Genomic DNA, 57,261 nt, shown 5'->3' with positions numbered 1-57,261 from the left:
GCTGCTGCTGGCCGAGCGCGTGCCCGACGACGGCCGCGTGCTGGTGCTGGGCGCCGGCGGCGGTTTGGAGTTGAAGGTGTTCGCCGAAGCGCAACCGGGATGGCGCCTGGTCGGCGTGGACCCGTCGGCCGAGATGTTGAAGCTCGCGGCGGTCACCTTGGGGCCGCTCGCGCCGCGCGCCGAACTCATCGAGGGCTATATCGACAGCGCGCCCGAGGGGCCCTTCGATGGCGCCGCCTGCCTGCTGACCTTGCACTTCCTCGATGCCGAGGAGCGCCTGCGCACCTTGATCGAACTCCGGCGGCGCTTGCGGCCGGGCGCGCCGCTGGTCGTCGCCCACCACAGCATTCCGCTGGAACCGGAGCAGAAGCGGCGATGGCTGAGCCGCTATGCGGCCTTCGGGATCGCGTCCGGCGTCGCCGAGTTGGACGCCAACCATGCGATCGCCGCCATCGGCGCCAGACTGCCGCTGCTGTCGCCCGAGCAGGAGGTCGAGTTGTTGCAGCAGGCCGGCTTCGGTACGGTCGAGCTGTTCTACGCCGCGTTTAGCTTCAAAGGCTGGGTCGCCTACAACCCGGCCTAGCGTCGTTGCCCTCAGGGCCTCGCCGATCTGCCAGCGTTCACAGATGCAGCGCCTGCCGCAGGCGCAGCAACCAACCGCTGTCCCTGGCGATCGGGCGGCCCGCATGCCACAGGCGCAGGTCGTCGGCGAACGCGAGCATGTCCGCATAGCCGCCGCGCGCGGCCATGGCTCGTTCGACGATGGACGTGAGGTCGCCGCCGAGGGTGCGCGCGAGCGCGCGGTTGTCGTGCAGGCCGCGGCGTTGGGCGACGCTGGCCGGGGCGTCGATCAGGGCCAAAGCCATGCTCGGCGCGGCGCCGGGTTTCGCCGACAGCGGCGCGCGGCCGCACAGCAGGCGGAATGCGACCGCGCCCAGGGCGCGCACGTCGGCGCCGATGGCGATACGGTCGGCGTCGGGCGGCGTGGGTGCGGCGTCGAACAGCGAGGCGCTGCGGGCGGGTGCGGGCAGGCCGAAGCCGACCAGCTGCAGTTGCCCGGTTTCGTCCACCAGCAGGCTACAGGCGGCCACATGCCGGTGGCGCACGCCGTGGGCATGGGCATAGGCGAGCGCGTCGCAGGCGCGAATCAGCAGGTCGACTCGCTGCGCCACGGGCAGACGGCGGGCGTCGCACCAGTCGTCGATGGCCTGGCCGTCGACGGGGCGGGCGGCGAACCAGGGATGCCCGTCGCCGTCGATGCCGGCGTCCAGGATGGTGGCGATGCCCGGATGGCGCAGTGCGACCAGACGGCGACGGTCGGACAAGAAGGCGCCGATCGCATGCGGCTCGCGCAGGGCCGAATTCAGGCAGTGCAACACCACTTGCTGGCGGTAGCGGCCGTCGTCGCGGTAGGCGAGGTAGCGGCCGCCGCCGCAGGCGTCGGCTAGGGCGCGATCGATCCGCCATGCGCCCAGGCGCTCGCCGATGCGGGGATCGGCGGGCCCGGCGTGCGCGTGTTCGGGCGAGGCCAGCACCGCCAGATGGGCGACCAAGCCGCTGGGCAGTTCGTCGTCCAGGGCATGGCGGCAGCCGTCGGCGCGCAGCAGATGGGCCAGGGCCCCGTGCAGGCGCGGATTGGCGTGCTGGAGCGATTGCAACCATTCCGCACGTTGCGCCGCCGGCAGGTCGACGTAGTCGTCGAACAGGTCCAAGGCGCGAAGCTTGAGTTCGTCCATGGGTAAGCGGTGAGGCCGGCGGTGGGCGCGGTTGCGCCTGACACAGCAGATATCGCCGTGGCGCGCGGCATCAGGGCATGCAGGGGACACCGTTCGTCGCTGGAAAGACGAATCTGCGACCGGGTTAGCGCTTAGCGGTTCCGCTGCCGGGCTGCACGCCGCCCTTAGGCAGCGCCGCAGTCAGATTGGTAGTGGAATTTTTACGTACGAAATATGTTTCATTTCCGCAGTTCTGGGCGCGTCGAAGGACCGCGGCCTTGAGCGCGTACGGCGGAATGCCTTGCGCCGGCGGCGCCGTCAGCATGGCGCCGTCGCGCAAGGCGGTCAGATAGGCGCGCGATTCGCGGGTGGCGGGGCCCTCCGGTCCCTGGCGGCGCAGGTCGTCTTCGGCCGACTGGGTCAGCAGCGTCGCCGCATCGTCGTCGCGGCAGGTCTCATAGGCGTACAGCGCGCGGAACATCAGGCTCTCGTGGATGCCGGCGCTGGCGACATCGCTGTCGTCGGCGACATCGGCGGCCACCTGCCGCGCGAAGGCGGTGTCGGCGCGCGCGCGCTGTCCTTGCAGGTAGTCCAGCGAGATCGCCATCTGGCTGACCAGGCGGGTGAACGCGTCGTCGGTTTCGTAGTAGCGGGCCGCATCGGACTGGGCATGGCGCAGCAAGGCCTGCGCACGCGGCAGGTCGGCCGGCGTGCCGCGCAGCATCAGCACGCGCGCCAGCAGCTGCGCCTCGCGCGAGGAGGGCAGGCCGGCCTTTTCCTTGATGCGCAGGTTGTCGCTCAACAGCGTTTCGATCTCGGCTGGATCGTCGGGCCGCTGGTTGCGCGGCGACAGGCTCAGCAGGCGCATCGCCAGCACGGTGTTCGCGCGTACCGTGGTTTCGTGGTTCCGGCCCAGGGTCCGCTCGCAGATCTGGGCGACTTCGCGCAAGGGAGCGATGCTGTCGCGGTTGTCGCCCGGCGCGGTGTAGGACGCGATCATCGACGCCATCGCGTATTCGGGGTGGTTACGCCCGTACGCGGCTTCGATCATCGCCAAGCCGGCCAGCAATTGCTGACGGGCGATCACCTTGCTGCCGGCCAGGTATTGGGTATAGCCGAGCAATATCCAGGCGCGGCCGGTCTTGGGATGGTGCTCGCCCAAGGTGCGTCGGCGGCTTTGCAGCAGGCGTTCGCTGAAGGCCGGGTCGACCCGGCGGCTCTTGCGCAGCAGCATCATCACCAACTCGTCGCGGCCGTCGTCGGCGAGCACGGTGTTGGTCTTGTCGGCCAGCGCGATCGCCGAACTCAGATCGGCTTGCGCCTGTCGGAAGTAGGACACGCGCGAACGATAGTTGCCGCGGCGGATCAGCACCTGGGCCTGCAGTTCTTCGTTGCCGGGCCCGAGTGCGCGCGCCTGCGCGACGGCTTCGTCCAGCGTGCGCAGCGCGGCCGGCGGATGGCCTTGCCCCCACTCGGCCTGGGCGAGTTCGGCGCTGAAGTTGACTTTTTCCCGGCGCGCGGACGCATCGTTGCGGTCCGCCAACTGCGTCAGACGGGCTGTGGCCAAGCGCGCGGCGTCGTCGAAATGCGCGCGTGCATTGAGCATCGAAACCTGGGTGGCCGACACGTAGCCGTCGTCGTCCCCGACCTCGCCCAGGGCGCGCATCGCCTCGGCGGCCAGGTCTTCGGCGCGCTTGTAATCGCCGATCACCGCGTTGCCGCGCGCGAGCGTGGCCAGGCTGTGCGCGAGCAGTTGCGGGTGGTCGTGCAGCGACATTTGGCGCAGTTGCGCCTCGGTCTTGTTCAACAGGGCGCGCGAGGAAAACGGCGCGCTGCCGAGACCGGACAAGGTGGCGGTGCCCAGCGTGGACGCGAACAGTTGGCCGACCGCGAGGGTGGCGCGCGCCTCGCGCGCGGCGCGCTGGCCTTGCCATAGGGTGATGCCGGTGCCCGCGATCAAGACCAGCAATAGCGACGCGGCCAAGGCGGTCGCGGCGCCGTTGCGACGCATCAGCTTGCCCAGGCGGGCCAGACGGCCGAGCGGGCGCGCCAGCACCGGCCGACCTTGCTGCCAACGGCGCAGGTCGGCGCCGAGCTCGCTGGCGCTGGCGTAACGGTCTTGCGGTTGCTTGGCAACCGCCTTGAGCGCGATCGCGCTGAGGTCGCCGGCCAACGCGTCGGCCAAGGCCGCGACGCTGCGCGCGCCGCGCTGCCGCGCCACCGATGCGGGCGTCGACGCCTGCAGCAGGCGCTCCATGGGCTCGGCGGCCGCGGAACTCCAGCCGGGCATGAGTTCGTGCAGGCTGTGTTTGGGCGCCGGCCATTGCGCGCACAGCAGGCGATAGGCCAGCACGCCCAGCGAATAGATGTCGACCGCGGGGCCGCGAATGCCGTCGCGCAGGCTTTCCGGCGCGCTGTAGTCGGGCGTGGCCGCGAGCTGCGGATCGGCAAGCGCGCTGCCGGTGAACAGCGAGGAAATGCCGAAGTCGACCAGATGCAGATGGCCATCCGCGGTGACCAACAGGTTGGCCGGCTTGATGTCGCCATGCAGCACGCCCTGCGCGTGCGCATGCGCGAGCGCTTCGCAGGCCTGGATCAACAGGCCCACGCGGGTGCGCACATCGGCGTTGCGGGCGTCGCACCATTCGTCGATCGGGGTGCCGTCGACATAACGCATCGCGAACCAGGGCCGGCCATCGCCGTCGATGCCGCCATCGACCAGACTGGCGATGCCGGCGTGGTCCAGGCGCGCCAGGTGATGGCGCTCGTCCAGGAAGGCGGCGACCAGATCGGGCGAGACCAGTTCGTTGCGGATGCACTTGAGCGCGACGCGCTGCTGGTAATGGCCGTCGTCGCGATGCGCCTCGTAGACCGCGCCCATGCCGCCGCGCGCGATCAGGCGTTGCAGGCGCCAGGGCCCCAGGTGGGTGCCGATGCGCGATTGGTCGGCGCAGTGCGCGTCGTCGTCGGGCGCGTCCTCGGAGTTGGCGGGCTGCTTGTCGGCCAGGAAATCCACGGCCGAGCGCCGCAAGACGACCTCGTCGCCGGCGTCGGCGTCCAGCAGCGCGCGCAGGGTCGCGTACAGCGGCGCGTCGCTGCGCGCCAGCGCCGCCAAGGCGCGCTCGCGCGCGGCCGATGGCATCGCCACGTACTCGTCGAACAATGTCAACGCACGCACGGACAAGGAGGTCATGGCGGTGTCGGCCAGGTCGGGCGTCCTGCGTTCAATGAGGTCTTACGTCGAGCCGTCGTCCGTGCCGCTCGGGTCCAGGGATGCGGCCAGGAAAGCGCGCGCTTTGCGCCAGTCGCGCCGCACCGTACGTTCGGTGACGCCTAGTACTTGTGCGATCTCCCCTTCGCTCATGCCGGCGAAGTAGCGCATTTCCACGACCTGACCCAGGCGCGGATCGACCGCGGCCAGATCGGTGAGCGCGCGGTCGATCGCGACCAACTGATCCAGTTCCGGGTCGTAGGAGGGTTCTTGTACGGAATCGATTTCGCCGGGGTGGTAGTGCTCGGCGCGCTTGCTGGCCTGCAGGCGCCGCACTTCGTCCAGTACGGCGTAACGCATCGCGCGCGACAGCACCGACAACAGATGCTGGCGATTGTTGAGCGAGACCTCGTCCTGGTTGAGGCGCAGCCAGGTGCGGTTGATCAGCGAAGTCGGCGAACGCTCGCTGCCGCGCCAGCGCCGGCGCAGGTGCAGCCCGGCGACTTTATGCAGTTCCTGATACAGCAGGGTGTAGACCCGGTCCCAGGCGCCGGCCTGGCCGTTCTGGGCGGCCAGGATCAGTTGGGTGACGGAATCCATGGTGTCGCAGCCGAATTCGAACCCGGACGGGTTGCCGTCCGGGGTGCCCTGAAGCGCTTCTTGGGCCTGCTGCGTCATGGTATGGAGTGTTTCCGAATACGAAAGTTGTGTCCTTGAGAACGATAAATACGCCAAAGGCCGTCCACTGTCGATTGTTGCGGGCGCAACCGATGGTGAGTGGTCAGGTTTCGCTAACTAAGCGCTGTGCGACGCAGGTGAAAACCCCTACGTTTTGTTAGTGATATGCGGTGATTGCCGGCCCGGTCCGTGGCAGGTTTTGCGTTGCACACGGGCCGTGCGCGGGCATTGCACGGTGCTTCCCTGCCACGCCGACGGACGGCGCCATTTCTCCCGGAAGGCGATGCTGTCGTGGGCGACGTTAGTGCTTCGCACTCCGTCATATTGTGACGATCGTCGCTTTCCGTGGCCGGTGCGCTCAGGCGGTCATGGCGGCCAGCCGCGCGCGCAGCGTCGCGTAGTCGGCGCGCAGGGATTCGGCCGACGCCGGGCGCGCCAAGGCCTCGGCCAGGGCGTGGGGCGGCGGCACCGCGCGACCGACCAAGGGCTCGACGATGCTGTCGAACTTGGCCGGATGCGCGGTCGCGACCACCGCCCACGGCCGGCTATCGCCTTGCGCGCGCAAGCCTTCCAACAGGTGCAGGCCGGTGGCGGTATGCGGGCAGGGCACGATGCCGTGGCGCTGCGGCGCGCGTCGGATGGTGTCGGTGATGGTGGCGTCGTCGACGGCGGTGGCGACGATCGCGGCACGCAGTTGCGTGTCGCTGCCGAACCAGTGGCGCAGGCGCTCGTAGTTGCTGGGCGCGCCCACGTCCATGGCGTTGGCGAGGGTGGCACGGGTCGGCTGCGCGGCGTAATCGGCGCCGGCGAAGTAGCGCGGCAGGGTGTCGTTGGCGTTGGTGGCCAGGCGGATCTCGCCGATCGGCGCACCCATGCGTTGCGCGACCAGGGCCGCGCAAGCGTTGCCCAGATTGCCGGTGGGCACGATGAAGTTGAGTGCGTGGCCGTTGCGCGCCTGGTGCTGTGCGGCGGCATGCGCGTAGTAGGCGGCCTGCGGCAGCAGGCGCCCCAGGCTGATGCTGTTGGCCGAACTCAGCGACAAGGTTGCGCGCAGGGCCTGATCGGACAGCGCCTGCTTGGCCAGGCGCTGGCAGGCGTCGAAATCGCCGTCGACGCGATAGGCCTGGACGTTGTCGCCCCAGCAGCCCAGGCCGTGGGCCTGGCGCGGCGAGACGCGGCCGTCGGGGTAGAGGATCGCCACGCGGAAGCCGGGCCGGCGATGGAACGCCGCCGCGACCGCGGCGCCGGTGTCGCCGGAGGTTGCGACCACGATGGTGGTGGTCGGCGCATCGGGCTGGCGCAGGGCCGACAAGGCCTCGGCGAGGAAGCGCGCGGCGTAGTCCTTGAAGGCGGCGGTGGGGCCATGAAACAGCTCCAGCAGCAGGTCGTCGGCTTGCGAGAGCGCGCGCAGCGGCGCGGGGAAGTCGTAGGCGCGGCGGCACAGTTCGGGCAGGCGCTCGCGCAGGGCGGAGTCGGCGAAGTAGGGCGCGAGCAGGGCCTGCGCGGTATCGGTGAGCGCGTCGCGCGCGGGCTGCGGCGGCAACTGCGGCAAGGCTTCGGGTACGTAGAGACCGCCATCGGGCGCGAGTCCGGCCGAGAGCGCGGCGTCGATCGAAGTCGCGGGCGTCTGGCCGCGCGTGCTGAAGTAGTTCATGGGCGGTCTCGGGGCGGGGCGGCGTGGCTGCTTGGTGCGGTCGAAGAGCAAATCCCCCTCGGTCCCCCTTTTTCAAAGGGGGAGGGCCAGCGGGTCTCTGGCGGGAAGGGAGATGCGTGCGGCGGTGGACGACCGGCGGCGGTCGAAGAGCAAATCCCCCTCGGCCCCCCTTTTTCAAAGGGGGAGGACTGGCGGGTCTCTGGCGGGAAGGGAGATGCGTGCGGTGGTGGGCGACCGGCGGCGGTCGAAGAGCAAATCCCCCTCGGTCCCCCTTTTTCAAAGGGGGAGGGCCAGTGGGTCTCTGGCGGGAAGGGGGATGTGGGCGGCGGTGGGCGACCGGCGGCGGTCGAAGAGCGAATCCCCCTCGGTCCCCCTTTTTCAAAGGGGGAGGACCAGAGGGTCTCTGGCGGGAAGGGGGATGCGTGCGGCGGTGGACGACCGGCGGCGGTCGAAGAGCAAATCCCCCTCGGTCCCCCTTTTTCAAAGGGGGAGGACCAGCGGGCTTTTGCGAAGGGGGAGGGCCAATGGACTTTTGCGAAGGGGGAGGACCAGCGGGCCTTCAGCGTGATGGGAGATCCGTGCAACGGCGCAAGACGAGGCACGCGACGCCCTGCTGTTCCCCCCTTTGAAAAAGGGGGGCAGGGGGGATTTGCCGTTGTCGTTGTCGTTGTCGCTGCCGTTATCGCCTCACTCCTCACCGATCACCTCCGCGCGCGGTCCCGCCACCGGCGTCACGTAGGCGCGCGAATCGAAGCCGGCGTCGGCGAAGGCCTGGCGCATGGCCGCCGAGGCGGCTTGCGCCTGCGCCTTGGATTCGAACCAGGCGAAACAGCTGGGGCCGGCGCCGGAGATGCTGGCGCCCAGCGCGCCGTGCGCGAGCGCGGCCGCCTTGACCGCGGCGAAGCCGGGGATCAACGGCGCGCGCCGCGGTTCGACCAGCAGATCGACCAGGCCTTCGCGCAGCAAGCTGGCGTCGCCGCGCTGCAAGCCGGTCAGGAACAAGGCCAGGTGCGCGCTCTGCTCGACCACGGTGTGCAGCGGATAGGGTTCGGCGAGCACGGCGCGCGCGCGCCGCGTTTCCAGCACCTGGTCCGGATGCACCACCGCCGCATGCAGCCACTCGGGCACGGCCAACGGAATCATGCGCGTCGCGGTCGCCATGACCACGCCGCCAAGCAGCATCGGCGCGACGTTGTCGCCGTGGCGGCTGCCGCTGGAGACCGACTCGCCGTCCAGCGCGAATTCGTACAAGGCCTCGCGCGGCAGCGGCGCGTCCAGCAGCGCGTTGGCGGCGACCACCGCGGCCACGCAGGACGCGGCCGAGCCGCCCAGGCCGGAACCCAGCGGGATGCCTTTCTCCAGTTCCAGCTCGAAGCCATAGTCCAGGCCGAGTTTGTCGCGCAGCGCGATCAAAGCCTGGCCGGCGGTATTGCGCGCGGCTTCCAGCGGCAGGCCGGCGGCGCCGAGGCTGTCGCCGCGGATCGCGGCGATGCGCACCGTCGGCTCGGCGATGCGGCGCACCACGGCGACATCGCGCGGGCCCTCGATGGAATGCCCGAGCAGGTCGAAACCGACCCCGATGTTGCCGACGCTGCCGGGCGCGAAGGCGCGCACGCGGGAATGGGGTGTCGCAGCGCTCATGCGCGGGCTCCGAGGGTCTGCGCGATGGAAAGGATGTCGCCGAACACGCCGGCCGCGGTGACGTCCGGCCCCGCGCCGGGCCCTTGCACCACCAGCGGATTATCCGCGTAACGACGGGTGCGGAACTGGATCAGGTTGTCGGTGAGCGCGCCATGCAAAGCGGCATGGCCGGGCGGCGGCGAGACCACGCCGACGCTGGCGCGGCCGTCGCGGTCCAGACGGGCCAGGTAACGCAGGCCCAGGCCGGCCGCGCGCGCCTCGTCGAAGCGCTGTTTCAACGGCGCGTCCAGTTCGGACAGGCGGGCCATGAACTCGTCCTTGGAAACCGTGCGCAGCGCCTCGGGCACCAGGCTTTCGACCTCGACCTGCTCCAGCGACAGGGCGCGGCCGGCTTCGCGCGCCAGGATCACCAGCTTGCGGGCGACGTCGGTGCCGGACAGGTCGTCGCGCGGATCGGGCTCGGTGTAGCCCAGGCGATGGGCTTCGCGCACCAGCTCGGAAAACGCGGCGCTGCCGTCGTAGCGGTTGAACAGCCAGGCCAGGGTGCCGGACAGGATGCCTTCGACCTCGGTGAGCTCGTCGCCGGTGTCCAGCAGCGAGCGCAGGGTCTGGATCACCGGCAGGCCGGCGCCGACCGTGGCTTCGTAGCGGAACTTGGCGCCGCCGTTGCGGCTGGCGGCGCGGATCGCTTCGTAGCGCGGCAGCGGGCCGGCGCCGGCCTGTTTGTTGGGCGTGACCACGTGGATGCCGGCTTCCAGCCACTGCGGGTAGTAGGCGGCGACCGCATCGCTGCCGCTGCAATCGACGATCAGCGCATGCGGCAGGTGCTCGGCGCGCACGTGCGCGGCGAAGCGCGCCAGGTCCAACGCTTCGCCCTCGGCCAACGCTTCGACCGCGCCCTGCGGCGCCATCGCCTTGGGCGTGAGCTGCATGCGCCGGCTGTCGGCGATCGCGCGCAGGCGCAGTTCCAGTTTCGAATCCGGGTGGTGTTCGGAACTCAGGCGCGGCTGCGCGTCGGCCAGCTGCGCGAGCAGGGCGCGGCCGACCTTGCCGGGGCCGATCAGGCCGACCGACACGCATTGCGGCGACAGCCAGAACGCGGAGTGGGCGGCGCGCAGCGCGCGGGTGGCGTCGCGCGCGCCGATCGCGACCGAGATGTTGCGCTCGCCCGCGCCCTGCGCGATCGCGCGCACGTTCACGCGCGCCTGCGCCAGCCCGCCGAGCAGGCGCGCGGCGACGCCGGGCGTGCCGACCATGCCATCGCCGACCGCGGCCAGCACGCATACGTCCGGGGTGACGCTGACTTCCTGGGCCTGGCCGTCGGCCATGGCATCGGCGAACGCGGCGACGATGGCCGCGCGCCCGCGCTGGGCCTGATCGGCGCGCACCACGCAGCAGATCGAATGTTCGGACGAGCCCTGCGAAATCATGGTCACCGACACGCCGGCGCCGCGCAGCGCGCCGAACAGGCGCTCGGCGGTGCCGGGCACGCCGACCATGCCGTTGCCGACCAGTTCCAGCACCGCCAGATCGTGGACCAGGCTCAGGCCCTTCACCGGCGCGCCGTCCACCGACGGCTGCGGCGTGATCAGGGTGCCGGGCGCGTCGGGATTGCGCGCGTTGCGGATGCGCAGCGGAATGCCGCGCTGCTGCACCGGCGCCAGCGTCTGCGGGTGCAGCACCTTGGCGCCGAAGTAGGCCAGCTCGCAGGCCTCGGCATAAGACATCGCCGGCAGGCAGACCGCATCGGGCACCAGGCGCGGATCGGCCGACAGCACGCCATCGACGTCGGTCCAGATGGTCAATGCGTCGGCGTCGAACAGGTGGGCGAAGATCGCCGCGGAGTAGTCGCTGCCGTTGCGGCCCAGGGTGGTCGCTTCGCCCTGCGCGTCGCGGGCGACGAAGCCGGTGACGACGATGCGTTCGCCGGGATGGCGCGCGCGCCAATCGGCCAGGCGCGCGCGGCTGGCGTCCCAATCCACGCCCACGCCCATCTCGCCCGGATGCACCACCAACACCTCGCGCGCATCCAGGCGCAGCCAGCCGGCGGCATCGCCGCCGAGCGTGGCGTGCAGCAAGTACGAGGACAGCACTTCGCCCAGCCCGGGCAAGGCGGCGGCGATGCGTTCGGCCTGCTCCTCGTTCCAGTGCCCGGCCGCGAGTCGGTCCAACTGCGCTTTGAGTTCGGTCAGTTCCTGGCGCAGCGCAGGCGCCAGACCCTGGCGGCCGCTGGGGTCGAGCTCGGCGGCAACGTCGAGGTGGCGCTGACTCAGCGTGGACCAGGCCGGTTCCAGCGCCTCGCGCCCGCGTGCGGCCGCGGCCAGTGCGACCAGGGCGTCGGTGACGCCCTGCATGGCCGAGACCACGACCATGCGCGCCTGCGCGCCGTCGTCGATCAGCGGCGGAACGGCGCGGTAGCGGACGGCGTCGGCGACGCTGCTGCCGCCGAACTTGTGCACGTGGCGAGCGGGTGGGGCGGCGGGCGAGGGTGGCGCGGACGACATGGCGAGAGCTCCGTTTGGGGCTCCGCGTCGCGACTGGGGTGTGGCCGGCAGGCCGCACCCGGATCGGGTGCGGAGCGGCGTGTTTGGATCAGTTGGACACGCCCGTCCGCACCACTGGGGTAGTGGTGGTACCGGTGGTGGTAATCGTCAGCGCTCGCGCGGCCGCGCCCCGGCCTTGCGGCTGGGCGGCGATGCGGGCGGTGGCGACGGCGGGGTGCATGCGACAGCAATAACCGAGGTTTGTGCGGTGCGTCAAGCGGCGCGGATGGCCGTCACGCTCCGCAGGCGTTCGCCGGGCGCGGCGGACCTGGCGCGCGCGCGCGGATCAGCGCGGCTTCTTCGCGCGCGGCGCGCGCTTGGGCTTGGCCGGCGCGGGCGGCGGATCGCTCGCCCCCCAGGGCGGCGGCGGGGTCGCGATCGGCCGGGTCAGGTCGAACTCGACCCGGAACAGACGCCCGGGGCGCGCCAGCTTGTAGACGAAGCGGCGGCCGCTATCGAGTTCGATCGTCCATACGTTCTGCGCGGCCTCCGGCCGGCCCATGCGCCGGAACAGCGAACGCGAATCGGCATCCGCCGGGAATTGCGCTTCGGCGCTATCGGCCGAGATCGCGATCTGCGCGCTGTCGCCGCCGTAGTGCGACAGAGGATCGGCGGCGCCGTCGGCGTGGCGGTGGTCGTGCTTGAGCCGCAGCTGGTGCCCGCGCGGGCTCAGCACCCAGGTGCGCGAGCGGTCGCTGCCGACGTGAAAGGGGATGCGGATCTCCTGCTTGTCGCATTCGCGCACGTGCATCACCAGGGCGCGGCCGGAATAGGGATCGGCCGCGTTCTCGGGGATGTCGGCGACCACGCGCCCCAGGTAGGCCTTGCCGCACAGGGCGGACAGGCGTCGAAACAGTTCGTGAGCGTCGTCGGCGACCGGTTCGGGCGCCGGCTCGCCGCGGAACGGCCATAGGGAGCAGGCGCTGGTTGCCAGCACGACGCAAAACAGGGCGATCAGGCGCGGCGAAGGTGGGTTCATGCGGCCGGAGCGTGCGTCGAGGTGATGACGTCATCGTGGCACGCGGTGCAGCCGTGCCGATAGGTGCAACCAATACGCTTCTAACGCACATCCGAGGCGCGCGATGTGAATACGGAAGCGGGGGGCGTCCGGGCTTTCGATCGCCGATCCGGGCGGCGCCGGTCCGGCGGAATGGCTCATGTCGGAATGTAATAACAGAATTGGAGAATTGGTCTCATTTGAAACTAAATGAACGGGCCTGCGTCTCACGACAGCGCCGGCCATGCGCGCGAGAGTTTTTTTGCTGCGCATTCCTCAAGGGCGACGGATGCCAGTGGAGTGGCGGGACGTTTAGCCGGACGTTACGGCTCGGCGCCGGGCCCGACGGCTGGGGCAGGCGCACGCAGTTCGCCCATTCGTTCATTCAAGGAGCAAGGCAATGAAGGACATATCCAAGGCAAGAAAGACGCTGCTGGCGTGCTGCATGGCGCTGGCGATCAGCGGAGCGGCCACGGCGGCGGAACCGGCCGGCGGCGGGCTGGCCGGGCGGGATCTGATCTACAGCTACGACGAGATGTTCGACTTCGACATCGACGCCTATCTGGCCAAGCGCGCGCCGCATCTGTCGCGTTACGGTGAGACGATCTCGCACTGGGCCGGCTACAGCGGCATCAGCCCGAAGGTGCTGATCGCATTGATGGAGCAGCAAAGCGGCGTGGTCACGCGCCGGCGCGCGGCGGCCGACGGCATGAGCCGGCCGTTCGGCAAGCTCGCCCAGAGCCGCGACTTCAGCGCGCAAACCCGCGAAGTGGCGGTGGCGCTGCGCGAGGCGCTGTACGCGCAGGACGCCGCCGACGCCAAGGGGCCGGTGTCGCTGGCGCGCGTCAATCCGCTGCAGACCTTGTTCGCGCGCACGGGCGTGAGTGCGGCCAGTGCGGCGCTGAGCGGCGACAGCGAGTTCCAGCAGGTCTACGCCAGCCTGTTCAACGAGACCCGCAAGGCGGCGACGCCGTCGCCGCGCTTCGCGGCGCAGGCCGGTCCGGACGTGGGCGCCCTGGCGGGGCCGGCGAACGGCTTTCTGCAGTTCCCGTTCCCGCGCGGTCAGCGTTGGCATGTGGGCGGCGCGCACACCAACACCGGCTCGGGCAACTACCCGATGTCGTCGCTGGACATGTCGATCGGCGGCGGCTGGGGTAGCAACCAGAGCAATACCTGGGTGTCCTCGTCGGCGGCGGGCTCGTTCAAGCGCCACTCGTCGTGTTTCGCCGAAGTCGTGCATAGCGGCGGCTGGTCGACCACCTACTACCACCTGATGAACATCCAGTACGCCACCGGCGCCAGCGTCGCGGCCAATACCCGCATCGCCAATCCGGCCAACACCCAGAGCCAGGCGCTGTGCAACGGCGGCTCCTCCACCGGCCCGCACGAGCATTGGTCGCTCAAGTCCAACGGCAGCCACTACCACCTCAACCAGGTGTATCTGTCGGGCTTCCTGATCACCGCGACCGGCAGCAGCTACGACACCAACTGCAATCGTTTCTATCTGACCAAGAACGGAACCAAGTACTGCTCGGGCTACTTCACCAACCCGTGATGCACGCGGGCGCGCCGGCGCCCGTGGTTTTCCCCGTGGCGCGTCCGGCCGGCGAATCCGGCCGGACGTCGCCGCGCTAGCGGAGCGCTCGCGCGTGGACGCCTTATCGGGGCTTGCCGGATGAGACGACTCCGCCGTTGCCGCTGGTGGTAAACAGGAAGCGCGCCTCGGACGAGCCGTCGGGTAAGCGGATCAGGCGATGGGAAAAGACGGGCATGGGCAGGGTCGTCTGCTCGCGGAACTCGCGGGTCCATGCATTGAACGCTTTGCCCTCCTTGCCGACGTTGATCAAGCCCGCGCAGAATCTGAGGCCACAGGCGAAACGGCCCAGGGGGGCCAGCTCAGGGTGGCGTTGTAGCGACGCTTCGATTTCCATGCGGTAGGCGGCACTGCGCTCGCTCGCCTCCGCGGTGTTCCCCGCCTGCAGCGATACGATGAAATCGTCGAAATTCTTGGCGCCCAATGCGGCTTGCGCGTTGTCGTTGACCATGTCCTGGGTCAGCAATGCGGCCTCTATCGGCGGCAAGGCCTGCGCGCCGTTGGCATGGTCGTTTCCAGCGGAACGCTGAGCGGGATAGGGCGACGTCTGCCGCGCGTCCGACGGCTCGGAATAGGCGCTCGCCTCGCTTCCGTCCGTCCGCGTTTCCGGCGCGTCCGAGGCATCGTGCGCAATGGGCGCATTGGCCGCTCCCTCCGGTGCCCGCCGACCGACGAACCAAAACGCGGTGGCGACGGCCGACAAGACCACGACGGCAACAATCAGTTTTCGCATTCGGGATGTCCTCGATCAGCGGTGATTAATAGCCAAGACGGCGACGCGATCCTGCTCAGCCGCCCCACGGCGGCGGAGGCGGCGCGATCGGCTGGCTGAGGTCGAATTCGACCCGGAACAAACGCCCGGGGCGCGCGAGTTCGTAGACGAAGCGCTGCGCGTCGATCTCGACCGCCCACACGTTCGGCACCGAGACCTCGCGGCCCAGTTTGCGGAACATGTCCTGGCTGTAGGCGTCGGCCGGAAATTCGTAGCGGCCGGCGATCTCGCCCGGGCGCTGCACGCCGGGCGCACGCTGATCGCCGCCGTACTGGGTGAGCGCATCGGGGCTGCCATCGGCGTGGCGATGATCGTGCTTGAGCCGCAGCCGGCCGTCGTGCGCGCTGAATACCCAGGTGCGCGAACGGTCCTCGCCGACATGAAAGGGCACGCGGATCTCGGTCAGGCCGCAATCGCGTACATGCATGATCAGCGGCTTGCCGGCGAAGGGATCGTCCGCGCTCTTGGGCGTGTCGACCACGACGCGGCCGGCGTAGGCCTTGCCGCACAGCGCGCGCAGGCGCTGCAGCGGATCGGCCGGGTTCGGCGTGGCAGCGGCACTCGGCGTCGCTGGCGCGGGCTTGGGCGCGGGCGCGGCGCAGGCCGACAGGGCCAGGAGGAGCGCTGCCGCCCATCCGGCAGGGCCTACGGCGATACGAGGCGAGGAAAGCTGACTGGGGTGGCTGGGCATCGTCACACGCTAGCCTGCGCGGCCACCGCAGGCAATGCGCGGACGCCAGCACGCACAGGCCCGGCGCGCGCGGCGGACGCGCCCGCCGGAATCCGCCCGTGCCAGCCTGGGCGCGGATTGGCGCCGACCCGAATTTCCATGTCTAATGCGCACTGAAGCGGGGGTACCGCGGCGGTTCCAGGCCGGCGGTTGAGACAGTCCCTTCGAACCTGATGCGGTTGAGACCGCCGTAGGGAAGCTTCGCCGGCCGCGCTTCGCGGCCGTGCGCCGCCCGCTTTGTGCGAGTCCCTCGCATGCGCCCGCACGTTTCGTGCGGATGTCTTCATCAAAAAGCGGATCCGATCCCATGAATGCGGTGCCCTCCGAACTGCTGCAGCAGGCCGAACGTCTTTCGGCCGACGTCGTGCGTCCGATTCCCGGTTCGCGCAAGATCCACGTCGAAGGTTCGCGTCCGGACCTGCAAGTGCCGATGCGCGAGATCGCGCTGGCGCGCACGCCGACCATCTTCGGCGGCGAGGACAACGCCGCGCTCGCGGTCTACGACACTTCCGGCCCCTACACCGATCACGACGTCGAGATCGATCTCGCCGCCGGCCTGAAGCCGCTGCGCGCGAACTGGATCGCCGAGCGCGGCGACACCCAGGCGCTGAGCGGGCTGTCGTCGGAGTTCGGACGCAAGCGCGAGCACGACCCCAAGCTGGCCCACGTGCGCTTCGGCAACCGGCCGCTGCCGCGCCGCGCGATCGCCGGCGCCAACGTGACCCAGATGCATTACGCGCGCCGCGGCATCATCACCCCGGAGATGGAATACATCGCGATCCGCGAGAACCAGCGCCTGGAAGCGATCCGCGAGGCCCACCTGCTCAACCAGCACCCCGGCCACAGCTTCGGCGCCGACATCCAGAAGATCATCACGCCGCAGTTCGTGCGCGACGAGGTCGCGCGCGGCCGCGCGATCATCCCCAACAACATCAACCACCCGGAAAGCGAGCCGATGATCATCGGCCGCAACTTCCTGACCAAGGTCAACGCCAACATCGGCAATTCGGCGGTGTCCTCGGGCATCGCCGAGGAAGTCGAGAAGCTGGTGTGGTCGATCCGCTGGGGCGCCGACACGGTCATGGACCTGTCCACGGGCAAGCACATCCACGAAACCCGCGAGTGGATCATCCGCAATTCGCCGGTACCGATCGGCACGGTGCCGATCTACCAGGCCCTGGAAAAGGTCGACGGCCGCGCCGAGGAGCTCAACTGGGAGATCTTCCGCGACACCCTGATCGAACAGGCCGAGCAGGGCGTGGACTACTTCACCATCCACGCCGGCGTCTTGCTGCGCTACGTGCCGCTGACCGCCAAGCGCGTGACCGGCATCGTCTCGCGCGGCGGCTCGATCCTGGCCAAGTGGTGCCTGGCGCACCATAAGGAGAATTTCCTCTACACCCACTTCGAGGAAATCTGCGAAATCATGAAGGCCTACGACGTGGCCTTCTCGCTGGGCGACGGTCTGCGTCCGGGCTCGATCGCCGACGCCAACGACGCGGCCCAGTTCGGCGAGCTCGAGACCCTGGGCGAGCTGACCAAGATCGCCTGGAAGCACGACGTCCAGACCATGATCGAAGGCCCCGGTCACGTGCCGATGCAGTTGATCAAGGAGAACATGGACAAGCAGCTCGAGGTTTGCGGCGAGGCGCCGTTCTACACCCTGGGGCCGCTGACCACCGACATCGCGCCGGGGTACGACCACATCACCTCGGCGATAGGCGCGGCGATGATCGGTTGGTTCGGCACGGCGATGCTGTGTTACGTGACGCCGAAGGAGCACCTGGGCCTGCCCAACAAGCAGGACGTGCGCGAGGGGCTGATGGCCTACAAGATCGCCGCGCACGCGGCCGATCTGGCCAAGGGCCATCCGGGGGCGCAGGCGCGCGACAACGCGATGAGCAAGGCGCGCTTCGAGTTCCGCTGGGAGGATCAGTTCAATCTGGGCCTCGATCCGGAGCGCGCGCGCGAGTATCACGACGAGACGCTGCCCAAGGATGCGCACAAGGTGGCGCACTTCTGCTCGATGTGCGGCCCGCACTTCTGTTCGATGAAGATCACCCAGGACGTGCGCGATTACGCGAAGGAGCATGGCGTCGAGACCGATGCCGCGCTCGAAGTGGGCATGGCCGAGAAGTCGGCGGAGTTCCTGGCGGCCGGAGCGGAGCTCTATCGGGCCAGCTAAGCCGTCGCCCCGGGTGGCCCGGGGCGCGACGCGGTCGAGTGGAGGCGGCGATGTCCGCCTCCACCCGTCACCTGGGGCGAGCCGGCCTTATTCGGCCAGGCAGCGCATCAGCTTTTCGTCTTTCAGCAGGCTGTTGATCGCCTGCGAGACGACGTCGTTGACGAACAGGTTGTTGGACTTTGCGCCCTGCACTATCTGTACGTTCTTGCGGTACTCGCCGCGGTACATCTGCTCGTAGGGACGCGCATTGCCCTTGATGCAGATGCCCTTGAGCAGGAACTCGATGTTGAGCTTACCTGCCCAGAACCCGGAGTTGAGCACGTAGTCGAGGTTGCGGATTTCCACGCGCAGTTGGTTCTCGAGCGGGCCATTGGTGGCGAAGCCCTGCTTCTGCAGGCCCTGCACGATGGACGCTTCGAGGATCTTGGGCAGATCGCCGTCCACGGTCAGCTGTTCGCCGATACCGGACACGCCGCGTGTTCCCAGCGTCGAGCGCGGACGCTCGTCTGCGACATTGACCATGGTCAGCTTGCCGGAGCCGATCGTGCTTTGCGGCGCGTCGACCTTGGGTTCGATGCGGACGGCTTGTTTCTGAAAGGCGCAGCCAGACAGCACGACTGCCGCGATCGCTACGATCGCAGTCCTGAATAACGACATTTCGGTGTTCCCCCTGGTTTCATACGACCGCCCGCGTCGGGCGGCGGTAGATTCTCGGGGACGCTGATGGCCCGTACAAGCGCGGTGCGACGAACCGATTCGGCGCGTGCACGCGGGCGCAGCGCCGGTGGTTGCGGACTGCGTTGAGCGCAGGCATTGCCGCCCGTCGCGGTGCGGTGCAGTTGCTGGAGAGGGGGCGTCGCAGCGGTCCGTGTCTTGGATTTCGAAAGAATTCGATATCCCGGCCTTTCGAGTCGACTCTGGCGGCGCTACCCGAGGGCGGCCTCAGACCGACGCTTCGGCACCGCCGCGACCCGATCCCCGCCCCCTGTGCGCCGCCCGCCAAGTCCTGCACACTCCGCCGCATGAGCGACCGCAACTACGCCTCCTTGAAATGGCGCGCCATCGCGCGCCGGCATCCGTCGGCGTTTCTGCTGGCCGCGCAGCTGCTGAGCATGCTGGCCTATCCGCTGTTCGAGCCCTCCGGCGGCGGGCGGGTCGTGTTCGGCGCGTTCGGCGTGCTGGTGCTGACCCTGGCGGTGTGGGTGGTGGACCGCAGCCCGGCGGTCAAGTGGATCGCGTGGCTGCTGGCGGTGCCGGCGTTCGCGCTGTCGATCCTGTCGGTGCTGATAAGCAGCGACCTGCTGCTGGTGGCCTCGTCGGCGCTGGAGGCGCTGTTGTACTTCTACGCCGCCGGCAGCCTGATCGCCTACATGATGAGCGACCACCGGGTCACCGCCGACGAGCTGTTCGCGGCGGGCGCGACCTTCACCTTGCTGGCCTGGGGATTCGCCTACGCCTTCCTGGTCTGCCAGGCCTGGTACCCCGGCAGTTTCGTCGGCGCCGAGCGCCCGGGCGAGCCGCGGACCTGGATCGAACTGTTGTTCCTGAGTTTCACCAATCTTTCCGCGGTCGGTCTGGGCGACGTGATTCCGCTGGGCTCGGGCGCGCGCGTGCTGGTGATGCTGGAGCAGTTCGCGGGCGTGGGCTACATCGCCGCGGTGGTGTCGCGTCTGATCGGCTTGACCATCCTGCGCCAGGAGCGTCGTTGAACCCGACGCCGATCGGGCGCGGCCGGGCCCGTCGTTAAGCACGCATGCAGCGAAGGCGCGGAAAAAAAATCGCGCCCCGGCCCCGTGAAGGCCGCGACGCGAAAGTGGAACGATACGTTCTGTAGGACGTCGGCGAGAGAGGGCCTGTGTGCCACCCGCGATGAATGCGGAGGTACCCGGCGACGTTAGAATGGCGGCCTCAGGCGCGTTAGCCCGTTCGCGCCCCAGCGTTGTGCCGGGTATGGCCGTTGGCCTTACACGTCTTCAGGCACATGACGCCGTAGCGGACCGCCGCGACCATTGCAGGATTCATGTCACGACCCCCCGAGCCATCGCCGCCGCCGCTGCCGTCCGAGCGACTGCGCGTGGGCGACTGCCTGGTCGACGTGCCGCTGCGCGAGATTCTCGCGCCCGGCGCGCGGCGGGCGCGCCGGATCACGCCCAAGGCCATGGGCGTGCTGCTGAGCCTGGTCGAGCACCAGGGTCGGGTCGTGAGCCGCGATGCCTTGCTGACCGAGGTCTGGCCCGACACGCTGCCGACCAACGACGTCATCACCCAGGCCATCACCCAACTGCGCAAGGCCTTCGACGACGAGCGCGGCAATCCGCGCTACATCGAAACCATCGCCAAGAACGGCTATCGCCTGCTCACGCCGGTGGTCTGGCTGGACGCCGCATCGGACGCGCCCGCGCGCGCCGAACGCGCGCGTCAGGATGCGGCGCTGGTCGATCCTTCGCGCACCACCGCCGAACATCCGGCGTTTCCCGAGCCGCGGCGCGACGAGACGGTGGCCGCCATCCCGGTCGTCGCCGCGCCCAGCGCGCGCGGCGCCTGGACTTCGATCGTCGGCGCGATCGTCGCGGTGTCGGTGCTGGTCGGCGCGATCCTGCTGTGGTCGATGTTGCGCACGCCGGCGCCGCAGGAGGTGCGCGCCAATAGCGCGATGCCCGTGCCCAGCGAGCGCCCCTATCGCCTGATCACCTCGATGCCGGGTTTCGAACTGGCGCCCACGCTGTCGCCGGACGCCTCGATGGTGGCCTACGTCGCCATCCCCGAGCGCGCGCGCGCGACCGCGATCATGGTCCAGACCACCGACCAGACCCAGCCGCGCGTGCTCAGCCATCCCGGCGGCAACGCCGAGGACAGCGCGCCGGCCTGGTCGCCGGACGGGCGTTGGATCGCGTTCGTGCGCCTGGACCCGGGCGTCGCCTGCCGGATCATGATGATCGCGGCCAACGGCGGCGCCGAGCGCGAGGTCGGCACCTGCGACCACCGCAGCCCGCCCAGCTTCGACTGGACGCCCGACAGCCACGGCCTGGTGTTCGGCAGCATGCCCACCGCGCTGGGCGTGGCCGGCATGCGCCAGCTCGATCTGGCCAGCGGCGAATGGACCGCGCTCAACTACCGCCGCGGTCGCGACGATCTCGACACCGCACCGCGCTACTCGCCGGACGGACGCTGGATCGCGTTCGTGCGCAATGCGCCGCTCGGCGATTTCTGGCGCGTGCCGGCCGAGGGCGGGGAAGCCGAACGCCTGACCGAGCTGCGCGCCGACGTGCGCGGCTGGGACTGGTTGCCCGACGGCAGCGGTCTGTTGTTCGGCCGCGCCTCCGACGGCGACGTGCGCATGTACCGGCTTGACTTCGACAGCGGCCGGATCACCGACACCGGCATCGCCGACGCCCAGAGCCCGGTGTCCGCGCGCAGCCGCGAGGCCGCGGTGTTCGTGCAGCGCAAACCCTATTTCGGTCTGTACCGGGTGATGGTGCCGGAGCATTCCGGCGGCCTGGTGCACGTGGTCGAACCGCTGTTCGCGTCTTCGGCGCGCGACGTGCTGCCTTCGATCGCGCCGGACTCGCGCCAGATGGTGTTCGTGTCGGATCGCTCCGGCAGCAACGGCCTATGGTGGGCCGATCTGGAGCGGCCGGAATCGCTGCGCATGATCGCCGGCGTGCAGCCGGCCACCCGTTACGTCTCCAACTGGTCGGCCGACGCGCGCAGCGTGCTGGTCAGCGGCCGCGACCGCGACGGCCGGGCGGTGGTGCACGAGGTGGTCCCGTCCAGCGGCCGGGTTTCGCAGCTGGACCTGCCGCTGACCGAACCGGTGCAGGCCCTGTACTTGCCCGACCCGGACCGGATCCTGGTCCTGGCCGGGGCCGGCGACGGCCATCTGCGCCTGCACCTGTTCGACCGCCGCCACAACCCGATGAAGGCCCTGGCCACGATCGACGACGTGTCCCAGGTCCAGCTGGACCCGGTCGGCCAGCGCGTGCTGTTCACCCGGCCCACCCGCAGCGGCCTGTGGCAGGCCGACCTGGCCCTGACCGCGGGCAGCGTGCGCGAGCTGAACGCGGAAATGCCGATCTCCGACCGCTACCGTCTGTGGGCGGTCGCCGGCGACGGCCAGATCCGCTACCTCGAACAGCTGCAAAGTTGCGCCGCACGCCTGCGTCGCATCGGCCTGGGAGACGCCGCCACGTCACCGCCGCTGTGCCTGGACCAAAGCCGCCGCGCCGCCATCAACGGTTTCTCGGTCAGCCCGCGCGGCGACGCCGTTTATGTGGCCCTGGTCGAGTGGGATGGCGCTGATATCGGTTACATGGACCTGTTGCCCGCGCCGAAGACCGAAGTGCCGGGTTGGTTCAAGTAATTGATCCAAAAGCGAAACATGCTTTCGGAAGTTCTTCGGTTTTGCTCTCGTTGCGATTTCGCATAACTGTCCGACAACTTTCCTGAAGCCGCACTCCGGCTCCGGCAAAACCTTTGGCCATTCTCGGCACATGAGGTGGACCAATGGAGCAATCGCAATGGGCGGATCGCGGGCAGCTGCTGCAGCTCGACAGCCCGGACAACGCAGCGCTGGGTAGCTGCGTCGGCGTCTCCCGCCTCGGCAGCGCACAGCTGTCGGGCGCCAACTTCTCGATCTGGGTGCAGCTGCGAGGCGCGTCCTGGGTCGAAGCCAAGGAAGGCAAGTTCCGTCTGCGCCGCGGCGACTGGATCGCCTTCGAGCGCGACTCCAAGCCGGTGCTGCAGGCCGACCGCTACGGCCTGTGCGTGGGCCTGAACCTGAGCGCGGACGCGCTCAAGGCGATGGCGCGCTTCACCGACTGCGGCCTCTATGCCGGCCGCGGTCGCATGACCCGGCGCGACGCCCGCGTCGCCCTGCGCCTGTGGCGCCAGGCCAGCGTGCACGCCGCCGACACCGAGGCCCCGGCCGAGGTCACCGCGCTGCGTCCGATCCTGCTGCACCTGGCCGGCATCCAGCGCGAGCTGGCCGCGCGCATCCCGCGTTGCCCGGGCCGCTCGCGCAGCCGCAAGCGTCAGGTGTTCGGCCGTCTGCAGCGCGCACGCCTGTATCTCGAAGGCAATTGCGATCGCGTGGTGCGCATCAGCGAACTCGCCGAACTGACCAGCTTCTCCAGCTGGTACTTCTCCAAGACCTTCCACAGTCTTTATGAAGAGAGCCCGCAGGCCGCATCCGCGCGCATGCGTCTGGAGCACGCCGCCGACTTGCTCAAGAGCACGACGATGATGATCGGCGAGGTCGCCGCGGCCAGCGGCTTCGACAACTGCTGCAGTTTCGCGCGCGCGTTCCGCGCACGCTTCGGCGTATCGGCCACGCGTTATCGCAGCGCGGCGGCGAGCGGAGCGAATGCGCGGACCGATTCGGCAAAGTCCACGGGCGTCGTGCGTAAAGCCGCGTGAGTTCGGCGCCAACGATGCGGAATCGCGCACATATATAGATGTGCGCGTCGCGACGCATCGGCGTGCAGTGAGAACGACGAGCGAAGCCGCTGACATCAGCGGCTTCGCTTTTTTGTTTGCGCGTGTTACGCGCGTTCGCGTTGCTTGTGCGACGACGCAGCGCGTGTGAGCTCGCGGACCGACTTGGCAAAGTCTCTCAGCGCCGCGCGCAAAGCAGCGATGGCCAGCGGAACGTAATTTTGCTGGGCGTTTTAACACGCCCATAACGATTACTGGAGAGAGATAGATGAACCATCGCAATTTGCGTCCCGCGGTGCGGCTCGGCTTGCTGCCGGCCGGTATCGCGATCGCACTGGTGCCGGCGTTTGCCAGCGCCCAAGAAGCCGATGCAGCTCCCGCCCAAGACGCTACGACGCTCGATCGCATCGAGGTCACCGGCTCGCGCATCAAGCGCGCCGACATCGAAACTTCGCAGCCGATCTTCACCCTGACCCGCGCCGAGATCGACAAGCAGGGCGTGACCTCGGTCGCCGACGTGCTGCAGCGCATCTCCAGCAACGGCGCCGCGCTGAACTCGACCTTCAACAACGGCGGCGACGGTTCCTCGGGCATCAGCCTGCGTAACCTCGGCAGCAGCCGCACCCTGGTGCTGGTCAACGGCCGCCGCTGGACCACCCAGCTCGACGGTTCGGTCGACCTCAACACCATCCCGGCCTCGATCATCGAGCGCGTGGAAGTGCTGAAGGACGGCGCGTCGACCATCTACGGTTCCGACGCCATCGCCGGCGTGGTCAACATCATCACCCGTCGCAACTTCGAAGGCGCCGAAGCCGGCGCGTACTTCGGCCAGTACAACGCTCAGGACGGCGACCGTCAGGCGTACGACTTCTCGCTGGGCGTGAGCAACGACCGCTCCTCGCTGCTGCTGGGCGCTTCCTACGTGAAGGAAGAGGCTGTGATGGCCGGCGCGCGCAAGATCTCCGCGGGCGGCGCTCCGTTCTACTCCGGCCAGAGCGGCACCGGCTTCCCCGGCTCGTTCGTCGACAACAAGGGCACCGCCGCCACCGCGGACGACGTGCGTTACGTGCTCGACGCGCAGGGCAACAAGGTCGTTTACGACTCGGCCGTGCACGGCTACAACACCGCGCCGGACAACTACCTGCTGACCCCGCAGGAGCGCACCTCGCTGTTCGCGCAGGGCACGTTCGACATCACCGACAACCTGACCTTCCGCACCGAGACGCTGTACAACCAGCGCATCTCCGAGCAGCTGCTCGCGGCCATGCCGGTCACCGGCCTGACCCTGAGCAAGGACAGCCTGTATGCGCCGGCCGAGTACAAGGGCGTGCGCGACCTGGTCGGCGTCAACCGCCGCTTCCAGGAAACCGGCGGCCGTTCGTACAACCAGGACGTCAAGAACTTCCACTTCTACGGCGGTCTGGAAGGCTACTTCAGCGTCGGCGAGCGTCAGTTCGATTGGGACGCCGGCTACCGCTACGACAAGTCCGACGAGAACACCCTGACCTACGGTCTGTTCAACCTGGCCGCGCTGCGCAACGCCTACGGTCCGTCGGAAATGCGCGACGGCAAGGCCGTGTGCGTGTCCGCTCCGGGCGGCGCCATCATCGCCGGCTGCGTGCCGATCAATCCGCTCGGCGGCCTGGGTTCGATCACGCCGGAAGGCCTGGCGTACACCGGCTTCACCGCGCACGATTCGGCCAAGGTCGAGTCCAAGAGCTACACCCTCAACGTCAGCGGCGACATCGTCGACCTGCCGGCCGGCCCGCTGGGCTTCGCCGCGGGCTATGAGCACCGCACCGAGAGCGGCCAGTTCGATCCGGACGCGTTCATCGCCGCCGGCCTGAGCACGGGCAACGCGCGTTCGCCCACCGCCGGTTCGTACTCGCTGGACGAGTTCTACCTCGAAGTCGCCGTGCCGGTGCTGTCCGACCTGCCGTTCGCCAAGCTGCTCGACTTCTCGGTCGCCACGCGTTACTCGGACTTCAGCAACTTCGGCAACACGCTGAACAGCAAGTTCGGTTTCCGTTGGAAGCCGATCGACGACCTGCTGATCCGCGGCAACTGGTCGGAGGGCTTCCGCGCCCCGAGCATCAGCAACCTCTACGGCGGCAACACCGATTCGTTCGAGAGCTACATCGATCCGTGCTCCAGCCACTCGCCGCTGCGTAGCAACCCGCAGGTCGCGGCTCGCTGCGCCGCCGAAGGCGTGCCGGCGAACTACGTCCAGCCGGGCAACGGTTCGTCGCGTCAGACGCTGGAAGCCTTCACCTGGACCTCCAACGACAAGCTGTCGCCGGAAACCTCGACCAGCAAGACCCTGGGCTTCGTCTACAGCCCGAGCTGGCTGCAGGGCTTCGACATCGCTCTTGACTGGTACAAGGTCAAGATCGAGAACGCGATCACCCGTCCGGAAGCGCAGTTCATCCTCGACAAGTGCTACGCCGGTACCCCGGGCGAGCAGGCGGCTTACTGCGGCCTGTACCAGCGCGGCGGCACCTCCGCCGGTAACCCGAACATCATCGACAACCTCGAGATGCCGCTGCTCAACCTCGCGCAGTACGAGGTCGAGGGTTACGACATGACCTTGAACTACCGCCTGCCGGAAACGGTCTACGGCAAGTTCTCGATCACCTGGGACACCAGCTACACCTCCAAGTGGATCGCCACGGCCACCAAGGACTCCGTCGCCGAAGAGCGTCAGGGCCTGTACCTGCCGAACGATCCGTACTGGCGCATCAAGTCCAATCTGTACCTGGATTGGACCAAGGGCGACTTCGGTGCGACCTGGGGCATGCGCTACAAGTCGGGCATCGACGAGGTTTGCCCGTTCACCGGCGCGAGCGCGCAGGCTTACTGCTCGGATCCGAACCGCGTGACCGCCGATGGCGCTTCGCCGCGCAATCACCTGGGCGCGACCACGTACCACGACATGCAGTTCCGCTACAACACGCCGTGGAACGCCACCGTCTCGGTCGGCGCGAACAACGTGTTCGACAAGGATCCGCCGCTGTCGCTGACCGCGAAGTACAACATGTTCGATCCGCAGTACGACCTGCCGGGCCGTTACTACTACCTGCAGTACCGTCAGCGCTTCTGATCGACGGTTGCCGTAGTAGGCAGCACGCAGTACCGGGAGGCGGGCCATGGGCCCGCCTCCTTTTTTTGGGGCGCCGCCGCCGTGGCGACGGCTCGACGGTCCTGTGTACGATAGGCCGGTCGCAAGCTCGGATCGCACGATGAAATTGCAGGTGCCGTTCATCCAGTTGCCGCTGACCATCGATGCGGCGCGGCTGGCCGCCGAGATCGCCGCCTTGGGCGAGGGCCCCTGGCGCCCGCACCCGCAGGGTTTCGCCGGCAATTCCATGCTGCCGCTGGTCGCCGTGGACGGCGATCCGGCCAACGAAGCCTTCTCCGGGCAGATGCGTCCGACCCCGGAACTGTTGCGCTGCCCGTACCTGACCCAGGTGTTCGCCAGCCTGGGCGCCACCGTCGGCCGCAGCCGCCTGATGCGCTTGTCCGGCCACGCCGAGGTCACCCGCCACGCCGACCAGGGCTATTACTGGGCCGAGCGCGTGCGCGTGCACGTGCCGGTGGTGACCCAGCCGACCGTGCGCTTCGAGTGCGGCGACGCCGCGATCAACATGGCGGCGGGCGAGTGCTGGATCTTCGATACCTGGCGCCAGCACCGCGTGATCAACGATGCGGTGGAGTCGCGCATCCATCTGGTCGTCGATACGGTCGGCGGCGGCGAGTTCTGGGAACTGGTCGCGCGCGGCCGCCCGCACAATGTCGCGCCCGTCGGCTGGCCGCAGCAGGCGGTGGCGCCGCGCGAGAACGAGGTCGCGCGTTTTCCCTGCGAGATCGTCAACGTGCCGGCGGTGATGAGCCCCTGGGAGCTCAACGCTCACTTCGGGCTGCTGTTCGCCGACGCCGAGCCGCATCCGCAACTGCAGCAGGTACGCCAGGCCTCGATGCGTTTCGCGCGCGTGTGGCAGGGCTTGTGGTTCGAGTACGGCGAGCGCCCGGAAGGCCGCGCGAGTTACCGCGACGCCCTGCAGCGCTTCATCGACGAGGTCAAAGGCCCCAGCCAGACCATCCGCCTCAAGAACGAGCTGCGCTGGTTCAACGCGATGATGACCATCGTCGCCAAGTTCGCGGTGGGTGGCCAGGCGCCTGCGACGGGCAATAACGCCGAGCAGCAGCGCGCGGTGGGCGATAACGCCTAGCCGCTGTCAGGCGGCTCCCAGACGCGTAACTGCGAGCCCTGCGGCGGCGCTCAGCCGCCTTTCGGCCGCCGCTAGCGGAAGCGGGAACGGCAAGGCGGTTACGCTGCGAAAACACGAAGGCCGCCCAGAGGCGGCCTTCGTCGTAGCGGAATCGCGACGGCCTCAGAACTTCGGCTTGTCGCTCTCTTCGGTGGCGTTGTAGCGCTCGATCGCTTCCAGCAGGATCTGCTTGGCTTCGGCGGCGTTGCCCCAGCCGTCCAGCTTGACCCACTTGCCCTTCTCCAGATCCTTGTAGTGCTCGAAGAAGTGGCCGATGCGGTCCAGCCAATGCTGGCTGACCTGTTCGATGTCGGAGATGTGGCTGTAGCCGGCGAAGACCTTGTCGATCGGCACCGCCAGCAGCTTCTCGTCGCCGCCGGCTTCATCGGTCATGCGCAGCACGCCGACCGGGCGGCAGCGGATCACCGAGCCGGGGATCAACGGCAGCGGCAGCACCACCAGCACGTCGGCCGGATCGCCGTCGCCGCACAGGGTGTGTGGCACATAGCCGTAGTTGCAGGGGTAACGCATCGGGGTCGACAGGATGCGGTCGACGAAGATCGCACCGGAGGCCTTGTCGACCTCGTACTTGACCGGCTCGGCGTCCTTGGGGATTTCGATGATGACGTTGATCTCTTCCGGCGGGTTCTTGCCGGTGGGGACGAGGTCCAGGCCCATGATGCGTAGCTCCGACTGCTGGTGGCCCGCCGGGGGACGGGCCGATGAAAGAGCGGGCATTCTACGCGGCCGGCTGCTGCGATGCAGCATCGACCGGCCGAGCCGCCGCTTCGGCCCGGCGCGCGCCCGCGCCGGAGCCCGGCATGGTCAAGGATGCGCCGTCCCGGCATGCTGAGCCGCACGCAAGCCAGGGGTGTGGGCGGGCCGATCGGGTCCCGCCGCGACCGAGACCGACCAGGGAGCGACGATGCGATACAGGACAGGACTCGGCTTGGCGGCGATGCTATGCCTCGCCGCGGCCGCGACCGCCGAGGCCAAAACCGCCGGCGAGCCGGCGAGCGCCGACGAAGCGCGCACGGCCGCGCGTTTCGAGCGCATCGCCGACAGCCCGCCGCAACTGCGCATGTTCCTGCAGGCCATGCCCAAGGGCGGCGACCTGCACAACCACGCCAGCGGCTCGGTCTACGCCGAGGACTACCTGCGCTGGGCGGCGGAGCGGGGCTACTGCGTCGCCGCCGACAGCCATCGCATCGTGCGTCCGCCCTGCGAGGCGCCGGGGTCGGTCGCGGCGCGCGATCTGGCCAGTCGGGACTACGCCGCCTACAGCCGCGCGATCGACGCGTTGTCGATGCGCAATGCGGCGCTGCCCGATTTCGACCGCTTCTTCGCCAGCTTCGACGGTTTCCGCGCGGTCTCGGCCGACGACGCCGGACGGGTGGTCGCGGCCGCGCGCGAACTGGCCGCCGACGATCAGGTGGCCTATCTGGAACTGATGTCGATGCCGCGCAGCGCGCAGGGCCTGCTGGACGCGGCCAAGGCCAGCGGCCAGGACGGCGGCGATCCGGACGCGCTGCTGGCCGTGCTGGCGCCGCTGCTGCCGGCCGCGATCGCCGAGGCGCGCGCGGAGCTGGATCGCGACGAGGCCGCGTTCGCCGCCTCGCATGCCTGCGCGAGCGCCGCCGCCAAGCCCGCCTGCGCGGTCGAGGTGCGCTATCAGATTCCAGTGCCGCGCCATCGGCCGCCGGCGCAGGCCTTCGCCGCGATGGTGTTCGGTTTCGCCTTGGTGCAGGCCGATCCGCGCTGGGTCGGCGTCAACATCGTCGGCCCCGAGCATCACCCGGTGGCGCAGCGCGATTACTCGCTGCACATGCGCCTGTTCGCTTACCTGAAACAGCGTCACCCCACGGTGCCTTTGTCCCTGCATGCCGGCGAACAGACCCTGGGCCTGGTCGCGCCGCGCGAGCTGCGCTACCACGTGCGCGAGGCGGTGACGGTGGCCGGCGCGCGCCGCATCGGCCACGGCGTGGACATCGCCTACGAGACCGACGCGCGCGCAGTGCTGGAGCGCATGGCGCGCGAACGGATCGCGGTCGAGATCAACCTCAGCAGCAACGCGGCCATCCTCGGCGTGCAGGGCGCCCGGCATCCGCTGCGCGCCTACCTGGACGCGGGCGTGCCGGTGGTCCTGGCCACCGACGATCAGGGCGTGCTGCGCAGCGACATGACCCACGAATACCAGCGCGCGGTGCAGGAGCAAGGCCTGCGCTATGCGCAGCTCAAGCAGCTCGCGCGCGACAGTCTGGAATACGCCTTCCTGGCCGGCGACAGCCTGTGGCAGGGGCGCGCCGGTGGCGCGCGCGTGGACGCCTGCGCGCGCGACATCGCCGCGCCGGCGTGCGCGGCCTTGTTGCAAGCCAGCGCCAAGGCACGCCTGCAATGGCGCCTGGAGCAGGAGTTCGCGCGCTTCGAACGCGGCCAGCGCTGAGCGCGCCGGAAAAGAAAACGGCGGCCGTGGCCGCCGTTTCCTGAACCCCGAAGCCTGGCGTTTACTCGAGGCGGACCTCGACCCGGCGCGCTTCCTTGGCGGTGCCGTCGCCTTCCATCTGGACCGGCTTGTCCATGCTCACGCGATCGGCGGACAGGCCCTGCTGGATCAGCCAGTCCCTGACCACCGACGCGCGCTGCTTGGCCAGATCGGCATTGCGCGCGGGATCGCCGCTGCTGTCGTGAAAGCCCGACACGCGCGCCTTCAGCGCCGGATCGCGCTGCATGCGGTGGTAGGCCTTGGACAGCACGGTTTCGAACTCGGCCGGCAGAGCGGCCGAACCGCTTTCGAAGTACAGCGTGGCCAGCGAGTCCGGCGTGACGTCGGCGGTAGCCGGCGCGGCCCCCATCGCCGGCGCCGACAGCTCCGCCACCGGCGCGCCGTGCGCGGCCGCGGCCGCGTCGGCAGGACCGGCGCCGCTGGGCAGCAGCGGCACCAGCAACAGCGCGACGATGTTGATGATCTTGATCAGCGGATTGATCGCCGGGCCGGCGGTGTCTTTGTACGGGTCGCCGACGGTGTCGCCGGTGACCGCGGCCTTGTGCGCCTCGGAACCCTTGCCGCCGTGGTGGCCGTCCTCGATGTACTTCTTGGCGTTGTCCCAGGCGCCGCCGCCGGTGGTCATCGAGATCGCCACGAACAGGCCGGTCACGATGGTGCCGATCAGCAGGCCGCCCAGCGCCTTCGGCCCCAGCAGCAGGCCGATCACCACCGGTACCGCGACCGGCAGCAGCGAGGGCACGATCATTTCCTTGATCGCCGACTTGGTCAGCATGTCCACGGCGCGCGAGTAATCGGGCTTGCCGGTGCCTTCCATGATGCCGGGGATGTCGCGGAACTGACGGCGCACTTCCTCCACCACCGCGCCGGCGGCGCGGCCCACGGCTTCCATCGCCATGGCGCCGAACAGATACGGGATCAGGCCGCCGATCAGCAGGCCGATGATCACGTAGTGGTCGGACAGGTCGAAGGAGAACACCGTGCCCGGATGCGCGGCCTGCAGGTTGTGGGTGTAGTCGGCGAACAGCACCAGTGCGGCCAGCGCGGCCGAACCGATCGCATAGCCCTTGGTCACCGCCTTGGTGGTGTTGCCGACCGCGTCGAGCGGGTCGGTCACCGCGCGCACCTCCGGCGGCAGCTCGGCCATCTCGGCGATGCCGCCGGCGTTGTCGGTGATCGGGCCGTAGGCGTCCAGGGCGACGATCATGCCGGCCATCGACAGCATCGAAGTGGCGGCGATGGCGATGCCGTACAGGCCGCCCAGCGCGTGCGCGCCCCAGATCGCCAGACACACCGAGATCACCGGCAGCGCGGTCGACTTCATCGACACGCCCAGGCCGGCGATGATGTTGGTGCCATGCCCGGTGGTCGAGGCCGCCGCGACGTGCTGCACCGGCTTGAACTGAGTGCCGGTGTAGTACTCGGTGATCCACACGATCACGCCGGTCAGCACCAGGCCGATCAACGCGCACCAGTACAGGTTCATCGCGCCGTAGGACGAGTCGGCCATCAGCTGGGTGGTGATCGGGTAGAACGCGATCGCCGCCAGCACCGCCGACACGATCACGCCCTTGTACAGCGCGCCCATGATCGAGCCGCCTGCCTTCACCTTGACGAAGAACGCGCCGATGATCGAAGCGATGATCGACACGCCGCCCAGCACCAGCGGATACAGCACCGCGTTGTGGCCGGCCTGGGCGATCATCAGCCCGCCCAGCAGCATGGTCGCGATCACCGTGACCGCATAGGTTTCGAACAGATCGGCGGCCATGCCGGCGCAGTCGCCGACGTTGTCGCCGACGTTGTCGGCGATCACCGCCGGGTTGCGCGGGTCGTCCTCGGGGATGCCGGCTTCGACCTTGCCCACCAGGTCGGCGCCGACGTCGGCGCCCTTGGTGAAGATGCCGCCACCCAGTCGCGCGAAGATCGAGATCAGCGAGGAGCCGAAGGCCAGGCCGACCAGCGCGTGCAGCGCCGCTTCGCCGGTGATGCCCATCTTGGCCAGCACCAGCCAGTAACCGGCCACGCCCAGCAGGCCCAGGCCGACCACCAGCATGCCGGTGATCGCGCCGCCGCGGAAGGCGACGTCCATGGCCGGGCCGATGCCCTTGCGCGCGGCTTCGGCGGTGCGCACGTTGGCGCGTACCGACACGTTCATGCCGATGTAGCCGGCCGCGCCGGACAGCACCGCGCCGATCAGGAAGCCGATCGCGGTGGGCCAGTTCAGGAAGAAGCCGATGACCACGAACAGCACGACGCCGGCGACGCCGATGGTGCTGTACTGGCGATTGAGGTAGGCGCGCGCGCCTTCCTGGATCGCGCCGGCGATCTCCTGCATGCGTGCGTTGCCGGCGGGTTGAGCGCTGATCCAGCGCGCGGAAATGATCCCGTACAGGATCGCGATGACGGCGCAAGCCAGCGCCAAGGTCAAACCGTACTGCTCCAGCATGAACCCCTCCCCAGAGTGGACATCAGGAATTTCTGATCACCTAAAGTTTTAGGTCGCAGGCCGAAGTCCCGGCGCGGCAACGCTGGGACTATCGCACAGGGCTTGGGCCTGTGAAACCTCGTGAAACCAGGGTTCAGCCCCGGCGTGCCAGCCTGCGACCCCAGTCACGTATCGATGGAGCCTGTTCATGCGCATCGCCGCCGTCCTGCTCGCCGCGCTGTCGCTGCCGGCCCTGGCCGCCGCCGCCGGTACCGACCCCGCCCCGGAAATCCAGCGCCCGGTCGGGCAGCCGCAGGCGCTGGGCGCCGTCCACACCCTGCGTCAGATCCCCGAGGCCTGCGCCCGCCTGGAAGGCCAGTTCACCGGGCAGGCCGCGCAGCCCTACAAGTTCGCCGTGGTCCGCACCAGCCCCAGTTGCCAGCCGCGCGCGCGCTTCGTCGACGCCGCCAAGGCCCAGCCCTCGCTGGCCGCGGGTTGGACATTCAACGATCTGATCCGCGTGCCCAACGCGGCCTGCCCCTCGCAGCAGGCGGTGGTGCGGGTGTGGCGCAAGCCGGCCAACGTCGCCCCGCCCAAGCTGGACGGTCAGGGCCAGGCGCGTCTGTACCTGGCTGACGAAAAGGCCAAGGCCGCGGCCAAGCAGCTTGCGGCGGTGCCGATGTTCGCCGCCGTCATGGCGGTCGAAGGCAAATCCTGCGGCGGTTAGGGCGCGCCGCGCGCCGATCACTTGCACGCAAACGGGCGCCGTGTCCGCGGCGCCCGTTGCGATCGATAAGGCTTACTTGGCGAGCTTGAGCTTGTCGGCCAGCGCGTTGAACGCCGCGGCGTCGGTCGGCGCCAGGTTCGGACGACCGGCCACGATGCCCATGCCCAGCGTGCCCTGCACGTAGTAGGTTTCGCCGGCTTCGATTTCCATGGTCAGCACGTCCTTGGTCTCGCCATGCACGCGGTACTCGTGCGTGCCCGGCTCGGCCACATGGACGAAGTACTTGCCGCTGCGCAGCTTGCCCAGCTCGGTCTCGCCCTCGCGCACCTTGAAGCCGACCGCGCCGCCGACGAACTTGGACGGGCGGAAGAACACGATCTGGCCCTTGCCCTGCGGCGGCACGCCGATCTTGCCGGCCGGCTGCGCGTCGGCGGCGGTGTCTTCGGCCTCTTCGGCGCTGGCTTCGGTCGCGGCGGGCGGGGCGGTGTCCTGGGCCAGCACGGCGCCGGAGAACATCAGGCCGAGCGCGAGAGCGGAAACACGGAACTTCAGGTTCATCTAAGAACTACTCCTGGGGTGGTTGAACGGCGTCGGCCGCGGTGGTCGGCGACGGAGAAACGGGTAAGGCAGGCGCGGTCGCGGCTGTGGTGTCGGCGACGGGCAGCTCCAGTTCCTGGGCGAGCTTGGCGCGCAAGGCGGTGTCGGCGGGGATCTCGATTTCGCGGCCGCGCACGAACATCGCGAACGGGCCGATTAGGAGGGACGCGCCCATCGCGCCGTTGATCTGGTCGCGTCCGCTTTGCCCCACCGACAAGCCGCGCAAGGGGATCTGGCGGCCGTTGAATTCCAGATAGCGGCCGGCGATCAGCAACTCGCCCGGATGGCCGCCGCCGCGCGAACGCGCGCCGTGCACCACCTCGCCGACGGCGGGCGTGCCGGCCGGTATCGGTTCGGCGCCGTCGACCGTCAACGGCTGGCTCAGACGCAGCGCGAAGCGGTCGCCGCGCTTGTGACGCGCGGAGGACAGGCTTTCGCCTAGCTGCAGTTCGACCGCGCTGCCCGCCGCGAGCCGGCAGCAAGGCGCGGGTGCGGAGACGTTGGCGTTGGCGTTTGCGGCCGTCGCGGGATCGTCGGCGGCGGCTGGCGCAGCGATGGGTTGTGTCGTCGGCGCAGGCGTTACGGCGGGGAGCGGCGCGGCGGCAACGGCGTCCTGCGCCTGCGTAACCGGAACGACCAGCAAAGCCGCCAGCGCGGCTGCGAACTTGAACATGAGCGACGCCCCCCCTGAGCGTGGCCGCACCTTAGCCAAGGCTCGGATTCCAGGCAAGCGCAGCGCGCGTGCGCGGGCAGGGGGCGCCGCGATCGCGATAGAGCGCCTACGACCGCAGGCCGGGCCGGCGCTAACGCCACGCACGAGGCGCCGAGTCAATGGCCGCAAGGGCTCGGCGTCGACGGGGGGCGGATGAGTCGCTGCTTACGTGACGCCAAAACGGCGCCTGGGATGGTGGCGCGGCTTCAAGGCCGCGCGCCAGAACGGTAGCGCCTAGCGCCGAAGCGGTAGGGCCCGCGCTGGCTGGGGTAAGCGGCGCACAGACGGCGCCGAAGCGCCGCCCGCGCGTTGTCGCCAGGGCTTACTGGATGCCGCGGCAGTTCTTCAGCCAGACCAGGTAGCTGGACTCGTCGTAGTGGTCGTAGGTGGCGTTGAGATACATCTTGTCGCCGTTGCGCATCGCCAGCGCGTAGGCGTTCTGGTCGGGCATCATGCGGCAGGCGATGCGCAGCTCGCCGCGCCGCGACTTGCTGGGGACGAAGCCCGGAACCAGCGAGGGGTTCATGTCGAAGTACAGCTCGAACGCGCCCTTCTTGCCGGCCACGCCCTTGTTGACGCCCTTGATGTTGTAGACCTTGCCCGCGAAGCGCACGTCGATCGCGGCGGAGTTCTCCACGCCCTGGCGTTCGATATCGGTGGCCAGCGCGGTCGCCTGGATCTCGATCGGCTTGACCGCGGCGCGCGCGACCGGCGCCTTGCCCGGCTTGAGCTGGGTCAGCATCTTGCACATCTCGCTGCGGATGCCGTCGGCGTTGCCGAACGCGCCGCGGCGCGTCTTCATCAGCATCGACACGGTGCCGTCGGGCTTGGCGGTGACATACACCTGCAGGCCCTTGTGGGCCAGGTTCGCCGGTTCCTCCAGCAACAGCGAGCCGCTGTCGGGGCTTTCGTCCAGCACGTCCATGCCGTCGGCGATGGCGAGGTTGCGCATCTGGCCGATCGCGCTGGGCACGCTCAGGCCCGCGACCTTGTAGGAGGTCGAATACTCGGCGCCGGAGAGCGCATTGCCCTTCTTGCTGAAATTGTCGTCGCACTGGCCGGCCAACGCCGGCAGGGCGGGCAGCAACAGCAGCATCGGGAGCAATAGTGTGATCGGCTTGGCTTTCATGAGCTGTTCCTTGAAGTGATCGGTCTTCCGTGCGCCTTGCCGACGGCCGGCGACGCCCACGGCCGCAGATTGCCGGATTACCCCTGTCGATTCAACGACAATCCGGCACGAATTCCGCTATCGCGTTCGCATTCCTGCGTTCGAACGTGCGTTGCGCGCGCTCAAGCGCAGGGATCGGCGGGGTAGCGGCGCTGCATTTCCTCGGGCGTGAGCGCTTCGATGCTGTGACCGATGTTCCAGCGATGGCCGAACGGATCGATCACAGTGCCCGAGCGCTCGCCGTAGAAATGGTCGCGCGGCGCCATCGCCAGCCGCGCGCCGGCGGCGACCGCGCGCGCGACCGTCGCGTCGGCGTCGTCCACGTGCAGATGCAGGGTGTGGCTGTGGCCGTGCTCGGGCACCGGGCGACGGATATCGATCTCCGGATACTCCTCGCAGAGCATCAGGGTGCTGCCGCCCAGGTCCAGTTCGACATGGCCGATGCGGCCGCCGGGCTCGACCAGGCGGAACTTCTCGCTGGCCTCGAAGGCATAGGCATAGAACTCGATCGCGGCCTGGGCATCGGCGACGCAGAGGTAGGGGAACAGTTCGTGTACGGCCATGGCGGCGCTCCTGGTTGGGTGTGCGCGTCAGCCTGCGGCCCGGGCGCGCCGCACGATTGGACGAAATTTACCTGTTTGCTGCGGCGGCGGCGCGTGCGGCGACGCCTGCTCCCTGTGGGAGCGGCGTGAGCCGCGATGAGTCTGCGGTTACGACGAAACTCTGGACTATGCGCGCGCCGTCGCGACTGCGCGATCGCGGCTTACGCCGCTCCCGCAAAACGCCCACAGATCGCATCGGCGTGCGCGCCCGCGCTCAAGCCAGGGGCAGATGGTTGGGCGACGCGGGCGCGCGCGCCGCATACTCGCGCGGGCTCACGCCGGCGAACTCGCGGAACTCGCGGATCAGATGGGATTGGTCGAAGTAGCCCGCGTCCAGCGCCAGTTGCGCCCAGGCCGGGCGCGGCGTCGCCGCCAAGGCGGCGAGCAGACGCTGGAAGCGCAGCACGCGCGCATAGCGCTTGGGCGCCAGGCCGGCGGCATCGCGGAAGCCGGCGATGAAATGGCGCGGGCTGCGGCCGCAGGCATCGGCCAGCGCCGCCACGTCGGTCGCGGCCGGCGTGCGCTGCACACTGGCCAGCGCCTGTGCGATCTGCGGATCCAGCCCGCGCCCGCTGCGCGCGCGGCGCAGGCGCGCGCCCAGAAAGTCCAGCAGCAACGCGCGGCGGCGGCCGCGGTCGGCGTCGCCGGCCAGGCGTTCGTACAGCAGCTCGGCCTCGTGCCCGCACAACTGGGCCAGATCGACATGGCCGTCGGCGAGTTCGGCCGCCGACACCCCGAACAGCGCCAGCGCCGCGCCCGGCCGCAGCACCGCACCCACCGAGGCGGCGGGGTGGGCGGTGTCCTTGATGCAGTAGCCGGCGCGCACGCCGCCGACGGTGGCGGCGCTGTAGCCGCGACCCTGGCGATCGTCGGCGCTGGCGTAGATCCGCAGCGGCGGGCCGTCCAGGCGGATCGACAGATGCATCGCGCCGCTGGGCAGCGAGTGCTCGCGCGCATACGCGGGCGGCGCGGGCGGACGCGCGCAGGCCCATACCTGCGCGACCCAGGGCCGCAACGCCGCCGCCTCCTGCATGCCCGCGTCCTCAGCCCTCGAACGCCGGCAGCTTGCGCTTCACCGCCACGTTCTTCAGCGTCACGTACTTGGGCAGGCCGTCGCGGCCGTAGGGCGGCGGCGCCTCGCCGCGGATCAGCGGCTCCAGGTATTTGCGCGCGCTGGCGGTGATGCCGTGGCCGTCCTTGCGGATGAAGCCGGCCGGCATCTTCTTCTCGTGGTTGGCGACCTTGTCCAGCGGCGCGGGCGCGATCTTCCAGCGGTAGGGCGCGTCGGAGCTGCGCACGATCGCGGGCATCACCGCGTTCATGCCCTTGAGCGCGTACTCGACCGCGGCCTTGCCCACCGCGCGGGCCTGCTCGACGTCGGTCTTGGAGGCCAGGTGACGGGCCGAGCGCTGCAGATAGTCGGGCAGGGTCCAGTGGACCTTGTAGCCCAGTACGTCCTTGACCCGGCCGGCCAGGTGCGAGGCCACGCCGCCGAGTTGGGTATGGCCGAAGGAGTCCTTGCCGCCGCCGGCATCGGCGACGAAACGGCCGTCGGCGGTCTGGATGCCCTCGCTGGCGACCACCACGCAATAACCCACGCGCTCGACCACGGCTTTGACGCGCCGGAAGAAGTCGGCCTCGTCGAACGGCCGCTCCGGGAACAGGATCAGGTGCGGGGCGTCGTCCGGGCCCTGGCCGGCCAGGCCGGCGGCCGCGGCCAGCCAGCCGGCGTGCCGGCCCATGGCTTCGTAGACGAAGACCTTGGTCGAGGTCTCGGCCATCGCGGCCACGTCCAGCGCCGCCTCGCGCACCGACACCGCGGTGTACTTGGCGGCCGAGCCGAAGCCCGGGCAGCAGTCGGTCACGGCCAGGTCGTTGTCGACCGTCTTGGGCACGCCGATGCAGGTCAGCGGATAGCCGAATTCGGCCGCCAGGCGCGAGACCTTGAGGGCGGTGTCGGCCGAGTCGTTGCCGCCGTTGTAGAGGAACCAGCGCACGTCGTGGGCCTTGAGCACGGCCAGCAGGCGCTCGTAGCGGGCGCGGTCGGCGTCCAGGGATTTCAGCTTGACCCGGCAGGAGCCGAAGGCCCCGCCCGGGGTATGCGCCAGGGCCCGGATCGCCGCCGCCGATTCCTTGGAAGTGTCGATCAGGTCCTCGCGCAGGGCGCCGAGGATGCCGTTGCGGGCGGCCAGCACCTTGACCTTGCGCGCGCGGGCGGTCTCGATGACAGCCGAGGCGGTGGCATTGATGACGGCGGTCACGCCGCCGGATTGCGCGTACAGCAGGGTTCCAGAGGCCATGGGGGTTCCAGGATTGACGCCGGGATGCGGTAAGCTGACCGCAATATTGACGCCCGGCGGTGGGGTGGCGACGGCTGAGTGTAGCGCCGCGCCCCGGGCACGCGACCCAGGCCGCTCCCGAGAGAGCGCCGGCCGCGCGAGGCATTCTTGTTCTAGGAGCGATGTAGATGCGATTGGTACTTCTGGGCGCGCCCGGTTCCGGCAAGGGCACGCAGGCTGCGCGGCTCAAGGACCACCTGCAGGTGCCGCACATTTCCACCGGCGATTTGCTGCGCGCCGAAGTCGCGGCCGGCAGCAAGCTCGGCCTCGAGGCCAAGGCGGTGATGGATGCCGGCAATCTGGTCAGCGACGAGATCCTGCTGGGCATGCTCGAGGACCGTTTCTCGCGTCCGGACACCCACGGCGGCTTCATCCTCGACGGCTACCCGCGCAACCTGGCCCAGGCCGACGCGCTGGACGTGCTGTTGAAGAAGATCGGCCAGCCCATGGACTACGCCGTGCAGCTGGAAGTGCCGATCGAGCTGCTGGTCGAGCGCATCGCCGGCCGCGCCGCCGAGCAGGGCCGCAAGGACGACAGTCCCGAAGCCGTGCGCACCCGTTTGAAGGTCTACGACGACGTGACCGCGCCGGTGATCGAGTACTACCGCCAGCACGGCCGCCTCACCGCGATCGACGGCGTGGGCTCGTTGGACGAGGTGTTCACGCGGATCGTCGAGGCGTTGTCGCCGGCGCCGGTGGTTGGGTGAGTTTTCCGCTTCGTTTTTGCTTCCGCCTTTCGCTTTAGCCCCCTCTCCCGCTCGCGGGAGAGGGCTGGGGTGAGGGCACACGAATCCCAAAACCACGGCGCCAGTCTCGAAATCGCGACATCGGCTGCTAGCCAGCCTGCGTCGAACGCCAACTGTCGCGCGCCCTCACCCCTTGCCCTCTCCCGCAAGCGGGAGAGGGGGAGTAGGCCCTATGCGGGAGTCGCTGCGTTGAGCTTTCGCTGTTAATCCAGGAACGTCGGATCTTGAAGCTACATATTCTGGGCATTGCCGGTACCTTCATGGGCGGCGTCGCCGCGCTCGCGCGCGAACTCGGTCATGAGGTCGAAGGCAGCGACCAGGCGGTGTATCCGCCGATGTCGACGCAGTTGGAGCAGCTCGGCATCGCCCTGCGCCAGGGCTATCGGCCCGAACATATTTCCGCCGATTGCGACGAGGTCGTGGTCGGCAACGCGCTGTCGCGCGGCAACGACGCGGTCGAGCAGGTGCTCGACGACGGCCGCCGCTACACCTCCGGCGCGCAGTGGCTGTCCGAACGCGTGCTGCCGGGCCGCGACACCCTCGCGGTCGCCGGCACCCATGGCAAGACCACCACCACCACCATCCTGACCTGGCTGCTCGAAGCCGCCGGCCGTGCACCCGGCTTCCTGATCGGCGGCGTCGCCGAGGATTTCGGCGTGTCGGCGCGCGTCGGTGGCGGTCGCGAGTTCGTGGTCGAAGCCGACGAGTACGACACCGCCTTCTTCGACAAGCGCAGCAAGTTCGTCCACTACCGTCCGCTGGTGGCGATCCTCAACAACCTTGAGTACGACCACGCCGACATTTTCCCGGACGTGGCCGCGATCCAGCGCCAGTTCCACCACCTGGTGCGCACCGTGCCGCGCCGCGGCCGCCTGATCGTCAACGGCGAGGACGCGCGCCTGGCCGAAGTGCTGGCGATGGGCTGCTGGACGCCGGTGGAGACCTTCGGTCTGGACGCCGACGCGGCCCAGGGCGGCGCCGGCTACACCTGGAGCGCGCGCCTGCTAGCCCAGGACGGCAGCGCCTTCGTCGTGGTCCACAACGGTAACGAGATCGGCGAGGTGCAGTGGCCTTTGCTGGGCCGTCACAACGTGATGAACGCCTTGGCCGCGCTGGCCGCCGCCCACGCGGTCGGCGTCGATGTGGCGAGCGTGCTGCCCGCGCTGGCCGCCTTCCGCAGCGTCAAGCGTCGCCTGGAAGTGATCGGCGAGGCCAACGGCATCACCGTCTACGACGACTTCGCCCATCACCCGACCGCCATCGCGACCACCCTGGCCGGCCTGCGCGCGCGCGTCGGCGCGGCCCGCATCGTGGTGGCGATGGAGCCGCGCAGCAACTCCATGCGCCTGGGCGCGCATGCGCAGGCGCTGGCACCGTCCCTGGACGGCGCCGATGCGGTGGTGTTCCTGCACCGCCCGGAACTGGCCTGGGACGCCGGCCAGGTCGTCGCCGGCCTGCGCGGCGAAGGCGTGACAGCGGCCGATGCCGACAGCCTGATCGCGGCCCTGCGCGCTCGCGTGCGCGCCGGCGACCACGTCGTCTTCATGTCCAACGGCGGCTTCGACGGCGCGCCGCGCCGTTTTCTCGCCGCCTTGCGCGACGGCGCCGCCTAAGCGCGTTCCGCGTGCCGGTGGCCGCAGTGTGCGGCCGCCGGAATGACAATTCAAACGTGCCAATTTGCGTGCCATCCAGCACCGCTCCGTGCACGTCTGAGCGTTATATGTGCCATTAGTGCACACTTTAAATACCTATAAATCACCTTGTTAGTGCCTCGTTGCACGACAGAGGCGCGCTAGGCTCGTGCTCGAGGTCCTGTCTCAGATAGCAACTGATAATTGTTATTTGTGCATATGAAAAGTGCCACTCCCGGCTGCGAGTTACGCAACAATGAGTTGCGTCACTCCCGCCGCCCGTGCGCCGCATCCCGCGCCCGCCCGGGCGGCCCGTTTCGGCCTGGCAGGATGCATGGGCGGTATTGCATGACTTCAAACCACGACGACTTCGCCCAGCGCCTGCGCCATGCGCTGGACTATTCGGGTTTCGCAAAGGGCCGCGGGCGCATCGGCGCGCTCGCGATCCAGTACAACGTCAGTCGCGAGACCGCGCGCAAATGGCTGGCCGGTCTGTCGCTGCCCGAATTGCAGCGCATGATCGACATCGCCAAACAGCAGCGCGTGAGCTTCGAATGGCTGAGCACCGGCCGCGGCAGCGTCGACGGCAACGGCGTATCGGTGCGCGATGCCGGCGGCCATTACGGCGATCCCGACGAACTGCAATTGGCCGGACTGGTGCAGCGGCTTTCGCGCAAAAAGCGCCGCGCCCTGATCGATCTGCTGGAGCCGCATTGAGGCGATAGCGGCGCGCGCGGCGCGGGTACACTGGCGGCATGTCGACCGCTACCGACGCCGCAGCTTCCAGCCCGGAATCGCTGGGCCTGTTCCCCTTGCACACGGTGCTGGTGCCCGGCGCGGCGCTCGGCCTGCGCGTGTTCGAACCGCGCTATCTGGATTTGGTGCGCGAGTGCGGCCGCCGCGGCCGCGGCTTCGGGGTCTGTCTGATCATCGACGGCCAGGAGGTCGGCGCGCCGGCCAGCGCCGCCGCGTTCGGCACCGAGGCGCTGATCGAGGATTTCGGCGCCGACGCCGACGGCCTGCTGACCTTGCGCGTACGCGGTGCCCGACGCTTCCACGCGCGCCGCGTGCGGGTGCGCGACAACGGCCTGCAGGTGGCCGAAATCGAATGGTGCGCGCCCGATTCCGAGCAGGTACTGCGGCCGGAACACGGCTTGCTGGCGATCCTGCTGCAGGAGCTGATCGACCGCTTCGGCGGCGAATACGCGTTGGCGCCGCGCGTGCGCATGGAGGACGCCGCCTGGGTCGGCTGGCGCCTGGCCGAACTGCTGCCGCTGCAGCACGCGCAGCGCCAGGCGCTGTTGCAGATCGACGACCCGCACGAACGCCTGGACCGTCTGCTGGTCCTGTTGCCCTGAGCCAGCGACCGATGCCGGGTCGCCATACGATGCGCGTGCGGATGGGCCCTATGCCATCGCAAAGCCAGCCGTAGGATGCGATGAGCCGCCAGGCGAACCGCATCGCACCGCGTCACTCCGAACTGCATCGCGGCTCGCAGCGAAAGCGCCCAGCGCTCGCGCCCCGCCCTAAGGCGTGCGCGCCTTCACCGCCCCGGCATCGCCCGGTGCGACCGTGCGCAAGCGCAGCACCGGCGTGCCATGGAACCCGGTCGCCTCGATCGCGCTGAATTCCTTCAATGCCGCGCGCACGGTCGCGTGCGCGCGTGCGTCGTCGCTGGTCGGCAGCCACAACGCGGCCGCATCCAGGGGCTTGTTGAGTCGCAGCACCTGGCTGGTGCCCAGCCACAGCGGCGTGCCGTCCTCGAACGTCGCCGGCGCCGGCCACAGGCGCAGCGCGTATTGCTCGTCGGGGCGCGCGCCCGCGCGCAGCAACAGCAGGGATTCGGCCTGCGCATCCAGCGTGGCCGGCAGTACCGCCTGTTCCAGCGGCGGCGCGCTGTCGTTGAGCAGGGCGATCGTGGCCAGCCAATCGGCCTGCGGCTGCACCCGCCAGCCCTGCGCGATCAGGCTCGCGCGCAGCGGCTCCAGCGGGCCGGCGACCTGCAGGTCCAGCGGCCAGCGCCGGCGCAAATCGCGTTCGTTGCGATGCTCGGGCAGGGTCGCCCAATCGCGTCGCCACCAGTCGTCGATCGCCAGTACGCGGGTGGGCGCGGCCGCGGCGAACTTCGCCAGCAGCGCGTCGGCCGAGCGCGGCGCATGCCACAGCGCGGCGGCCGCGAAGCTGCCGTAGAACAGCCAGGCCAGCGGCCGCATCCAGAACGAGCGCGCTACGTGGCGGCGATAGGCGATGCCCAGGATCAACAGCCAGACGATGCCGAACAGAGTGCCGCCGACCAGGTCGCTGGGCCAGTGCGCGCCCAGGTACAGGCGCGCGAAGCCGACCAGGGTGGTCACCACGCCCGCCAGCAAATACGGCCACACGCGTTGCCGCCCCGGCAACTCGCGCGCGATCAGCACCGCGAAGAAACCGAACACGATCGTGGTCATGGTGACCGCGACCGAGGGGAAGCCGAAGCCGGCCGGCGCGGTCGGCGGACGCGGCATGTCGATCGCCGCTTCCAGCAGCGAGGTCAGGGCCAGGCCGAACACGATCGCCGCGACCCAGTGCGCGGCCGCCATCCAGCGCCGCCGCCACAGCAGATAGCCCAGCGCGACCAGCGCCGCCGGCGCCAGCACCGCCGCGTCGCCCAGGCTGGCCAGCGCGGCCATCAGGCGGTCGGCCAGCGGATTGCGCAGGCTCCACATCAGTTCGTGGATGCTGTGATCCAGCGCCAGCGGACCGCCGCTGGCGAGCAGGGTCGCCAGCAGGGTGAACCAGACCCAGCTGATCGCCAGCAGGCACACCGCCAGGATCGCCAGCGAGGCCGACTCGGGCCGGTTCGGATCGATCAGGGCTTCGGCGTAGCGGCCCATGCGCGGATGCCGGCGGGTCCAGCGCAAGGCGCGCGCCAGGAGGTTGTTGGCGTGCGCGGCGAACCAGCGCCAGGTGTAGAGCACGCAGGCCCAGACCAGCGCCACCGCCACCAACAGCCCGCCCAGCACCAGGGCCAGACGGTCGGCGACCGCGGCCACCGCATCGTAGGACGCGCCCAGCACCCAGCCCGGGGCCAGGAACGCGGCCGCCCAGGCGATGCAGGCGAACAGGCTGGGCAGGGCGTAGCGGCGCGCCGGCATGTGCAGCATGCCCGCGATCGCCGGCACGAACGGCCGCACCGCGCCGACGAAGCGCGCGATCAGGATGCTTTTGCTGCCATGGCGGCGGAACAACTGCTCGCCGCGATCCAGCCATTGCGGATAGCGCGAGAACGGCCAGCGTTGGCGCAGCTGCGGCCCCCAGCGATAGCCGACCCAATAGCTCAGGCCGTCGCCGGCGAAGGCGCCCGCCGCCGCGCAGGCCAGCGCATAAGGCCCGCTGATGTGGCCCAGACCGACCAGTGCGCCGACCGCGAACAGCAGCGGCAGGGCCGGCACCACGATGCCCGCCAGGATCAGGGCATCGCAGAACGCAATCAGGAAGATCACCGCGCCGGCGGCGGTGGGGTTCGCCGCGATCCATGCGGTCGCGCTTTCGAGCCAGGCTGAATCCATCGCTCGATTATAGGAGCCGGGATTGGCGATTCGGGATTCGGGATACGCAAAAGCGGCGATGCATGGCGTCGGTACACTGGGCTCATGACAGTTGACATCGCCAAGGGCCGGGATTCGGGATTCGCGATTCGGGATTCGTAGAGCGCCGCCGCGGCGCGTCGGTACACTGGCCTCAGCCTGCCCCGGACCTTCGACACAGCGCCCTCCGCCTTTGCCAATCCCGAATCCTCCATCCCCAATCCCGGCCGTGGAAGTCGCCGCGCTCAAGGCCGACAGCTTCGGTCGCATCGCGCTGATGCGCGACGGCGACGGCCTGTTCGTGCGCCGCGACCTCGCCCACGTGCCGCTGTGGCTGCGTTTGCCGGCCTGGTGGCTGGCGCGGCGCGAGGCTCTGGCGCTGCGCCGCGTGCACGGCCTGGCCGCGCCGCAGCTGCTGCGCTGGGACGGGCGCCGGCTCGACCGCAGCTATCTCGACGGCGCCGCCATGTACCAGCGCCCGCCGCACGGCGATGTCGCCTACTTCCGGCGCGCGCGCCGCCTGCTGCAGCAACTGCATCGCAGCGGCATCGCCCACAACGATCTGGCCAAGGAGGCCAACTGGCTGGTGCTGGCCGACGGCGCGCCGGCGGTGATCGACTTCCAACTGGCGGTGCGCGGGCGCCCGCGCGCGCGCTGGCTGCGCCTGCTCGCGCGCGAGGACCTGCGCCATCTGCTCAAGCACAAGCGCACTTACTGCCCGCAGGCTTTGACGCCGATCGAGCGGCGCCTGCTCAAGCGGCCCTCCTGGCTGCGCCAGGCCTGGTTCGCGACCGGCAAACCGGTGTACCGCTTCGTGACCCGGCGCATCCTGCATTGGGAGGACAACGAAGGGCAGGGACCCAAGCCTTGACGGCAGGGATTAGGGGGTTGGGATTAGGGATTAGGATGTGGGCTTGCGGATGCTTGCGAATCCCTAACCTCCGATCCCTAATTCCGGCCTTCCACCATGACCAGCCTCTCCGGCAAGACACTCTTCATCACCGGCGCCTCGCGCGGCATCGGCCGCGCGATCGCACTGCGCGCCGCGCGCGACGGCGCCAACATCGCGATCGCGGCCAAGTCCGACGTCGCCAATCCCAAGCTGCCCGGCACCATTCACAGCGTCGCCGCCGAGATCGAGGCCGCCGGCGGCCGCGCGCTCGCGCTCAAGTGCGACATCCGCGAGGAGGACGAGGTCCACGCCGCGGTCGCGGCCACCGTCGACGCATTCGGCGGCCTCGACATCCTGGTCAACAACGCTAGCGCGATCTGGCTGCGCGGCACCCTGGACACGCCGATGAAGCGCTTCGACCTGATGCAGCAGGTCAACGCGCGCGGCAGCTTCCTGTGCGCGCAGGCCTGCCTGCCGCATCTGTTGAAGGCGCCCAACCCGCATATCCTGACCCTGGCGCCGCCGCCGAACCTCGATCCCAAGTGGTGGGCGCCGCACACCGGCTACACCCTGGCCAAGATGGGCATGAGTTTCGTCACCCTGGGCCTGGCTGCCGAGTTCGGGCCGCAGGGCGTGGCGGTCAACGCGCTGTGGCCGCGCACGGTGATCGCCACCGATGCGATCAACATGATTCCGGGCGTGCAGGCCGAACGCTGCCGTAGGCCCGAAATCGTCGCCGACGCCGCACAGGCGGTGCTGACGCGGCCGGCGCAGGGCTACCACGGCCACTTCCTGATCGACGACGAAGTGCTGGCCGCGCAAGGCGTCACCGACTTCGCGCCCTACGCGGTCGATCCGACCCAGCCTCTGCTGCCGGACCTGTTCCTGGACTCCGACCGCGCGCACCAGCCCCCGCGCTGAGTCCGCGCGCGCATCCGCCATCGCCTCCGTAGGATGCGGTGAGCGCAGCGAACCGCATCGCGTCGCATCGCCACGCGCCCGCGCAAGCGACGACAGCAGGGTGAGCGCGGCCCATCGCCGCGCCCACCGCATCGCCGCCTTACTTCTTCGCCGTCGCCTTTAGCGAATCCGACAGCGCATACATCAGGTCGACATAGAAGCGCTCGGCCTGCGCCAGCCCGGCGATCTTCGAACCGGCCTGCGGTTCCACCACCATGTACTCGTTGGGCGCGTGCGCGCCGCTGCCGTGGCCCAGGCCGCCGGCGATCATCGGCAGGCCCAGGGTCTGGGTGAACACGTAGTAGGGCGCACTGCCGGCCAGGCGCGGCGCGATGGTGGGGGTGAAGCCGTACTTGCGGTAGGTGCCGATCGCGGCGCGCGACAACGGTGCGTCCACCGAGGTCTGCGCCGGCGGATAGCCGGACAGCTGGCGCACCACGATGTCGTCGAAGCCCTGCGCGTCGAGCTGCTTGCGGATCAGGCCCAGCGCCTGCTCCGGGGTCTGGTTGGGCACCAGCCGCGAATCGACCTTGGCCACCGCGCGGTGCGGCAGGATGGTCTTGACGCCTTCGCCGGTGTAGCCCGCGACCAGGCCGTCGATGTTGAGGGTGGTGTCGAACAATTCCGACGCCACCGCCTCGCGCACGCTGCGCCCGTTCTTCCAGCGCGTCGCGCCCAGCACCTCCAGGGTCTTGGCCGCGTCCTGCTCGCGGTCGCGGATCAGGCCGTTGTACAGGCGCTGCTCCTCGGCGTTGGGCGGACGGATCGCGTCGCGATAGCCCGGCACCGCGATCTCGCCCTCGGGCGTGGTCAGGGTCGACAGCGCCTGCACCAGGCGCCAGGTCGGCGAATCCAGGGTCGCCGCCATCGAGCCGTGCACCTCACTCTTCTGCGAACCGCCGGTCTTGGCGTTGCCGCGCGCTTCCAGTTCGAAATACAGGATGCCCTTCACGCCCAGGAACATGCTGGGCTCGCCGTCGCGGCCCTGGGTGTTCATCGGGAAGAACACACCGTCGGCCTTGCGCAGTTGCGCTTCGTACTTGGCCACCACTTCCGGATAGTGCGGCGAGCCCAGCTCTTCCTCGCCCTCGGCCAGCACGATCAGGTTCACCGGCGGCTTGCCGCGCACCTTGATCATCGCCGCCAGCGCATTGAGAAACGCGCGCTGCGGGCCCTTCTGATTGGTCGCGCCGCGCGCCATCAACACCTTGCCCAGGCCGGGCTCGTCGACCAGCTCGCCCTTGAAGGCGTCGACCTTCCAGCCGGCGGGCTCGATCGGCTGCACGTCGTACATCATGTAGACGACCAGCGTGTGTTCGGCACCGGCGTCGTAGTAGCCGTAGACGCCAGGGTGCCCGGAAGTCGGCACCAGCGCGGTGTCGCGGAAGCCCAGGCCCTGCAGGTCGGCGCGCAGCAGCTCGGCCATTTCCTGGATGCCCTGGTTCTGCGCGCTGATCGACGGCTGCCGCACCCAACGCTGCAGCTGTTCCAGATCCTGCGCGCGGTGCTGTTCGAGGTAGGCGTAGATGTCGGCGTAGTCGCCGGTGTAGGCGGGCACCGAGGCGGCGTCGAACGCGGCGGTCTCGGTGATCGAGATCTTGGGCGCGGGCGCATTGGGCGGCGCCGCGGCGGCGGAGCCGGCGGCGAGCAGGGCGGACAGCAGACAGGCGAACGACGAGCGGCGCGGCTGGGTCATGAGCGTGGGGTCCCTGGAGTGGTCTGCCGATTCTGCGCGCGACCCCCGGTTCACCGCATGACGCAGCGCACAGTGCGTCCTGCCGCATTCCGCCTTGTCGCCCCTGCGCGGTCGGGCTAAGGTCTGCGGGCTTTCCGATCAGGGGTGGGAATGTCGTACTTGCAGGGTCTGCCGGCGTTCGCCGGTTATTTCGGGGTCGGGCTGGGGTTCGTCGCCTTGTTTCTGGCGGTGTACCTGCAACTCACGCCGCATCGCGAACTGCAGTTGATCCGCGACGGCAACCTCGCCGCCAGCACCGCCCTGGCCGGCGCGCTGCTCGGCTTCTGTCTGCCGCTGGCCAGCGCGATGGCGCATAGCCTCAGCCTGATCGATCTGGCCGTGTGGGGCGCGGTCGCGATGCTGACGCAGGCCGCCGCGCATGTGCTGACCCGCTTGCTGCTGCCGGGATTTCCCGCGCGCATCGAGCGCGGCGAGCAGGCCGCCGCGCTGTTGTCCGCCACCCTGCATCTGGGCGTGGGCCTGATCAACGCCGCGGCGATGACCTACTGACGATGGCGAAGAAGAAACGCGGCGCGTCACAGTACACGCCCACGATCACCCGCCCCGGCCCGCTCAAGCGCAAGCGCTCCTACGCGGTGCCCTTACTGTGGCTGGGCGCGGCCGGGCTGATCGGTTATCCGATCGTGCGCGATCTCACCGCCGAGCCGGTGCAGCGCGGCGGTTACGCCGATCGCTACAGCTGCGAATGCGACTACAGCGATCGCTGCACCTACGAGAACGGGCGCTGGTACGGGCCCTGGTATCCGCAGAAGGCGCAGGACCCACGCGACGAGCAAGCCGGCAACCGCTGCCGCCACCATCGCGGCTACTACGGCTACTACGGCTACTACGGCGGCTACGGTAGCTACGGCAATAGCGCCGGCTTGCGCAGCGACCCCGAATACCGCGCGCCGACGGTCGAACGCGGTTACCGCGGCGGTTTCGGCCGCACCGGCGCCGCGCACTCGGTCCGTTCCTGATGCGCCGCGAGCGTTGCGCGCCGCGGCCGGACTGGCGCGCGCGGGTGGAGGCACTGGGCTTCGACTTCCACAGCCTCGACGGCGCCTACTGGGTCGACGACGCCTGCTACCGCTTTCGCGAAGACCAGATCGACCGCATCGAAGCCGCGACCGGCGAGTTGCACCAACTGTGCCTGCAAGCCGTGGCTCACGTCGTCGAACGCGGCGATTACGCCGTGTTGGGCTTGAGCGCGCGCGCCGCCGAACTGGCCGAGCGCTCCTGGCGCGCCAAGGAGCCGGCGCTGTACGGCCGCTTCGATCTGGCCTACGACGGCTATGGCGAGCCCAAACTGCTCGAATACAACGCCGATACCCCGACCTCGCTGTTCGAGGCCGCGGTGGTGCAGTGGTATTGGCTGGAAGACACCGCCGCCGGCGCCGATCAGTTCAATCTGATCCACGAGCGCCTGGTCGAGCGCTGGTCGCAGGTGCTGCCCGCCGGCGCGCAGGTGCATTTCGCCGGCTGCCTGGAGGCGCCGGAAGACCGCGCGACCGTCGAGTACCTGCGCGAGACCTGCGCCCAGGCCGGCTACGCGACCCAATCGCTGGACATCGCCGAGATCGGCTGGCTCGATTCGAACTACGTCGATCTCGACGACCGCCCGATCGCGCAGCTGTTCAAGCTTTATCCCTGGGAATGGTTGCTGGACGAGCCTTTCGCCGAACACCTGCCGGCGGCGCCGACGCGCTGGATCGAGCCGGCCTGGAAGCAGTTGTTGTCGAACAAGGCCCTGCTGCCGCTGCTGTGGCGCATGTTTCCGGGCCATCCCAACCTGCTGCCGGCCTCGCACGATCCGGCCGCGATCGACGGCCCGCTGGTCGCCAAGCCGCGCCTGGGCCGCGAAGGCGAGGGCGTGGCGCTGTTCGAACGCGCCCCGCTGATGGCCGCGCCGGACACGGTTTACCAGGCTTATTCGCCGCTGTACCAAAGCGCCGCCGGCCACGCCGTGCTCGGCGCCTGGGTGGTCGGCGACGTCGCTGCCGGACTGGGCGTGCGCGAGGACGGCGACCGCATCACCCGCAACAGCAGCCGCTTCGTGCCGCACTGCTTCGACTGAACCTGCGCGCCAGCGCCGGCCGCCGACTTGGGCGAGAATATGCGTACTCCCCAACCGATCCCGCGTCGATGACCGCCTCCACCGAATCCCTGTTCGCCCTTTCCGAGCGCTACTACCTGCCGGTCTACCGTCCGCGCCGGATCGTGCTCGACCACGGCCAGGGCGCGCGCATCTGGGATCGCGACGGTCGCGAGTACGTGGATTTCGGCGCCGGCATCGCCGTCAACGCGCTAGGCCACGCCCATCCGGCGCTGATCGCGGCGCTGACCGAGCAGGCCGGCAAGCTCTGGCACACCAGCAACGTGTTCGTGAGCGAACCGCCGCTGCGCCTGGCCGAGGCGCTGGTGAGCGCGTCGGGTTTCGCCGAGCGGGTGTTCTTCTGCAATTCCGGCGCCGAGGCCAACGAGGCTGCGATCAAGCTGGCGCGCAAGTGGGCGACCGCGCAGGGCCGCGAGCCCGAGCGTCGCGCCATCCTGAGTTTCCGCGGCAGCTTCCACGGCCGCACCCTGGCCGCGGTCACCGCCACTGCCCAGCCCAAGTACCACGAGGGCTTCGAGCCGCTGCCGCCGGGCTTCCGCTACAGCGATTTCAACGATCTGGCCGCCGCCGAAGCGGCGATGGCCGACGGCGCGGTCTGCGCGGTGCTGGTCGAGCCGGTGCAAGGCGAGGGCGGCGTGACGCCGGCCACCGCGGAGTTCCTGAGCGGTCTGCGCGCGCTGTGCGATCGCCACGACGCCCTGCTGATCCTCGACGAAATCCAATGCGGCATGGGCCGCACGGGCCGCTTGTTCGCCTGCCACGGCTATGAGGTAGTGCCCGATGTGGTCACCTTGGCCAAGGCGCTGGGCAGCGGCTTCCCGATCGGCGCCATGCTGGTCGGCGCGCGCGCCGGTCAGAGCATGCAGTTCGGCGCTCACGGCACCACCTTCGGCGGCAATCCGCTCGCGGCCGCGGTCGCCAACGCGGCCCTGCGCGAGCTGTCGTCGCCGGCGCTGCTGGCCAATGTGCTGCGTCAGTCCGAGGCCTTGCGCGCGGCCCTGGCGGCGCTAGACGAGGAGTACTCGTTGTTCTCCGAAGTGCGCGGCCGCGGCCTGATGCTGGGCGCGCAACTGCGTCCCGAGCACGCCGGCAAGGCCGGCGAGATCCTCGACCGCTGCGTCGACCACGGCCTGCTCCTGCTGCAGGCCGGCCCCGACGTGCTGCGCTTCGTGCCGGCGCTGAACATCTCCGACGCCGACATCGGCGAAGGTTTGGCGCGCCTGCGCGCCGCGCTGGCGGCGTTCCTGGGCCGCTGATCGCCAAGCTCGGACGATGAGCGACGGCGACTGCGTCTTCTGCGCCATCGTGGCCGGCACCGCGCCGGCCGCGATCGTCCACGAAGACGCCATTGCCATCGCCTTCCTGGATCTGCGCCAAGCGGTGCCCGGCCACGTCTTGGTGGTGCCGCGCGCCCACGTGCCCAATATCTACGCGCTGGACGAAGCCACCGCCGCGCACCTGATGACGCTGGCGGTGCGCATCGCCAAGGCCCTGGCCGCCGACGTCGCGCCCGACGGCCTCAACCTCTGGCAGTCCAACGGCGAGGCCGGCGGGCAGGAAGTGCCGCATGTGCATCTGCATGTGCATCCGCGCCGTCATGGCGACGGCTTGCTCGACGTGTACCCAGCCGGAATTCCCGCGCCCACCGATCACGCGATCTTGCGCGTGCTCGCACACACCATCGCCGCACGCCTGTCCGCGTCCTGACGACGCGACACGGTCCGGCCTCCTTCGTCGCATACCTGTCCGGGCTGGCATCCGCTGCTTAACTAAACGATAATGATTATCGTTTGCATAAACAGCCGGAGACCCCATGCCCCGCTCTCGTATCACCCCGGCCCCCTTGGCCGTGGCGCTAATGCTCGCCCTGACCGCGCCCGCCGCGCTGGCCCAGACCTCTTCCAGCCCCGACGACGGTGACGCGGCGGCGGATCGGGCCACCACGCTGGACCATGTGGTCGTCGAGGGCGCGGCGGTGGAGGGCTACCAGGCCGACAGCGCCCGCAGCGCGACCAAGACCGACACCCCGATCTCGGAAACGCCGCAGGCGATCACGGTGGTGACCGGGCAACGCATGACCGACCAGGGCGCGCAGAGCGTGCAGGACGCGCTCAACTACGCCGCCGGCGTGCGTTCGGAAGCCTACGGCCTGGATTCGCGCGGCGACTGGACCCTGATCCGCGGCAGTTCGCCCAGCGAATACCTCGACGGCCTGCGCAACGCGTTCAACTACTACACCAGCAGCGCGCGCACCGATCCCTACATGCTCGAACGCATCGAAGTGCTGCGCGGCCCGGCCTCGATGCTGTTCGGGCAGGGCAGCACCGCCGGCATCGTCAACCTGGTCAGCAAGCGCCCGCAAGCGCAGACCCGGCGCGAGATCGGCGTGCAGGTCGGCAGTTTCGATCGCCGCCAGCTCAATGCCGATTTCACCGGTCCGCTCAGCGACGACGGCACCTGGTTGTATCGTCTGGTCGGCGTGTACCGCGACAGCGCCACCCAGGTCGACAATGTCGACGACGACCGCCGCCTGTTCGCGCCCTCGCTGACCTGGAAGCCCAACGAGGCCACCTCGCTGACCGTGCAACTGCGTTGGCAGCGCGATCGCACCGGTTCCACTTCGCAGTTCTTCGGCTGGAGCGGCCTGCTGGCGCCCAACCCGAACGGACGCGTGCCCGCGCATCGCTACATCGGCAATCCCGGCGATCACTACGACACCGACCGCAGCACCGCCGGCTGGTCGTTCGAGCATCGCTTCAACGAGAACTGGACGGTCCGCCAATCCTTCCGCGCCGCGCGCAACAAGGTCGATTACGCCAGCGTCTACGGCAATCCCTTCCTCAATCCGACCGATCCCTTCATCGATCCGCAACAACGCCTGCTGCCGCGCGAAGGCTGGTTCGCCAAGACCCAGGTGCGCATGCAGAACATCGACCAGCACGTCGAGGGCCGCTTCAGGACCGGCGCGATCGATCACCAGATGCTGCTGGGGCTGGACGCGGTGCGCTTCAAGCAGGACGAGGCCCAGTTGTTCGACAGCAACGTGCCGCCGGTGGACATCTTCGCTCCGGTGTACACGTCCTATACGCCGCCGGCGTTGGGCGCACCGGTCAAGACCCGCCAACGTCAGGTCGGCCTGTACCTGCAGGACCAGATGAAGTTCGGCGAGCATTGGATCGTGGTCGCCGGTGTGCGCCACGACCGGGTCAACAACGGGCTGGCCGGCGCCGCCGACGAAGACACCAGCGCCACCACCAAGCGCCTGGGCCTGATGTTCCACGATTGGGCCGGCTGGTCGCCGTACCTGAGCTACAGCGAATCCTTCACTCCCTTGGCCGGCACCAACGCCATCACCGGCGCGCGTTACACGCCGCAAAAGGGCGAGCAGGTCGAAGCCGGCCTGAAGTTCGAACCGGCCGGGCGCGATCTGAGCTTTAGCGCCGCCGCCTACGAGCTGCGCGAGGAAAATCGCCTGGTCCCCGATCCGCGCAACCCCAACACCAACATCCAGGCGGGCAAGACCAAGGTCAGCGGCGTGGAGCTGGAAGTCGGCGGCCGGCTGACCGAAACGTTCGACATCACCGCGCACTACAACTACCTGGAGAACGACAGGCAGCTCGAAGCCACGCCGCGCCACCAGGCCGCGGTCTGGGGCAAGCAGCGCTTCCGCATCGGCGGCCGCGAAGGCTACGCCGCCGGCCTGGGCCTGCGCTACATGAGCGCCTTCGACAGCCTGCCCGCGCCGACCACGCCGGCGGTGACCCTGGCCGATGCGATGCTGTCCTACGACACCGGCGTCTGGCGCTGGGCGCTCAACGTCAACAACCTGACCGACAAGCGCTACTTCAGCATCTGCATGGGCCGCGGCGACTGCTGGTTCGGCGCGCGCCGCAACATCGGCTTGAGCGTCAGCTACACGTTCTGACCGCAGGCGCCGCGAAACCAAAACGGGCCGACGTTCGTCGGCCCGTTCGGATTTCCGGCGCCGCGCATGCGCGGCGCGATGCGGATCACAGCGCGGCGAAACTCGCGCGCGCGGCGTCCAGCGTATGCGCGATCTCGGCCTCGCCGTGCGCGCTGGACAGGAAGCCGGCCTCGAACGCCGACGGCGCCAGGTACACGCCGCGCTCAAGCATGCCGTGGAAGAAGCGGTTGAAGCGCTGGGTGTCCGAGGTCATCGCGTCGGCGAAGCTGTTCACCGGCCCCTCGCGGAAATACAGGCCGAACATGCCCGGCGCGCGAGTGGTATGGAAGGCCACGCCGGCCTCGCGCGCGGCCGCTTCCAGGCCGTCGCACAGCGCGTGCGTGCCGCGCTCCAGCGCCTCGTGGAAGCCCGGCGCGCGGATCAGGTCCAGGGTCGCCAGGCCCGCGGCCATCGCCACCGGGTTGCCGCTCAAGGTGCCGGCTTGATAGATCGGGCCGCTGGGCGCGACCTGTTTCATCAGATCGCGACGGCCGCCGTAGGCGCCCACCGGCATGCCGCCGCCGATGATCTTGCCGAAGGTGCTCAGGTCCGGCTTGATGCCGTAACGCTGCTGCGCGCCGCCCAGCGCGACTCGGAAACCGGTCATCACCTCGTCGAAGATCAGCAGCGCGCCGTAATTGCTGCACAGGGCGCGCAGATGCTGCAGATAACCCTCGCGCGGCAGGATGCAGTTGGCGTTGCCGACGATGGGCTCGATGATCAGGCCGGCGATCTGATCGCCGACATCGTCGAACAAGCGCGTCGCCGCCTCGAAATCGTTGTAGGGCAGGGTCAGGGTCAGGTCGGCCAGCGCCGAGGGCACGCCCGGCGAATTCGGCAGGCCCAGGGTGAGCGCGCCGCTGCCGGCCTTGACCAGGAAACTGTCGCCGTGGCCGTGATAGCAGCCCTCGAACTTGACGATGCGCGTGCGCCCGGTCGCGCCACGCGCCACCCGGATCGCCGACAGCGTGGCCTCGGTGCCCGAATTCACCATGCGCACCATCTCGCAGCTGGGCACGATCGAAGTGATCGCCTCGGCCATGGTCACCTCCAGCGCATTGGGCACGCCGAAGCTCAAGCCGTCGCGCATGGTGCGCGCGACCGCGTCCAGCACCTGCGGATGGGCGTGGCCGGCGATCATCGGGCCCCAGGACCCGACGTAGTCGACGTAACGGTTGCCGTCGACGTCGTACAGATACGCACCTTCGGCGCGCTGGGCGAAGAACGGCTCGCCGCCGACGGATTTGAACGCGCGCACCGGCGAATTGACGCCGCCGGGCAGCAGCTCGGAAGCGCGGGTGAACAGGGCGTGCGAACGGGCGTTATTCATGGGCAGGCAGGGGTCTTCAGGTAAGAGGAACGGAATCGGAATCGGAATCGGGGGCGTCGAAACAGGCCCGGTAAGCGCGCGTCGCGGCGGCCGGATCCGGCGCGTCGAACACGCCGCTGATCACCGCCAGCAGATCGGCGCCGGCCGCGACCAGCGCCGGCGCATTGTCCGGGGTGATGCCGCCGATGGCCACCCGCGGTACGTTCAAATCCGCCGCGTCGCGCAGCAGCTGCGGCGATGCGCGGCGCGCATTGGGTTTGGTCGGCGACGGAAAGAACGCGCCGAACGCGACGTAATCGGCGCCGGCTGCGACCGCCGCGCGGGCGAGGGCGCCCTGGTCGTAGCAGGACACGCCCAGGATCGCGTGCGCGCCCAGGGCGATGCGCGCCGCCGCGATATCGCCGTCGTCCTCGCCCAGATGCGCGCCGTCGGCACCGATGCGCGCGGCCAGGCGCCAGTCGTCGTTCACGATCAGCGGCACCTGGTACTGCCGGCACAGCGCCAGCAAGGCGCGCGCCTGGCGTTCGCGGCCGGCGTCGTCGGCGGCCTTGTTGCGGTACTGCAGCCAGGCCGCGCCCGCACCGAGCACGGTGCCGACCCGCGCCAGCAGGCGCGCGTCGTCGGCTTCGTCGGGGGTGATCGCATAAACGCCGCGGCGCGGCCAGGATGAATGCATGACGGCGCTTCCGTGGGCGCGGCGGGGGTGGGACAATGCTTGTCCCGCAAGACAGCCATTATCCGCCCATATGTCCGAGATCGCCGCCGCTACCGTGTTCCGCACCTGGATGTGCGTCGTTTGCGGCTTCATCTACGACGAGGCCAAGGGCCTGCCGGAAGAGGGCATCGCCCCGGGCACCCGCTGGGCGGACGTGCCCGATACCTGGACCTGTCCGGACTGCGGTGTGACCAAGGACGACTTCGAGATGATGGAGCTCTGAGCGCCTAGGCGGTTCAGGGCTGGGGCAGACCGGGCCCGAAGGTCAGCACGGCGCCGTCCTGCAATTTCAGCTTGGCCGCCTGGCCGGCGTTGAGTTCCAGCACATAGCGCGCCGGCGCGGCGCTGGGGTAGGGCGGGCACTGGTTGCCGGCCGAGCACGGCGGCACGTCGCGCTGCTGCGACACCAGCTTGCGGTCGTTGTCGAAGTACAGGATATCCAGCGGAATTTTGGTGTTTTTCATCCAATAGGCCTGCGGTTCCTGGCGCTCGTGGATGAAGACCATGCCGCGGTCGTCGGCCATTTCCTCGCGGAACATCAGGCCCATGGCGCGCTCTTCGTCGTCGTCGGCGACTTCCACCGTATAGCGCTGCCCGGCCAGCTCCACCCAGGGGTCGGCGCCGCTGGCGCAACCGGACAGGGCCAGGCCGCAGCAGGCGGCCAACAGACGTAGCTTGGACATCGAGCGTTCCTTGTTGCCTAAGGGTGCGGCGACCATCGGGCAGCGCGGCGCGGCGGTCAAGTCGAATTATTTTCGCTGACCCCCTTCCCTATTCAGCTTGAGCTGTGCACAATGCGCGCCCCGCCGAGCTGCATGGATTGAGCGCGGCGGGGCGGATCGAAAGCGGCATCGAAAACGGTTGACGGATTCGAAGGCTGCTGTAAGATGCGCGGCCCACCAGACGGGACGGCTTTAGGGCCTGAACGCAACGGTGGGAAGCGGTAGAAAAAAGGTTTCGCAGGGTGTTGACGGTCGCGAAATCTGCTGTAAGATGTGCGGCTCCCTCGGGCACTTTGGTGACGAGGCTGGAACAAGGCGCTGAGGCCGGTTCCTACGATCTTTGACAGTGTGCGCAGGTGACTTGTGCGGGCGTCTGGCCGGTGGTGT

Annotated in this window: 46 protein-coding genes, 1 pseudogene and 1 riboswitch (1 of these 48 only partly in view); of the genes and pseudogenes, 23 read left to right on the top strand and 24 right to left on the bottom strand. The window is 69.3% G+C overall.

Annotated elements, in window-relative coordinates:
- Positions 1–583, top strand: the 3' portion of a protein-coding gene (locus ASD69_RS15400) for a class I SAM-dependent methyltransferase (protein WP_056180135.1). It extends 95 nt beyond the left edge of the window; the window shows 583 of its 678 coding nt (coding positions 96–678); its start codon lies beyond the left edge, outside the window; it ends in the stop codon at positions 581–583.
- A gap of 37 nt (positions 584–620) precedes the next feature.
- Here ASD69_RS15400 and ASD69_RS15395 read toward each other — a convergent pair whose 3' ends face one another.
- From ASD69_RS15395 to ASD69_RS15365, 7 genes are all read right to left on the bottom strand, one after another.
- Positions 621–1,736, bottom strand: coding sequence for a protein kinase (locus tag ASD69_RS15395; protein WP_056180132.1), 1,116 nt, complete (start codon positions 1,734–1,736; stop codon positions 621–623).
- 124 nt (positions 1,737–1,860) lie between these two features.
- Positions 1,861–4,908 carry a serine/threonine-protein kinase gene (locus ASD69_RS15390; RefSeq protein ID WP_056180129.1) on the bottom strand — a complete coding sequence of 1,016 codons (3,048 nt, stop codon included), beginning with the start codon at positions 4,906–4,908 and terminating at the stop codon, positions 1,861–1,863.
- A gap of 42 nt (positions 4,909–4,950) precedes the next feature.
- Positions 4,951–5,604: an ECF-type sigma factor gene (locus ASD69_RS15385; protein ID WP_056180126.1), complete on the bottom strand. Its 654-nt coding sequence runs from the start codon at positions 5,602–5,604 to the stop codon at positions 4,951–4,953.
- Between the two features lie 358 nt (positions 5,605–5,962).
- A complete protein-coding gene (gene thrC / locus ASD69_RS15380; protein WP_056180125.1) occupies positions 5,963–7,258 on the bottom strand; it encodes a threonine synthase in 1,296 nt (431 codons plus the stop codon).
- Between the two features lie 687 nt (positions 7,259–7,945).
- Complete coding sequence (locus ASD69_RS15375) at positions 7,946–8,899, bottom strand: homoserine kinase (protein WP_056180122.1); 954 nt, start codon at positions 8,897–8,899, stop codon at positions 7,946–7,948.
- The gene (thrA, locus tag ASD69_RS15370) at positions 8,896–11,403 is read right to left on the bottom strand and encodes a bifunctional aspartate kinase/homoserine dehydrogenase I (protein WP_056180118.1); all 2,508 of its coding nucleotides are present in this window, start codon (positions 11,401–11,403) and stop codon (positions 8,896–8,898) included. The genes ASD69_RS15375 and thrA overlap by 4 nt, the downstream gene beginning before the upstream one ends.
- Before the next feature lie 325 nt (positions 11,404–11,728).
- Complete coding sequence (locus ASD69_RS15365; protein ID WP_056180115.1) at positions 11,729–12,421, bottom strand: hypothetical protein; 693 nt, start codon at positions 12,419–12,421, stop codon at positions 11,729–11,731.
- A gap of 418 nt (positions 12,422–12,839) precedes the next feature.
- On the opposite strand from ASD69_RS15365, the gene ASD69_RS15360 reads away from it, so the two are divergent.
- On the top strand, positions 12,840–13,994 hold the full coding sequence (locus ASD69_RS15360) for a M23 family metallopeptidase (protein WP_157499225.1): 1,155 nt from the start codon (positions 12,840–12,842) through the stop codon (positions 13,992–13,994).
- Positions 13,995–14,097: 103 nt separating this feature from the next.
- Here the strand turns inward: ASD69_RS15360 and ASD69_RS15355 are convergent, their stop codons facing one another.
- Both ASD69_RS15355 and ASD69_RS15350 read right to left on the bottom strand, forming a co-directional pair.
- Positions 14,098–14,766: a hypothetical protein gene (locus ASD69_RS15355; RefSeq protein ID WP_056180108.1), complete on the bottom strand. Its 669-nt coding sequence runs from the start codon at positions 14,764–14,766 to the stop codon at positions 14,098–14,100.
- Positions 14,767–14,821: 55 nt separating this feature from the next.
- Entirely contained in the window at positions 14,822–15,496 is a 675-nt protein-coding gene (locus ASD69_RS15350; protein WP_235567241.1) for a hypothetical protein, read from the bottom strand.
- A gap of 149 nt (positions 15,497–15,645) precedes the next feature.
- Positions 15,646–15,750, top strand: a riboswitch (TPP riboswitch).
- Between the two features lie 92 nt (positions 15,751–15,842).
- Between ASD69_RS15350 and thiC the strand changes: the two genes are divergently transcribed.
- On the top strand, positions 15,843–17,720 hold the full coding sequence (gene thiC / locus ASD69_RS15345; protein ID WP_056180106.1) for a phosphomethylpyrimidine synthase ThiC: 1,878 nt from the start codon (positions 15,843–15,845) through the stop codon (positions 17,718–17,720).
- An 87-nt stretch (positions 17,721–17,807) separates the two neighbouring features.
- Here the strand turns inward: thiC and ASD69_RS15340 are convergent, their stop codons facing one another.
- Complete coding sequence (locus ASD69_RS15340) at positions 17,808–18,335, bottom strand: YajG family lipoprotein (RefSeq protein WP_056180103.1); 528 nt, start codon at positions 18,333–18,335, stop codon at positions 17,808–17,810.
- A gap of 407 nt (positions 18,336–18,742) precedes the next feature.
- Between ASD69_RS15340 and ASD69_RS15335 the strand changes: the two genes are divergently transcribed.
- From ASD69_RS15335 to ASD69_RS15315, 5 genes are all read left to right on the top strand, one after another.
- Positions 18,743–19,429, top strand: coding sequence for an ion channel (locus tag ASD69_RS15335; protein ID WP_056180100.1), 687 nt, complete (start codon positions 18,743–18,745; stop codon positions 19,427–19,429).
- Positions 19,430–19,740: 311 nt separating this feature from the next.
- Positions 19,741–22,080, top strand: coding sequence for a winged helix-turn-helix domain-containing protein (locus tag ASD69_RS15330; protein ID WP_082576543.1), 2,340 nt, complete (start codon positions 19,741–19,743; stop codon positions 22,078–22,080).
- Between the two features lie 143 nt (positions 22,081–22,223).
- Positions 22,224–23,135, top strand: a complete 912-nt coding sequence (locus tag ASD69_RS15325) for a helix-turn-helix domain-containing protein (RefSeq protein WP_056180094.1) — start codon at positions 22,224–22,226, stop codon at positions 23,133–23,135.
- A 286-nt stretch (positions 23,136–23,421) separates the two neighbouring features.
- Positions 23,422–26,253 carry a TonB-dependent receptor gene (locus tag ASD69_RS15320; protein WP_056180092.1) on the top strand — a complete coding sequence of 944 codons (2,832 nt, stop codon included), beginning with the start codon at positions 23,422–23,424 and terminating at the stop codon, positions 26,251–26,253.
- 139 nt (positions 26,254–26,392) lie between these two features.
- Positions 26,393–27,382, top strand: a complete 990-nt coding sequence (locus tag ASD69_RS15315) for an aspartyl/asparaginyl beta-hydroxylase domain-containing protein (protein WP_056180088.1) — start codon at positions 26,393–26,395, stop codon at positions 27,380–27,382.
- Positions 27,383–27,544: 162 nt separating this feature from the next.
- Here ASD69_RS15315 and ppa read toward each other — a convergent pair whose 3' ends face one another.
- Entirely contained in the window at positions 27,545–28,099 is a 555-nt protein-coding gene (ppa, locus tag ASD69_RS15310; protein ID WP_056180085.1) for an inorganic diphosphatase, read from the bottom strand.
- 247 nt (positions 28,100–28,346) lie between these two features.
- On the opposite strand from ppa, the gene ASD69_RS15305 reads away from it, so the two are divergent.
- Entirely contained in the window at positions 28,347–29,864 is a 1,518-nt protein-coding gene (locus ASD69_RS15305) for an adenosine deaminase (RefSeq protein ID WP_200944014.1), read from the top strand.
- A 61-nt stretch (positions 29,865–29,925) separates the two neighbouring features.
- On the opposite strand, the gene ASD69_RS22785 is transcribed toward ASD69_RS15305, so the two are convergent.
- Both ASD69_RS22785 and ASD69_RS15300 read right to left on the bottom strand, forming a co-directional pair.
- Complete coding sequence (locus tag ASD69_RS22785) at positions 29,926–30,273, bottom strand: OmpA family protein (protein ID WP_235567253.1); 348 nt, start codon at positions 30,271–30,273, stop codon at positions 29,926–29,928.
- Positions 30,274–30,348: 75 nt separating this feature from the next.
- A pseudogene (locus tag ASD69_RS15300) lies at positions 30,349–32,373 on the bottom strand (sodium-translocating pyrophosphatase); the annotation flags it as partial.
- A gap of 187 nt (positions 32,374–32,560) precedes the next feature.
- Here ASD69_RS15300 and ASD69_RS15295 point away from each other — a divergent pair.
- Complete coding sequence (locus tag ASD69_RS15295; RefSeq protein ID WP_200944013.1) at positions 32,561–33,079, top strand: hypothetical protein; 519 nt, start codon at positions 32,561–32,563, stop codon at positions 33,077–33,079.
- Between the two features lie 72 nt (positions 33,080–33,151).
- Here ASD69_RS15295 and ASD69_RS15290 read toward each other — a convergent pair whose 3' ends face one another.
- The 6 genes from ASD69_RS15290 to ASD69_RS15265 all read right to left on the bottom strand — a co-directional run bounded on the left by ASD69_RS15290 (position 33,152) and on the right by ASD69_RS15265 (position 38,458).
- Positions 33,152–33,637: a DUF2846 domain-containing protein gene (locus ASD69_RS15290; protein ID WP_056180076.1), complete on the bottom strand. Its 486-nt coding sequence runs from the start codon at positions 33,635–33,637 to the stop codon at positions 33,152–33,154.
- 7 nt (positions 33,638–33,644) lie between these two features.
- Positions 33,645–34,349 (bottom strand): hypothetical protein, encoded by a 705-nt coding sequence (locus ASD69_RS15285; RefSeq protein ID WP_056180073.1) that lies wholly within the window; start codon positions 34,347–34,349, stop codon positions 33,645–33,647.
- Between the two features lie 361 nt (positions 34,350–34,710).
- The gene (locus ASD69_RS15280; RefSeq protein ID WP_157489454.1) at positions 34,711–35,517 is read right to left on the bottom strand and encodes a hypothetical protein; all 807 of its coding nucleotides are present in this window, start codon (positions 35,515–35,517) and stop codon (positions 34,711–34,713) included.
- Positions 35,518–35,678: 161 nt separating this feature from the next.
- Positions 35,679–36,119: a VOC family protein gene (locus ASD69_RS15275; protein ID WP_056180066.1), complete on the bottom strand. Its 441-nt coding sequence runs from the start codon at positions 36,117–36,119 to the stop codon at positions 35,679–35,681.
- 253 nt (positions 36,120–36,372) lie between these two features.
- Positions 36,373–37,191, bottom strand: a complete 819-nt coding sequence (locus tag ASD69_RS15270) for a helix-turn-helix transcriptional regulator (RefSeq protein WP_056180063.1) — start codon at positions 37,189–37,191, stop codon at positions 36,373–36,375.
- Between the two features lie 10 nt (positions 37,192–37,201).
- A complete protein-coding gene (locus tag ASD69_RS15265) occupies positions 37,202–38,458 on the bottom strand; it encodes a 6-phosphofructokinase (RefSeq protein ID WP_056180060.1) in 1,257 nt (418 codons plus the stop codon).
- A gap of 167 nt (positions 38,459–38,625) precedes the next feature.
- Here ASD69_RS15265 and ASD69_RS15260 point away from each other — a divergent pair, with 167 nt between their 5' ends.
- From ASD69_RS15260 to ASD69_RS15245, 4 genes are all read left to right on the top strand, one after another.
- A complete protein-coding gene (locus tag ASD69_RS15260; RefSeq protein ID WP_056180057.1) occupies positions 38,626–39,204 on the top strand; it encodes an adenylate kinase in 579 nt (192 codons plus the stop codon).
- Positions 39,205–39,464: 260 nt separating this feature from the next.
- Positions 39,465–40,856, top strand: a complete 1,392-nt coding sequence (gene mpl, locus ASD69_RS15255) for a UDP-N-acetylmuramate:L-alanyl-gamma-D-glutamyl-meso-diaminopimelate ligase (RefSeq protein WP_056180054.1) — start codon at positions 39,465–39,467, stop codon at positions 40,854–40,856.
- A 366-nt stretch (positions 40,857–41,222) separates the two neighbouring features.
- Entirely contained in the window at positions 41,223–41,591 is a 369-nt protein-coding gene (locus ASD69_RS15250; RefSeq protein ID WP_056180051.1) for a hypothetical protein, read from the top strand.
- Positions 41,592–41,629: 38 nt separating this feature from the next.
- On the top strand, positions 41,630–42,232 hold the full coding sequence (locus tag ASD69_RS15245) for an LON peptidase substrate-binding domain-containing protein (RefSeq protein ID WP_056180050.1): 603 nt from the start codon (positions 41,630–41,632) through the stop codon (positions 42,230–42,232).
- A 168-nt stretch (positions 42,233–42,400) separates the two neighbouring features.
- Here the strand turns inward: ASD69_RS15245 and ASD69_RS15240 are convergent, their stop codons facing one another.
- Positions 42,401–44,422 carry a bifunctional DedA family/phosphatase PAP2 family protein gene (locus ASD69_RS15240; protein ID WP_056180047.1) on the bottom strand — a complete coding sequence of 674 codons (2,022 nt, stop codon included), beginning with the start codon at positions 44,420–44,422 and terminating at the stop codon, positions 42,401–42,403.
- Positions 44,423–44,669: 247 nt separating this feature from the next.
- On the opposite strand from ASD69_RS15240, the gene ASD69_RS15235 reads away from it, so the two are divergent.
- Together ASD69_RS15235 and ASD69_RS15230 are read left to right on the top strand one after the other, a co-directional pair.
- Positions 44,670–45,311, top strand: coding sequence for a serine/threonine protein kinase (locus tag ASD69_RS15235; protein ID WP_235567240.1), 642 nt, complete (start codon positions 44,670–44,672; stop codon positions 45,309–45,311).
- Positions 45,312–45,407: 96 nt separating this feature from the next.
- Positions 45,408–46,253: an NAD(P)-dependent oxidoreductase gene (locus ASD69_RS15230; RefSeq protein WP_056180044.1), complete on the top strand. Its 846-nt coding sequence runs from the start codon at positions 45,408–45,410 to the stop codon at positions 46,251–46,253.
- Between the two features lie 139 nt (positions 46,254–46,392).
- Here the strand turns inward: ASD69_RS15230 and ASD69_RS15225 are convergent, their stop codons facing one another.
- Complete coding sequence (locus ASD69_RS15225; RefSeq protein ID WP_082576541.1) at positions 46,393–47,988, bottom strand: M20/M25/M40 family metallo-hydrolase; 1,596 nt, start codon at positions 47,986–47,988, stop codon at positions 46,393–46,395.
- 150 nt (positions 47,989–48,138) lie between these two features.
- Between ASD69_RS15225 and ASD69_RS15220 the strand changes: the two genes are divergently transcribed.
- From ASD69_RS15220 to ASD69_RS15195, 6 genes are all read left to right on the top strand, one after another.
- Positions 48,139–48,537 (top strand): DUF350 domain-containing protein, encoded by a 399-nt coding sequence (locus tag ASD69_RS15220; protein WP_056180041.1) that lies wholly within the window; start codon positions 48,139–48,141, stop codon positions 48,535–48,537.
- A gap of 2 nt (positions 48,538–48,539) precedes the next feature.
- The gene (locus tag ASD69_RS15215) at positions 48,540–49,007 is read left to right on the top strand and encodes a hypothetical protein (RefSeq protein WP_056180038.1); all 468 of its coding nucleotides are present in this window, start codon (positions 48,540–48,542) and stop codon (positions 49,005–49,007) included.
- Entirely contained in the window at positions 49,007–50,104 is a 1,098-nt protein-coding gene (locus tag ASD69_RS15210) for a glutathionylspermidine synthase family protein (RefSeq protein WP_056180035.1), read from the top strand. The genes ASD69_RS15215 and ASD69_RS15210 overlap by 1 nt, the downstream gene beginning before the upstream one ends.
- A 68-nt stretch (positions 50,105–50,172) precedes the next feature.
- Positions 50,173–51,399, top strand: a complete 1,227-nt coding sequence (locus ASD69_RS15205; protein ID WP_056180032.1) for an acetylornithine/succinyldiaminopimelate transaminase — start codon at positions 50,173–50,175, stop codon at positions 51,397–51,399.
- A 16-nt stretch (positions 51,400–51,415) separates the two neighbouring features.
- Positions 51,416–51,850 carry an HIT family protein gene (locus ASD69_RS15200; protein WP_056180029.1) on the top strand — a complete coding sequence of 145 codons (435 nt, stop codon included), beginning with the start codon at positions 51,416–51,418 and terminating at the stop codon, positions 51,848–51,850.
- Positions 51,851–51,956: 106 nt separating this feature from the next.
- Positions 51,957–54,068, top strand: coding sequence for a TonB-dependent siderophore receptor (locus ASD69_RS15195; protein WP_056180026.1), 2,112 nt, complete (start codon positions 51,957–51,959; stop codon positions 54,066–54,068).
- Positions 54,069–54,153: 85 nt separating this feature from the next.
- Here the strand turns inward: ASD69_RS15195 and hemL are convergent, their stop codons facing one another.
- Together hemL and thiE are read right to left on the bottom strand one after the other, a co-directional pair.
- Positions 54,154–55,437 carry a glutamate-1-semialdehyde 2,1-aminomutase gene (gene hemL / locus ASD69_RS15190; protein ID WP_056180024.1) on the bottom strand — a complete coding sequence of 428 codons (1,284 nt, stop codon included), beginning with the start codon at positions 55,435–55,437 and terminating at the stop codon, positions 54,154–54,156.
- 16 nt (positions 55,438–55,453) lie between these two features.
- Positions 55,454–56,113: a thiamine phosphate synthase gene (thiE, locus tag ASD69_RS15185; RefSeq protein ID WP_056180020.1), complete on the bottom strand. Its 660-nt coding sequence runs from the start codon at positions 56,111–56,113 to the stop codon at positions 55,454–55,456.
- Between the two features lie 70 nt (positions 56,114–56,183).
- On the opposite strand from thiE, the gene ASD69_RS15180 reads away from it, so the two are divergent.
- Positions 56,184–56,375: a rubredoxin gene (locus ASD69_RS15180; protein WP_056180017.1), complete on the top strand. Its 192-nt coding sequence runs from the start codon at positions 56,184–56,186 to the stop codon at positions 56,373–56,375.
- A gap of 13 nt (positions 56,376–56,388) precedes the next feature.
- Here ASD69_RS15180 and ASD69_RS15175 read toward each other — a convergent pair whose 3' ends face one another.
- A complete protein-coding gene (locus ASD69_RS15175) occupies positions 56,389–56,835 on the bottom strand; it encodes a DUF192 domain-containing protein (RefSeq protein ID WP_056181225.1) in 447 nt (148 codons plus the stop codon).
- Positions 56,836–57,261 lie beyond the last annotated feature (426 nt).

Origin of the sequence: Lysobacter sp. Root604 (genome assembly GCF_001427505.1) — a bacterium.
GTDB lineage: Bacteria > Pseudomonadota > Gammaproteobacteria > Xanthomonadales > Xanthomonadaceae > Lysobacter.
Note: the sequence above shows the minus strand (reverse complement) of the source record. Positions and strands in the feature narration are given on the sequence as shown.

Bases quoted from the DNA above. Each gene is read 5' to 3' on its own strand.
- ASD69_RS15230 (WP_056180044.1), top strand. From the start codon at position 45,408: ATGACCAGCCTCTCCGGCAAGACACTCTTCATCACCGGCGCCTCGCGC.
- ASD69_RS15180 (WP_056180017.1), top strand. From the start codon at position 56,184: ATGTCCGAGATCGCCGCCGCTACCGTGTTCCGCACCTGGATGTGCGTC.
- ASD69_RS15240 (WP_056180047.1), bottom strand. From the start codon at position 44,422: ATGGATTCAGCCTGGCTCGAAAGCGCGACCGCATGGATCGCGGCGAAC.
- ASD69_RS15355 (WP_056180108.1), bottom strand. From the start codon at position 14,766: ATGCGAAAACTGATTGTTGCCGTCGTGGTCTTGTCGGCCGTCGCCACC.
- ASD69_RS15280 (WP_157489454.1), bottom strand. From the start codon at position 35,517: ATGAAAGCCAAGCCGATCACACTATTGCTCCCGATGCTGCTGTTGCTG.
- ASD69_RS15245 (WP_056180050.1), top strand. From the start codon at position 41,630: ATGTCGACCGCTACCGACGCCGCAGCTTCCAGCCCGGAATCGCTGGGC.
- thrA (WP_056180118.1), bottom strand. From the start codon at position 11,403: ATGTCGTCCGCGCCACCCTCGCCCGCCGCCCCACCCGCTCGCCACGTG.
- ASD69_RS15260 (WP_056180057.1), top strand. From the start codon at position 38,626: ATGCGATTGGTACTTCTGGGCGCGCCCGGTTCCGGCAAGGGCACGCAG.
- thiC (WP_056180106.1), top strand. From the start codon at position 15,843: ATGAATGCGGTGCCCTCCGAACTGCTGCAGCAGGCCGAACGTCTTTCG.
- ASD69_RS15225 (WP_082576541.1), bottom strand. From the start codon at position 47,988: ATGACCCAGCCGCGCCGCTCGTCGTTCGCCTGTCTGCTGTCCGCCCTG.
- ASD69_RS15175 (WP_056181225.1), bottom strand. From the start codon at position 56,835: ATGTCCAAGCTACGTCTGTTGGCCGCCTGCTGCGGCCTGGCCCTGTCC.
- ASD69_RS15215 (WP_056180038.1), top strand. From the start codon at position 48,540: ATGGCGAAGAAGAAACGCGGCGCGTCACAGTACACGCCCACGATCACC.
- ASD69_RS15220 (WP_056180041.1), top strand. From the start codon at position 48,139: ATGTCGTACTTGCAGGGTCTGCCGGCGTTCGCCGGTTATTTCGGGGTC.
- ASD69_RS15375 (WP_056180122.1), bottom strand. From the start codon at position 8,899: ATGAGCGCTGCGACACCCCATTCCCGCGTGCGCGCCTTCGCGCCCGGC.
- ASD69_RS15205 (WP_056180032.1), top strand. From the start codon at position 50,173: ATGACCGCCTCCACCGAATCCCTGTTCGCCCTTTCCGAGCGCTACTAC.
- ASD69_RS15285 (WP_056180073.1), bottom strand. From the start codon at position 34,349: ATGTTCAAGTTCGCAGCCGCGCTGGCGGCTTTGCTGGTCGTTCCGGTT.
- thiE (WP_056180020.1), bottom strand. From the start codon at position 56,113: ATGCATTCATCCTGGCCGCGCCGCGGCGTTTATGCGATCACCCCCGAC.
- ASD69_RS15265 (WP_056180060.1), bottom strand. From the start codon at position 38,458: ATGGCCTCTGGAACCCTGCTGTACGCGCAATCCGGCGGCGTGACCGCC.
- ASD69_RS15320 (WP_056180092.1), top strand. From the start codon at position 23,422: ATGAACCATCGCAATTTGCGTCCCGCGGTGCGGCTCGGCTTGCTGCCG.
- ASD69_RS15290 (WP_056180076.1), bottom strand. From the start codon at position 33,637: ATGAACCTGAAGTTCCGTGTTTCCGCTCTCGCGCTCGGCCTGATGTTC.
- ASD69_RS15350 (WP_235567241.1), bottom strand. From the start codon at position 15,496: ATGCCCAGCCACCCCAGTCAGCTTTCCTCGCCTCGTATCGCCGTAGGC.
- ASD69_RS15305 (WP_200944014.1), top strand. From the start codon at position 28,347: ATGCGATACAGGACAGGACTCGGCTTGGCGGCGATGCTATGCCTCGCC.
- ASD69_RS15210 (WP_056180035.1), top strand. From the start codon at position 49,007: ATGCGCCGCGAGCGTTGCGCGCCGCGGCCGGACTGGCGCGCGCGGGTG.
- ASD69_RS15335 (WP_056180100.1), top strand. From the start codon at position 18,743: ATGAGCGACCGCAACTACGCCTCCTTGAAATGGCGCGCCATCGCGCGC.
- ASD69_RS15315 (WP_056180088.1), top strand. From the start codon at position 26,393: ATGAAATTGCAGGTGCCGTTCATCCAGTTGCCGCTGACCATCGATGCG.
- ASD69_RS15385 (WP_056180126.1), bottom strand. From the start codon at position 5,604: ATGACGCAGCAGGCCCAAGAAGCGCTTCAGGGCACCCCGGACGGCAAC.
- hemL (WP_056180024.1), bottom strand. From the start codon at position 55,437: ATGAATAACGCCCGTTCGCACGCCCTGTTCACCCGCGCTTCCGAGCTG.
- ASD69_RS15275 (WP_056180066.1), bottom strand. From the start codon at position 36,119: ATGGCCGTACACGAACTGTTCCCCTACCTCTGCGTCGCCGATGCCCAG.
- ASD69_RS15365 (WP_056180115.1), bottom strand. From the start codon at position 12,421: ATGAACCCACCTTCGCCGCGCCTGATCGCCCTGTTTTGCGTCGTGCTG.
- thrC (WP_056180125.1), bottom strand. From the start codon at position 7,258: ATGAACTACTTCAGCACGCGCGGCCAGACGCCCGCGACTTCGATCGAC.
- ASD69_RS15330 (WP_082576543.1), top strand. From the start codon at position 19,741: ATGTCACGACCCCCCGAGCCATCGCCGCCGCCGCTGCCGTCCGAGCGA.
- ASD69_RS15250 (WP_056180051.1), top strand. From the start codon at position 41,223: ATGACTTCAAACCACGACGACTTCGCCCAGCGCCTGCGCCATGCGCTG.
- ppa (WP_056180085.1), bottom strand. From the start codon at position 28,099: ATGGGCCTGGACCTCGTCCCCACCGGCAAGAACCCGCCGGAAGAGATC.
- ASD69_RS15295 (WP_200944013.1), top strand. From the start codon at position 32,561: ATGCGCATCGCCGCCGTCCTGCTCGCCGCGCTGTCGCTGCCGGCCCTG.
- ASD69_RS15395 (WP_056180132.1), bottom strand. From the start codon at position 1,736: ATGGACGAACTCAAGCTTCGCGCCTTGGACCTGTTCGACGACTACGTC.
- ASD69_RS15360 (WP_157499225.1), top strand. From the start codon at position 12,840: ATGAAGGACATATCCAAGGCAAGAAAGACGCTGCTGGCGTGCTGCATG.
- ASD69_RS22785 (WP_235567253.1), bottom strand. From the start codon at position 30,273: ATGGGGGCCGCGCCGGCTACCGCCGACGTCACGCCGGACTCGCTGGCC.
- ASD69_RS15270 (WP_056180063.1), bottom strand. From the start codon at position 37,191: ATGCAGGAGGCGGCGGCGTTGCGGCCCTGGGTCGCGCAGGTATGGGCC.
- ASD69_RS15390 (WP_056180129.1), bottom strand. From the start codon at position 4,908: ATGACCTCCTTGTCCGTGCGTGCGTTGACATTGTTCGACGAGTACGTG.
- ASD69_RS15200 (WP_056180029.1), top strand. From the start codon at position 51,416: ATGAGCGACGGCGACTGCGTCTTCTGCGCCATCGTGGCCGGCACCGCG.
- ASD69_RS15195 (WP_056180026.1), top strand. From the start codon at position 51,957: ATGCCCCGCTCTCGTATCACCCCGGCCCCCTTGGCCGTGGCGCTAATG.
- ASD69_RS15325 (WP_056180094.1), top strand. From the start codon at position 22,224: ATGGAGCAATCGCAATGGGCGGATCGCGGGCAGCTGCTGCAGCTCGAC.